The sequence below is a fragment of the Bacillus sp. MYb78 genome, assembly GCF_002975115.1.
Taxonomy (GTDB): domain Bacteria; phylum Bacillota; class Bacilli; order Bacillales; family Bacillaceae_G; genus Bacillus_A; species Bacillus_A cereus.
Genome location: NZ_PCOB01000030.1, coordinates 1 through 48,462, shown reverse-complemented (window position 1 = coordinate 48,462; position 48,462 = coordinate 1). Strand labels below are relative to the sequence as shown.

Below are 48,462 nucleotides of genomic sequence, written 5' to 3'. Positions count from 1 at the left end.
AAAATAAAAATTGACGTTTCACGTTGTTTGTTTCGTTCAGTTTTCAAAGAACTACGTTGTCGCTCACAAGCGACTTTATCAATATAACATTTTGTTATATTTTCGTCAACAACTTTTTTCAATAAGTTGTTTTTCGTTTGTTTTGCTTGTTACCTTTCGTGGCAACGGATATAAATATACCAGTTTAATTATTAAAATGCAATAGTTTTTCTAATAAAATTTTTAACTTAGTAAAAAAGTATAAAAACAGCACATTTCTTCTATATAAATATAATTTCTCGCACCATCAAGATCTATTATACCCACGCAACTCATACTCAAATAAAAAAAGCTTTGGAGAAATCTCCAAAGCTTAGTCTTGTTTATGACGCATAGCAGGGAATAATAATACATCACGAATAGATGGTGCATTTGTTAATAACATAACTAGACGATCAATACCGATTCCTAATCCACCCGTAGGAGGCATACCGTACTCAAGAGCTTCGATATAATCATCATCCATCATGTGAGCTTCGTCATTACCTTGCTCACGCTCTTTTAATTGAGCTTCAAAACGTTCTTTTTGATCAATTGGATCGTTTAACTCAGTGAATGCATTTGCATGTTCACGTGCAACGATAAATAACTCGAAACGATCTGTGAATCGTGGATCTTCGTCATTCTTTTTCGCAAGTGGCGAAATTTCTACCGGATGACCGTAAATAAATGTTGGTTGAATTAATTTATCTTCTACTTTTTGCTCGAAGAACTCATTAATGATATGACCAACTTCCATTGTATCCTTAATTTCTACATTATGTTCTTTTGCAAGCTCACGCGCTTCTTCTACACTCATCGGCGTCCAGAAATCCGCTCCAGAGTGTTGCTTAATTGCATCTACCATATGAAGACGTGTCCATTCTGGTTCTAGATTAATTTCATAATCACCATATTGGATCGTTGTTGTACCCAATACTTTTTTCGCAATATGAGCAACCATATTTTCTGTTAGTTTCATAATATCATTATAATCAGCGTACGCTTCATATAATTCAATCATCGTAAACTCAGGATTATGACGAGTTGATACACCCTCATTACGGAATACACGGCCGATCTCATAAACTTTTTCTAATCCGCCCACAATAAGACGCTTTAAATGAAGTTCAATTGCGATACGCATATATAATTCCATATCTAACGCATTATGATGCGTAGTGAAAGGACGAGCAGATGCTCCACCCGCAATCGCGTGCATCATAGGCGTTTCTACTTCAAGATAACCGTTGTCATCTAAATATCTTCTCATTTCACGAATGATTTTACTACGAGTAACAAATGTTTCACGACTTTCCATACTTGTAATTAAGTCTAAGTAACGTTGACGGTATCGTTGTTCAACATCTTTTAATCCATGGTATTTATCCGGTAATGGACGAAGAGATTTCGTTAAAAGCGTAAATCCTGTTGCTTTTACTGAAAGTTCTCCAACGTTTGTTTTGAACACTTTACCTTCAATACCCACTAAGTCACCTAAATCTGCTGTCGTAAATAACTCGTACTCTTCATCTCCAACAGTATCTTTACGAACGTAAATTTGAACTTGTCCGTGTAAATCTTGAATGTGTGCGAATCCAGCTTTTCCTTTACCGCGTTTTGTCATAATACGACCAGCGATAGAAACCGTGATTTCCTTCTCTTCTAATTCTTCTTTAGAGAATTCTCCATATAGACTTACTAAGTCGGTTGTTGAATTTGTGCGTTCAAATCGTTTACCGAACGGATCGATTCCTTGCTCACGTAAATTATGTAGCTTTTCACGACGAACAAGCAATTGGTCGTTTAATTCTTCGTGGTTCATGTTATCCATGATATTGATATCACTCCAGCTCTATTAATTTTTACAATATATACAGTATAGCATTTTCTACTCAACTAGAAAAACTGCCAGCAACTAACTGGCAGTTCTTCTTTCTTTCACGTAATTATAGGAAGTGTGTAGAAGAATGTCAATCTTCTCCGTCCTCCTTATTAACCAACGTAAATTGTTTGTTGTTTCGCCTCTACTTCTTCTACAAATGCACCTAATACATTCGCAAGGTCTTCACGCGTGTTGCAAGTATTGATACCATTACGCACACTCGCATTACCACGAACACCTTTTAAATACCAAGCCGCATGCTTTCTCATCTCTCTTACAGCAACATTTTCGTTCTTTAAATCGATAAGACGATCTAGATGCAACATACATACATCAATTTTCTCACGGACTGTTGGTTCCGGCATTAATTCACCTGTCTCTAAATACTTTACCGTACGATAAATCATCCATGGATCCCCAAGAGCTGCACGACCAATCATAACACCATCTACACCAATCTCATCAAGCATACGCTTCGCATCTTGCGGTGTTTCGACATCACCATTTCCGATAACCGGGATATTCACAGCTTGCTTTACTTGTTTAATGATATCCCAATCTGCTTTCCCTTCATACATTTGCACTCGCGTACGTCCGTGAACCGCCACAGCTTGTCCGCCAGCACGCTCAACAGCTCTAGCATTTTCTATTGCGAAAATATGTTCTTCATCCCAACCGATACGCATTTTAACCGTAACCGGCTTTTCAACAGCATCTACAACCGCTGCTACCATTTCGTATATTTTATTTGGATCTAGAAGCCACCTTGCCCCCGCATCACATTTAACGATTTTCGGTACTGGGCAACCCATATTAATATCAATAATGTCTGCTGTCGTATATTTATCTACGTATTTCGCAGCATCTACAAGCGTTTCTTTCTCTCCACCGAAAATTTGTAAACTTAATGGTTTTTCTCTCTCATCAATATATAACATATCTAATGTTCTTTTGTTATTCAGTAATATTGCCTTATCACTTACCATTTCAGCACAAACTAAACCTGCACCAAATTCTTTAACTGTTAAACGGAATGCAGAGTTACACACTCCCGCCATCGGTGCTAATACAACCGGATTTTTCATCTCAATATTTGCAATCTTTAACAATCAACCTACTCCTTCCTGCACAGTCACTTTGGCATTAATTCATCTATCGAAACATTTAACGCCTTAGCAACTTCTACTACAAAATCTTGAGAAGGCGATCGATTCCCTCTCTCAACTTCACCTAAAACAGATACTGATACCCCTAATTCTTTAGCAAAACCTTCTTGCGTGTAGCCTTTTAGCTTTCGAAAAGCACGAATGCGTCTTCCCCATTTTTCTGCTTCCATACCGTTACTCCCTCTCGCCTTTTCATTTCTTCTACTTGTGAACGTGAAATGTTTTGTTTTATATCTTGATTAATCTCTAACAACGGAACGATAACAAAAGCTCTTTCGAACATCCGCGGATGCGGAACAATAAGATTCTCTGCTTCAATATTCTCTTGATTATAAAGTAAAATGTCAAGGTCGATAGTCCTCGGCCCCCACCTAATTTCCCTTTTTCTTCCTAGGTCATTTTCTACTTTTTGTGTTACTTTCAATAATTCTTGCGGTGATAAATTGGTAGAAATTTTTATAACTAAATTTAAAAAACAACTTTGGTCAGTATAGCCAACTGGATCAGTTTCATACACTGACGAAACATCATCAACTTGAATATACGGACTTTTATTTAAAAACTGAATGGCTTCAGTTAAATACGTATAACGCTCTCCAATATTTGACCCTAATGCAATGTACGCTATATTATTCATGGACGTTCTCTCGTAATTTCTACTGCTACAGCGCGATAATGGCCCGGTATCGGCGGATCTGGTTTAATCACCTTAATTGTACACCGTGAAATACTTTTATATTGCTTTAATATATCTGCAGCAATATTTTCAGCGATACTCTCCACAAGCTTATACTTTCTATCCTCAACAACTTTTCTACATAATTCGAAAAGCTCTCCATAATTGACCGAATGCTCTAAGTCATCACTTTCCCCTGCACGCTTTAAATCCAACTCCACCGTTAAGTCAACTTTAAATCTCTGACCTAATCTATTCTCCTCTGGAAACACACCATGATAACCATAAAATTCCATATCGTGGATATAAATTTTATCCAATTACCTTACCCCCTTACCAATCATCGCATCCATCATTTTAGCCATACGCGCCATTTCTTTCACATCATGGACACGAACAAACTCACAGCCCTTTTCAATACCAAGACAAACAGTAGCTCCCGTTCCCTCAAGGCGTTCCTCTACTGGCAAATCTAATACGTGCCCAATAAAGGACTTTCTCGAAGTACCTAAGAGAACCGGATAACCTAGCACATTTAACTGTTCTAAATTACGCATCGCCTCTAAGTTCTGCTCCGGTGTTTTAGCAAAACCGATACCTGGATCTAAAATAATATTCTCATCTCGCACACCAGCATTTTTAGCAATTTTAATACTGTCATACAAATCAGCAATCATATCCGCCATTAAATTACGATAATTCATATTATCACGGTTATGCATTAAAATGATGGGTACATCATAATGGGCTGCGACTTCAGCAATTTTCGGCTCCGCCTTCGCCCCCCAAATATCATTAATAATATGAGCACCAGCCTCAATTGCTTGCTTTGCAACTTCAGCTTTATATGTATCGATAGATATAGGTAATTTTACTTCTTTTGAAACTGCTTGAATCATCGGGACGACTCGCTTTATTTCTTCTTCTACTGATACTTTAGCAAAACCTGGGCGAGTAGATTCGCCACCAATATCAATAATATGAGCACCTTCACCTTGCATTTCTTTTGCGTGACGTACCGCAGCATCTACCTCGTTGTAACTCCCACCATCAGAAAACGAATCTGGTGTTACATTTAAAATCCCCATAATTAATGTCTTTTCATTTAAATTCAATGTATATTCGCCGCAGCGTAAATCATAATCCCACTTCAAACTACACATCTCCTCTTCGTAATTCATTTCTGCTCCATAATTTCTCTCTTTGCATTCCATAAAGGTACATTAAACTTTTTGTAACCACTCCTACTTTACCCGGGAAATCCTGCGCTTCTATACGATAAAGCGGAACAATTTCTTGAATGGAGTTTGTTACGAAGACTTCATCCGCTGAAAGTAGCTCATCTTTTGTAAAGAAACCTTCCTTTACTTCTATATTTAATTCTTCAGCACTCTTTATAATAAACGCACGAGTGATACCATTTAAAATACCTGTCTCTAACGAAGGTGTATATAAAACATCACTTTTCACAAAAAATAGATTCGAAACAATACCCTCTGCAATATAACCTGCTTCAGTAAGGAAAATACCTTCCTTGCTCACAACATTTCCAATTTCACGCTTACCTAAAATATTATTTAAATAGTGATGAGACTTCAGGCGAAATGTCCCTTCCGGTGTATTTCGCACTTGTTTTAAAATAACACCTTCTTTTTCTACTACATCTCCTGGAGCTGTTAAAGGTTTTATAAAAACAATAACCGAAGGCTCTTCGTATATTTCCGTTTGTAATCCTATTTCATCTATACCTGCCGATACATTAAAACGTACATATGCATGCTTCAATTCATTCTTAGCGAGTAAATCTTTCAAAATAAGCATCACATCATTTTTTGTCATTGTCCATTTAATTTGCAATGTATCCAGCGCCTCTATTAAACGGTCATAATGATCATCCAATAAGAAAGGATGACCATTATAAATACGAAACGTTTCAAAAACTCCAAGACCATATAAATAACCATGATCATAAGGAGAAATTCTCGCTTCACTTGCTTCTACATACTGACCATTTACGTAAATTAACATAATGTCGCACTTGGACTGTATTTACGAATGAAATTCTGCAATAACTCTTTCCCATGAGAAGTCATAATAGATTCCGGATGGAATTGCACACCCTCTATCGGCAATGTCTTATGACGAAGTGCCATAATTTCCCCTTCCTCCGTCCAAGATGTTACCTCTAAGCAATCTGGTAACGTCTCTTTCTTAACAATAAGGGAATGATAGCGCGTCGCAGTAAACGGATTAGGAATATCCGAAAAAATCGTCTTTCCATCATGATGCATAAGCGAAGTTTTCCCATGCATTAATCGCTCTGCACGAACAACCTCTCCACCAAACACTTGTGCAATAGATTGATGCCCTAAACAAACTCCAAAAATCGGAATCTTCCCCGCGAAGTATTTAATAACTTCCATACTAATCCCCGCTTCATTAGGACTACATGGACCTGGAGAAATCATTAGAAAATCTGGTTTCATATTCTCGATATCTGAAATCGTCACTTCATCGTTACGTTTAACAACGAGCTCTTGTCCAAGTTCTCCAAGAAACTGCACTAAATTAAATGTAAAAGAATCATAATTATCAATCATTAATATCATTTCTCTCACCTAACCGTTTCTTCGCTACGTTCTTTTGCACGCCATAAAGCAATCGCCTTTTTTAACGACTCTTTATATTCATTTTCCGGATTTGAATCAATTACAATTCCCGCCCCCGCTTGTACATGAGCTTTTCCATCTTTAGCAAGAAGTGTTCTAATTACAATATTCAATTCTGTATCTCCAGAATAACCAATCCAACCGATTGAACCTGTATAAATCCCTCGGCGAACAGGTTCTAATTCCTCAATAATTTCCATTGTACGTATTTTCGGGGCACCAGTAATTGTTCCACCAGGGAATACAGCCTTCACTAAATCAAAAGCATCTTTATCTTCTTCCACCTCACCACGCACATTAGAAACAATATGCATAACATGTGAGTATTTCTCAATTACCATAAATTCATCTACTTCTACAGTGCCATATTTACAAACACGCCCTAAATCATTTCTTTCTAAATCCACAAGCATTACATGCTCTGCTCTTTCTTTTTCGTTCTCAATTAATTCTCTTGCTAATTCTTCATCCTCTTGCTCATCCGCGCCTCTAGATCTCGTTCCAGCAATTGGTCTTGTACTTACTTCAGTTCCTTGTTTCTTAATTAACAACTCTGGCGATCCACTAACAATTTGAAAATCCCCAAGCTCCAGGTAACCCATATATGGAGATGGATTAATTTCACGAAGACTTGTATAAATTTCTAGTGGATGCGTTTGTAAAGTTCTTTCTTGTCTCGTCGACAAGTTTACTTGGAACACATCACCCGCCCCAATATATTCTTGAATACATTCAACTGCCTTCATAAAGCCTGTTTCTGTAAAGGCAACCGCTTCATTTTTCTTTTTAGGACGTTCAAACGGCATAGTCACTTCAGGCACTTCTGCCACCCAAAGATCCTTCCATTCATTTAAACGTTCTTCTGCTTCTGCATGCTTATCTACATAATGTGTAATAATCCACAATAGCTTTTCTTTTTGATCATAGACAAACACATCATCAAATAATAAAAAGTATATATCGGGTATATTCAGATCATCCTCTGCAAGAGAAGGGAGTTTTTCGATATAACGGATACAATCATAACTAAAGTAGCCAATTGCACCACCTTGAAAAGGCGGGTACTCTGGATTGTAGTCTGTTTTCCATTTCTCCATATATTCTTGCATTAAATCTAATGGATTCCCTCTTTTTATTGTTTCCTTACCGCTTTCACTTATATGTAACTTTTCACCCTTCCCTTGGATTACCGATACCGGGTTTAAACCCACTATGTTATAACGACCGCCACGTCCACTTTCCAGCAAAATATGTTGCGGCTTATCCTGAGAAAGAAATTTATATTGCTTAAAGAAATCTAACTGATATGGAATAGAAAGCGCTAAAGATTTTCTTCGTTGCATATCAACACCCCGTCTTCTTTTATCCCACCCTCTTAGATGAACCAGCTCCAACTACATAAGTTATTTATATAGAGATTGATTATACTCGAAGGCTAGTGAAAATAATTTAATTATACTACCTCTTATTTTACATGAAGTTTTCTAGTCATTCACTCTTTTCCTATTTCCAATCCAAAAAGAAAAAGCATCCTTTTTCAAGGATGCTTTTTCAATCGCATTTAATTATGATTCAAATTGATAAAGTGGTGTACTTAAATAACGTTCACCGTTACTCGGGATAATAACAAGTACCTTTTTCCCTTTACCTAACTTTTTCGCAACTTCTGTTGCTGCATAAATAACTGCGCCTGAAGAGATACCAACTAAAATACCTTCCTCTTTAGCCACTCTTCTCGCATATTCAAATGCTTGCTCTGTTTTCACTTGAATAATTTCATCATATACTTCTACATCCAACGTCTCCGGAACAAATCCCGCCCCAATTCCTTGGATTTTATGTGGACCTGGTTTCCCACCAGATAATACTGGTGAATCTGCAGGTTCTACTGCATAAATTTTAATATCTTTATACACTTCCTTCAGCACTCCACCAGCACCAGTAATCGTTCCACCTGTACCAATACCTGCAATAAACGCATCTAATTGGTCGCCCATTTGTTCAATAATTTCTGGACCTGTTGTTAAACGGTGAATTTCTGGATTTGATTGGTTTTTGAACTGTTGTGGTATAAAGTAGCCATGCTCTTTCGCTAATTCAGTCGCTTTACGAATTGCTCCACCCATCCCTTCAGGACCTGGAGTCAATACTAATTCAGCACCGTAAGCACGTAATAAATTACGACGCTCAATACTCATTGTTTCTGGCATTACTAAAATTGCATTATATCCTTTAGCAGCCGCTACCATCGCTAAACCAATCCCTGTGTTACCACTTGTTGGCTCAATGATTGTATCGCCCTCTTTTAACAATCCCTTTTTTTCAGCATCTTCAATCATAGCTAGTGCAATACGATCTTTAACGCTACTCCCTGGATTCATAAATTCTAGTTTTAAGTATATATCTGCGCTGTCTGATTCTACGATGCGGTTCAACTTAACGATCGGCGTTTTCCCGATTAATTCTGAAACTGATTGTGCCACTCGCATTCCTGTCACTCCTAACACCGAGTATTTTTATTGGTTTTATCTATATTTAGATTTTGTCAGAAAATTCCCTGTTTGTCAATCTATTCGGAGGGTTAATCCCCTTATTACAAATTCTCAATTAAATTTGTAATATCTTCTTTAGAGAACTTGTATCGTTCATTACAGAAATGACAATGAACTTCTGTTTCTTCTTCTTCTTCACGAATTTGCTCTAACTCTGTTTTACCTAAACTAATTAACACACTCTCAATACGTTCACGTGAGCACGTACAATTAAATTGAACATCCATTGTTTCTAATACTTTTACTTTATCTTCTCCAAGGACTGCATATAGTAGCTCTTCTGGAGAAAGACCTTGTTCGATCAATGTTGATACAGGCGGGATTTTTTGCAAACGATCTTCAATGAATGAAATTGTTTCTTCCTGTGCGCCCGGCATAATTTGAAGGATAAATCCACCCGCCGCTAATACGCTGTCATCTCCATTTACAAGTACACCCACACCAACAGAAGAAGGCGTCTGCTCAGAAACTGCGAAATAATACGTGAAATCTTCCCCTAGTTCTCCCGAAACGATTGGAGATTGACCGATAAACGGCTCACGCATACCAATATCTTTAATTACTGTTACAAACCCTTCTGTACCTACCGCTTGATATACACGTAATTTCCCCTGTTCCGTTCCTTCAAAATCAACATGTGGATTCGTTACGTAGCCACGTACATCCCCATTTGCATGAGCATCTACTAAGATAGGGCCAATCGGACCATTACCTTCTACCTTAATCGTTAACTTTTGATCACCTTTTAACATCGCACCCATCATTGTACCTGCAGTTAAAGAACGACCAAGTGCCGCCGAAGCTGTCCTCCATGTATCATGACGTCTTTGTGCCTCACTTACTGTATTTGTTGTACGTACACTATACGCACGTACTTCTCCATCAAACGCTAACGCTTTTACTAAATAATCTTTCATACTTATTTATTCACCTTTCTCATGCTGTAAATTTGCATTACGCTCATATAACATATACAAGCCTTTTAACGTTAAAAATGGATCTACAATATCAATTACATTCGATTCTTCTGAAATTAATTTCGCCAATCCACCTGTTGCAATAACTTTCGGTTCTTGTTTAGCTTCTTCTTTCATACGCTTAACAATACCTTCCACTTGTCCTACATAACCATAAAGAATACCTGATTGCATCGCACTTACTGTATTCTTCCCAACAACACTGCTCGGTTTTGTAATTTCAATACGAGGAAGTTTTGCTGCCCTACTATATAAAGCCTCTGCTGAAATCATAATTCCTGGCGTAATAACTCCACCCATATAATGCTTTTCTTCATTAATATAACAATATGTAGTAGCCGTACCAAAATCAACAATAATAAGTGGACTTTCATACAATTGGATTCCCGCTACTGCATTTACAATTCGATCTGCGCCTACTTCACGTGGATTTTCATATTTAATATTTAGCCCCGTTTTTATTCCAGGCCCTACTACAAGCGGTTTAATTTTAAAATATTTTTCACACATACGTTCTAAAGCGAACATAATTGGTGGTACGACTGAAGACACAATAATACCTTTCACATCTTCAAACGAAAGACCCTCATGATCAAGTAACTGTTTTACAAGCATTCCATATTCATCTTCTGTCTTATGACGATCTGTTTCCATGCGCCAATGCTGACGAAGTTCCCCCTCTTCAAACACGCCTAGTACAGCATTTGTGTTCCCTACATCCAATACAAAAATCATATTCTCACCACTTATCTTATTTAATCTATATTTGTGTAGTATGTATAAAACTTATAAAAACATCATATCACACATACTTATATAATCAGCTTTCCTATCCTCATCATTTTACAAAAAGATTGCTCTCTATTTCAATTTTTAATACTAGTTTTACTTAAATTACTTTATCCACTAAGCCCTTAATAGTAATTAACAAAAATCTTAACAAACAAAAAAGGAGTGACGATAGTCACTCCTTCATTTCTTACTTATCTTCTTTATCTTCATCGTCTTTCTTCATATTGATGTTTACTTTCACATCATCTGAAGATGTTGGACGCTCAGGTAATCTGCCATAATCATATAAATGATTAATTTGCTCTGCGTCTAATGTTTCTACTTCAAGTAACGTTTTCGCGATAATATCAAGTTTATCTCGTTTTTCAGTAAGAATATGTTTCGCACGAGCATAACATTCTTTAATAATTGTTTGCATTTCCACATCAATTTCATGTGCGATTGCATCACTGTAGTTTTGTTCTGAATGGAAGTCTCTTCCTAAGAATACCTGACCACCTTGTGAGCTACCAAATTGCATCGGTCCAAGCTTATCACTCATACCGAATTCCGTAACCATACGTCTTGCAATACCAGTTGCACGTTGGAAATCGTTGTGAGCACCTGTACTTGCTTCACCAAATACAATCTCCTCAGCTACTCGACCACCAAGTAAACCAGTGATTTTATCAAGTAACTCTGGCTTTGTCATGAAGTAACGATCTTCCTTCGGAAGCATTACCGCATATCCACCAGCCTGACCACGAGGGACAATTGTTACTTTATGAACGACATCAGCTTCATCAAGAACAACACCAATTACAGTATGGCCTGCTTCATGGAAAGCAACGATATTACGTTCTTTTTCAGAGATAACACGACTTTTCTTAGCTGGACCTGCAATAACACGATCCGTTGCTTCATCGATATCACTCATATCAATCTTCTTCTTATCTCGACGTGCAGCTACTAAAGCAGCTTCGTTTAATAAGTTTTCAAGATCCGCACCAGAGAATCCTGGTGTACGAGTCGCAATTGCTCTTAAATTAATATGCTCATCAAGCGGTTTATTACGCGCATGTACTTTCAGTACAGCTTCACGGCCATTTACATCTGGACGATCTACTGTAATTTGACGGTCAAAACGACCTGGACGTAATAACGCTGGGTCAAGAATGTCTGGACGGTTTGTCGCAGCAATGATAATAATACCTTCGTTTGCACCGAATCCATCCATTTCAACAAGTAACTGGTTCAATGTTTGCTCACGCTCATCATGACCACCACCAAGACCTGCGCCACGTTGACGACCTACTGCATCAATTTCATCAATGAAAATGATACAAGGAGCATTTTTCTTTGCATTTTCAAATAAATCACGTACACGTGATGCACCGACACCGACAAACATCTCTACAAAGTCAGAACCACTGATAGAGAAGAATGGAACGCCAGCCTCACCTGCAACAGCACGTGCTAATAAAGTTTTACCTGTACCTGGAGGTCCAACTAATAGGACACCCTTCGGAATACGGGCACCAACTTCAGAAAACTTACGAGGGTCTTTTAAGAATTCAACTACCTCGACAAGTTCTTGTTTCTCTTCATCCGCCCCAGCAACATCTCTGAAACGAACTTTTTTCTTTTCATCATTATATAACTTCGCCTTACTTTTCCCGAAGTTCATAACACGGCTACCGCCGCCTTGAGCCTGGTTTAATAAGAAGAAGAATAAAATGAAGATGATGACAAACGGAATGATTGAAGTAAAGAATGTTACCCAAGCACTTGTTTCTTCTGCTGGTTGATACTTAACTTCGGCACCTTTCGCTTTATCATTGATTTTCTTTTGTAATTCCTCAGTATTTGGTGCATAAGTAACAAATTGTTCTCCTTGGCTAGAGTTATTGAATTGTCCTTTTACCTCAAATACACCATTTTTCGGTTGAAGTTGCACATTACGCACTTCACCGCTTTCTAGTTTAGTAATGAATTTGTCGTAGCTAACTGATGTCGTTTTTTGTGTCGAACCATTAAAATAGCTCACGATTCCAATTACTACTAAGAATATCAGTAAATAAAAGATGGTATTACGGAAGATACGATTCATTCCTAACCTCCTCTCACGGCATAAACACTATAGTAAATCGTAACATAGAAAAACTTTCCTATACAATTGTAAAGCCTGTATTTAATTAATTTGAGTAAACGCTTGGTTTTAATACGCCTACATAAGGAAGATTACGGTACTGCTCTTTATAATCTAATCCATATCCTACTACAAATTCATGTGGAACAGTAAATCCAACATAATCCGCTTTCAGATCAACCTTACGGCCTGTTGGCTTATCTAATAATGTAACAATTTTTACAGACTTCGCTTTACGATATTTGAATAAGTCTACTAAGTAGCTTAGTGTAAGACCACTATCAATAATATCTTCGACGATTAAAATATCGCGACCTTCTACAGAAGTATCAAGATCTTTTAAAATTTTCACTTCGCCTGTTGAAACTGTAGAGTGACCATAACTAGATACAGCCATAAAATCCATTTCAAGATATGTATCTGTTCTCTTTAATAAATCTGCCATAAATGGCATTGCGCCTTTTAATACACCAATTGCAAGAGGTACTGTGTTTTTATAATCCTCTGCAATAACTGCACCTAGTTCGCGCACCTTTTCTTGTATTTGTTCTTCAGAAATTAATACTTTTTCGATATCTTGATTCATCATTTCATTATCCTCCCGGAAGACTCCTTGCTTTTGTAGTGAATAATCATATATTTACCCTTCTTTGCCATCTCTTTCGAAATTGCAAATGCAGATCGCTTCAACAAGGGTACCCAAATAATGTTCCCACTTGCATCACAAACGACCGGCCATTCTTCTCTTTTTTCTTTTGGTACTTTCGCTTCGATAAAAATAGCTTTTATCTTTTTCGTGCCATCCATACCTTGTATTGACATGCGATCTCCATTTTCCCTAGAACGAATACGAAGTGGATATGATATATCATTATACTTAGCAACAAATACTGTTTCATTCATGTTACTTGGTATATCTTCGCTCACCTCTGTTACAAATTCATCCCCGTTCAATAGTGTAATGGTCCCGGGTACTGATAAATCTTGCAAAAAAGGAGAGACAATTTCTTGTTTAAATCTAAAGCTACACTCCTCGTATGTGCGAACAATTTTCAAATCACCTGGAAAATCAAGTGAACCTGAAGGTTGTGTCCGCTTAAAAAACTCAATCACCTTGTCAATATGTATAGAAGAAAGAGAAGATGGAATCTTATATTCATAAAGATAGTTTAATATTAGTTGAATCCCTCTTCTTTGTAAAGGCATAGACATGGATTCAAAGGCAGGAATTGATAAGCTAATTTGTTTATCACTTTTTTTTGTAATTACTTTATTCATTTTCTCAAAAGCTAATTCCTGCAAATAAGCCTCATCCTCTTGCATCTGCACGCTAAATTTTTGGAATTTCTCATGCATTTGTGGATTTTCTTCTTTTAAGTGAGGAAGGACATATTTACGTAATCGATTCCTTGTATATACTTCCTTTTTATTACTCGGATCTATACGTGGAATTAAATTTAGCTTATTACAGTAATCAACAATTTCTTCCTTCGTTACCCCAAGTAACGGCCTAATTAAATATCCATTATGAAAAGGACGCTTCACTGCAATTCCTGCATATCCTTTCGGAGTACTCCCTCTTACAAGACGCATTAAAATTGTCTCGACTTGATCATCTCCATGATGTCCAAGAGCAACATATCTTGCATCATATTTCTTCATTATTCTTTCCAAAAATGCATATCTGCATTCTCTAGCAGCAACCTGTGCATTCATTCCGTATTGCTGTTGATATTGTGATACATTAATCCTTATCGTTTCACAAATAATTCCTAGTTCTTCACAAAGGTCCTGCACAAACTGTAAATCCTCATGAGATTCATCACCTCTAAACATATGATCTACATGAGCTACTACAATTTCCAACTGTTTTTCCGCTCTTTTTTCTAATAAATAATATAAAAGGGCTAACGAGTCAGGACCACCAGAAACTCCCACAACAATTGTTGAATCATTCTTTAATACATCATGCTGCTTTACAAAGTCATCTACTTTTTCAACAAATGTATCTTTCAACTTCGCAATCACCTTTCATTAAACAAGAACAGCAACGTTAGTTACCTTGTCTATAATGGTACAACTTTTACAAACATTGTGCAAAAAAAAGATATACAAAAATTACATTTTTATCTTACATCCTCCGTGTATATTCATAAAATCAATAACATTACCTTTTCCCACAAAAAAACCTAGGTATTCACCTAGGTTTTTAAAATCAAATTATAGATAAACATTCCACTTATATTTTACTGCGCCTGCATTCCTACAATCGGAATCGTAGCCCACTTCGGCATATTTTTCTTCACTTTTGCCACCACAATAGTCATATCATCATTTATATAACCATCACAAGAGCGAATCACTTCTTCCATAATGATATCAGCAATTTCTTGCGGGTCTTCGGTTTGCAATTCTTTAATTTTCCGCTTCATCCATAATTCATGATTCTCTACATGCTGCGCGCCCTCAAAAATCCCATCGCTCATCATAATAAGGATATCGCCCGTTTTTAATTGTTCACCCACCACATCAACTTCAACATCTTCGATGATTCCCATCGGCAAATTACTTGCTTCAATTTTCAAAATATTATTCGCGCGTTTAACAAAACTCGGGGTTGATCCAATCTTTAAAAACCTAGCACTCGCATCCCGCAAATCTACCATAGCTAAATCTAATGTTGTAAACATCTCTTCTGTCGTTCTCAAAGAAAGAATTGAATTGATAGACTTAATAGCTATTTCTTCATCAATACCCGATTGGAGTATTTTTTGTAATAATTTCACCGTTTCCTTACTTTCCATATGAGCTCTTTGCCCATTACCCATACCATCACTAATCGCAAGTGCGTATTTACCAACACTTAAATCCATCATCGCATAAGAGTCACCCGAAACAAACCCACCGCCTTTTGCGGCTGTAGCCAATCCTGTATCAAGAGAATACGTCTTCGCCGAACCAAATGATATTAAACTGTGGCCATTCGGATAAGAAGACTTTTCTTCATGTTTAACGACAATATTTTCTTTAAGGATATCCGAAAGCATCGGTGCAACTAACTTTTCACATTCACCATGTTCATTAGATGCAACTGGAATCAACATTTCAATATCAATACTTCCTCTATCTAAACAATAAATATCAACATGCTCTACTTCGACACCAAAATCACGGAACGCTTGCATAATCTGCTCTTCCTGCACTTGATGATTTTCACGCTCTCGTTGTATCTCCTTAGCAAAATCTTCCATAACCTTTGATACACCTAATAGTTGCTCCGCTACTATTCTACGATTTTCCTTCATTTGTTTTCGCAATTTTTGCCCCTCATAGAAGTGATCTAATTCACCCGCTACTAAATCCGTCACTTTTTTCCCTCTCACACAATGCTTATCCCACTCACGAACTAATTTACGATTATGTTGCAGGGTTCCTTCTTCCGTTTCATTCATTATTTGTTTCATATAATCGTACGTTTTATCGAAATTCACTACCCAGCATTGATCCTTTTTAAAGCACGTTTGACATGTTTTCGCAGTAATTGTACTCAAAAACAAATCTGCTTCTGTCTCTTTATCTTCTTCCTCTACATACCCATATACAGAAAAACTATTAGATAAAGCAGCAAATACATTTGCGAATTGGTTGATTTTGTTCGCTGTAACATCACGCATCCTTCTTAAATATTGTTGTTGATCTTGCGAATGCTCTTGTGTACCTGGCATAAATTTAGCAATACGATCCAAAACAAGCTTTGGCGTTAATAAGAAGATAGCAATCGCTACACCTGACTCAATTAAAGTTGTTACAATATTTGTCTGCTTGTCTACATATAATGTAATTAAGCTTGTCCCTATTAATAAACCTAAACTAACACCTAAACGCTTCCCTTCTTTTAACAACCCACCAAGTAATCCAGAAAAAGCGAGAAGGCTAAGCTGAGACAAACTAGACACATTTGCTAAACTTAATATCAATCCTGTTACGACCCCCACTGTAGATCCTGTAGCAGCACCCGCAATAAATGCAAATACTAGTACTAAATACCTTGTAAAAATATGTTGAATAGAAGCATCATATACAAACCAATCTGTTGTACCCGTTAAAACAGATGCTAGTAATATAATCAAACAAACAATTTCTTCCGTCTCTAACGCCTGTTGCTTTCCTTTCCTTTCCACTAAAAGCGGGACACTTTGTAAAAATATCATAGTTAATACGAAACTAAGCCCAGCCTCAATGGTACTAACGAGTAAATCGTACATGGTGACAGTTTGTTGCGCAAAATATACAACAACTAAGTGTGCGGTTAATGCGGAGATAAATACTTGAAATGGAACAAGTCCAACGGTTTTACGTGTAAATCTACTAAAGAAGATATTATAAATGAAGAAAGTAAAGATAGATGCAAAAGTAAAAAACAAATTATCTATCGAGACTGAAAGAGCTCCTCCCATTAGAGCTAAAAATGCTAGCGGCATCTTATCCCGCTTCATAACATAAACAGCAGCAAAAAACGGTAGTGCAAACGGTAAAATATTTGTTAATATATATGCTCTTCCCAAAAGAAAACCAATAACAACAATAATAAATCCCCATCTAAAGAAAACTTGTTCGAATTTCATTCGCAACTTACTCGTCCACTTTATTCCTCCAAGCTGACTCTCATTCATTGCCAATGCACTTGTATTCATAGTATTCCTTCCTGCTTTAGGCATATTTTTAACACCACCTGCATAGTTTAATTACTGTCATTATAAAAGATGATTGTTGGGATTTTTGTCAAAACAACAGTTTTCACTTTTATAATCGTTCGACTTTTTATTCGAAATAACTCTACAGATATACACGGTATGTAAGTTATCCTTGATTTTTTAATTAAATATTCAGAAAATATAGGGTGATTTTGTAGAAGTGTTGTATGTCTTAATCCATTTAACAAAAAAAGATCATGCAAATTTGCATGATCTTTTTAGATGACCCGTACGGGATTCGAACCCGTGTTACCGCCGTGAAAGGGCGGTGTCTTAACCACTTGACCAACGGGCCGTTAAAATAAATATAGCGGCGGAGGGGATCGAACCCCCGACCTCACGGGTATGAACCGTACGCTCTAGCCAGCTGAGCTACACCGCCATGTCGTTGTATTTAACGGACAATTAGTATCTTACATCAGATATTATTTAAAGTCAACACATCTTGAAAACTTTTTTAAAATATATTTTCACATATAAAAAAGCACCCTGAGCCATCACTCTGGGTACCTCTCTATATGTTAAAAACTAAACGGCCTTATTATCCGCGACGTGCGCCACGGCCACCACGTTTAGACTCTGTGTTACGCTTTAAAGAAGTTAAACGATCTTCGCTATCCTTTAAGAAGCGTGCCATCTTTTGCTCAAATGTTTCTTTTGGAGCTCGGTCGTTACCGCCACCACGATTATCTCTGTTGAAAGAGCGATTATTACGTTGTGGACGTCCAGAACGTTGTTGATCACCACCGCGTTGGTATTCACCACGTGGACGATCTCCTTCTGTTTTTTCACGTTCTTTCGCTTTTTTGATAGATAAACCAATCTTTCCATCTTTTTCAACATTAATAACTTTTACTTCTACTTGGTCGCCCACTTTTAAGTGATCGTTAATATCTTTTACATAGTTATCAGCAACTTCACTAATATGAACAAGACCAGTTAAGCCTTCTGGCAGCTCCACAAAAGCCCCAAAATTTGTAATACCTGTTACTTTACCCTGTAACTTGCTGCCTACCTCGATTGACATAAAAAAAATGCTCCTCCTTAGTGGTTAAAAAGTCAAATTTTACTTTATTATATATAATCCTAAAATATAGTGTCAATAAGACATACTCTACTTCGAAACAGGAAAAATTATCTCCCCTTTACCAGAGAAGAAATAATCCCTTCTAGCAATCTTTAATACGTACTCTTCATCATTTAACTTTTGAACTTCGTCTTTTAGACTTTTTTCTTTATTCGTTAATGAATCCAGTTCTTTTTTCATGTCCTTAACTTTTGCTTCTTTTGCTTTAATGGAACTGTTTTGTTGATAAAACGTTACACTAATACTCGCAATAATTGTAAAAGTAAAGACAAGAAAAACCGCTAAACGGCGATAAAGTCGCTTCCTGTTCTCATCCGTTTGTATTATATGCTCTTTAACAGGATTTGGACTCTGTTTTTCGATTGTTCTTTGTCTCAGTTCCCTCATTTCCGAGGTCCCCCTAACTTCTTTTTTATACGCTCCCATATTTGGAAGATATGTCCCTTCAATTTTGCTATATATTGCAGGAACCCTATATGTTTCACTATAAAAAGTTTAACACGATTAGGGAGAAGTTTCCATATGAGCGAAGCAATAAATCGAACAGGCCAGAAAAAAACTTTCCATATGAAAAGTAATATCCAAATCACAATTTTCCATAACACATGTCCAATTGAAAGCAGTATACGAAATAAGAATAATATAAATGCAATAAATAGCTGCGCTATAATAATAACAGGTTTTATCATGAGTAGCTGTATAATTCGAACAAAAAAATATGTTGTTTGCATAAAAATATAGATGAGAAAATTTAACAGCTTCATGTATAGTGCTTTCAGTAAGCTTTGATATGCCGCAAAACCACATAACAATGCCAAAAACACATATATACGTAGTTCAGCTTCATTTACGAGAAGCAATACATAAAAGACGAATAATGCTTGGACAATCCAAAATAATATATCTTGTATAAATACAAGCCAACGTTTACGTTCTTGGCGCTTTAAAAAACGTTGATATGTATCTAAAGACGCTCCAATCCAAGCACCCATTCCAATCATTGAAAGCATTGTATACAACTGAATTGTTAGACTCATTTAAACAACTTACTAAAGAAACCTTTAGTTTTTTCCCCTTGATTTTCATCAATATACAGCATCTCATTAACTTTCCCTTTAATCGACACAATACCTTTTTCTACATCTAAATTTTTCATTTGTAAATTTTGACCACGAATCGTTAAAAAACCCATTACGGTCTCTAGCAAAAACTCTTCGCTATCAAAACTCTCTACCTGCTTCACACCGGTAATATCAATTATACGCCTGCCACGCATAATAATGTCATGTTCTACAGAAACATTTTGTTGATTAGAAGACGTAGGTGAGTAACCATTATTCACGTAAATCCCCCCATAGGTTTTTACTAGCTAATAGTAATGTATGAGGGGATACATGATTTTAGAACAAGCCTTCTTCCGCTTTTACTTTTTCTTTACGAACTAAGCTATACATATTTGCTGCATCTTCTTTTTTAGTTGTTTCTTTCAATTCATTTATTTTTACAGTGACTATTTTTTGACCAAAACGAATTGTTAATTCATCAGCTACTTTCACATCAGAACTCGCTTTTGCCACTTGACCATTAATAGATATTCTTCCTTGATCAGCTACTTCTTTCGCTAATGTTCTTCTTTTAATTAAACGTGACACTTTTAAAAACTTATCTAGACGCATATCAAATCCCCCTATTAACGCTCTGTTTGTTTCGCTTCTTCCCATAAAACATCTAACTGTTCTAATGATAAATCTTCCATCTCTTTATTCATTTCAGCTACTTTTGCCTCCATGTATAAAAAACGACCAGTAAATTTCTCATTAGTTGAACGTAACGCCTCTTCTGGATCTATTTTGTAATGACGGGCTATATTAACAAATGCAAATAGTAAATCACCAAACTCACCTAGCATCTTTTCCTCATCCATGTTTGTAACTTCTTGTTGGAACTCTTGCCATTCTTCCAAAGCTTTCTCTATCATCGGCTGCACATCAACCCAATCAAATCCAACCTTACCAGCTTTCTTCTGAATTTCAAAGGCGCGTAGTAACTGCGGCAAACTTTTAGGAACGCCATTTAAAACAGATTCTTTCACGAATCCTTTTTCTTGTTTTTTAATTTCTTCCCAATTGGCAATCACTTCATCAGCATTGTTTACATCCGTATTTCCAAATACATGTGGATGACGACGAACCATTTTTTCAGATAGAGTTCGAATGATATCATCTATAGAGAACCAACCTTCATCTTCTCCGATTTGAGCATGAAGCATAACTTGTAATAATATATCACCTAATTCTTCTACTAAGTGATCATCATCCTCTTCATCAATTGCTTCCAACACCTCATAAGCTTCCTCAATTAAATATTTCTTTAATGATTGATGCGTTTGCTTTTTATCCCACGGACAACCATTTGGACCACGCAGGTCTGCAATAATTTCTCTAAGAACATCAAACTGTTGATACAAGGACGCACGCTCCTGAACAGGTGGCACGTACACACTTGTTAAATTATTCAATTCCGTTTCATGATCTAACATGTACAACGGTACCTTCTTTACTTGTTCAAATGAAGTTCCTGCAGCTGTTACGATATACACTTCATAATCATCTGGCAACATCTCCATTAATGTTAATTTCACATCAGATGCAACGAATGCATCATATACTTGGCAAAAGATTAAATGTTGACGTAATTCTAATTGCCCTCTTTCAAATGATGTAGCATCAAGTAATTGAAATCCTTCAATCGGATCAATTTTTAGGCTTGCAAACATAGGATCAAGGAAACTTTGTCCACCCTCAATTCGCACTTCAACATTTGAAACGTCTCCTTTTTCCAACAATAGCTGAACTGTTCTTTCTGCTACAAGTGGATGCCCCGGAACCGCATAGATAATTTCTGTACCTTCAGCTTGTTCTAGCAATTTATTCGCAATTGTTTCATATACAATTTCAAACGTATCATGTGCTTCATATACAGCATCAAAAGCCGTATATTGTATGCCTTCTTTCTCCAATTCTTCTATAACTGGATGTTCCTTCGTTCTAATAAACAGATGATCTGCTTCTTTTATTTTTCGATATACACCCATCGTTAGCTGATCTAATTCACCAGCACCTAAACCTAAAACAGTAATGATTCCACTCACAACCTGTCACCTCTATCCACTCTTCTTCAATGAACCTTCTTTTTTCTCTTGTTTCATAACAGTTCCTAATTCTTTTTTTGTAAATACACGTAATTTTAAAATAAAAAACATATATGTCAATCCGCCGATGGCTACACCTAACAACGCTTCAAGCGTCGCGCTCGCTCTATGTTCCGTATCAATTACTAATCCAGACATCTGCAACACACGCGTGAACATCATTAATACAAACCCCATACAGATACCACTAATTACTACACCTAACATATTTCGCTTATTGATAAGTGACCCTGATACAGCTCTCATAAGCAACAAACTATTTAGTCCAGAAATTATGATTAACGCACATAAAGTCGCTAAGGCTGCCCCTTTCACACCAAAATAAGGCATGAATATATAATTTAACGCTAACTTTAAGCAACCTCCAAATACAACAAATAATGCTGGCTTAAATGTTTGTCCCAACCCTTGTAAAATAGAAGCCGTCGTAATTGACAATGAACTAAATAAAATAGATAAAGATAAAATAGATAAAACATCTGATCCATCACTATTTTCAAACAACATAATATTCGTAGGTTGAATAATACAAGTTAGTCCAATAGCTGCTGCAAATCCAATAACAAATGTTATTTTCATTGCTAACTTTACCTTTTCTTGAATAAAGGAAAGATCTCCTCTTTCTTTCGCCGCTGTAATAATTGGAATAAGTGATAACGAGAAAGAAGTCGTCACAACAGTACCTAATTGCATTAGCGGAATACTTCTATCATAAACACCCTTTAATACTTTTGCACTTTCAGTCTGTTCTCCCGCACCAATAAGTAAAGTGTACAAGGACATTGAATCAGCCATCTGTATAAAAATAAGCACTAAATTACTAACACAAATCGCTAACCCCTGCCAAAAAAGGATTTTAATTATCTTCCTTTTACCCTTAATTCTCGCTACACGTTTAAAAAATATGGAACGAAAATCTCGACGCATATACAACATAAGTACAATAATCCCAATAAGTCCACCCGCAATTGAGCCTAACATAGCCCCTGCACCAACTGTATATAAATCAAATCCGTGAGCAATTAGGAATAGCGATAAAAATACAATAATAGAAACTCGAATTGTTTGTTCTATTACTTGCGAAACAGCCGTTGGCATCATATTATTGAACCCTTGAAAATACCCTCTTGCTACAGACAAAAACGGCATCAATAAGAACGAAAATGAAATAACACGTAGCAACTTATCTAAGTGCATATCGCCCATAGCTATCGCGATTGTTTCGGCCCCAAAAAACAATGTAAAGAAACCTATAAAACCAATTCCTAATAAAAACCAAAAAGATACACAAATAATTTCTTCTGCTTCTCTCTGTTTTCCCCACTCTAGTCGTTCTGCAACCATTTTTGAAATGATAACAGGAAACCCATAAGTAGCTAAAATTAAACAAAATCCATAAAACGGGTAAATTTGTTGGTAAATATAAAAACCAATATCCCCTGCTATATTTTGATATGGAATACGGTAAAAAGCGCTTAATACTTTTGTAACAAAACTTGCAATCGTTAATATAATAGCCCCACGCCAAAAGGCTTGATACTTCTTCGCTTCCATACAAGAAAACTCCTTTTTCTATTCTCACCTCTCGTATTATATCATAAAGAAAAGTACAAAATCCCTTACCACCACGGGTAATACTAGGTCCCTACACGTTAAAAATATTCAACGAAAAAAGGTAGCAAAGCGCTACCTTCATTCAATATACATATATCTCCAAATAGTTGATTTCTCAAAAAGAAAGATCATAATTAGGAAAGATTGCTACTTCTAAAATCAATATACCCTTACTGTTCCATTTGTTTCGCTAAGAAACTGGCAGCAGTATTAACCGCTTTATGCTCGATTTCGCTTATAATAGCTTCTTTTGAAAAAATAATGACGGCTCCAATTGGGTCTCCGTTTGCAACAATCGGTCCAACTGTATAAGAATGAACCTTTTCTGTTACACCATCGATAATGGAAATATCACTTTCGTCCGTCATAATAACAGACTTTCTTTCTTCCATCGTTTTTTCGATTAGATCGCCAACACTTTTATTTAAGTATTCTTTTTTCGATACGCCTGATACTGCGATGATAGAATCTCGGTCACAGACAAGCACATTATGTCCTAAGCTGTCATATAAAGCCTCAGCATATTCCTTTGCAAAATCACCTAGTTCACTAATTGGAGAATACTTCTTTAAAATTACTTCTCCATCGCGATCAACAAATATTTCTAGTGGGTCTCCTTCTCGAATACGTAAAGTTCTACGAATTTCCTTTGGGATTACTACCCTGCCTAAATCATCAATTCGACGTACGATTCCAGTTGCTTTCATTCTAATGCTGCCTCACTTTCTACTGATGATCAAAGTGGTGAATTTACCTGTTCATGTAAAAATCACCAACTGTTAGACATAGTATTTTACACATTAGTTCTTCTATGCACGTCGAATTGTATTTTTTTATCTTATTTTAGGCATTTATTACTTCTTTTTTCACATCTGGTAAGCCTTTTAATAAATTTTCAGCAATTGTTAACCACTTCGATGTCTCTAAGCCATTTGTTTTCATAACAATTTTCAATTGTGATCCTTCCATTCCTAGACCAATCATACGCCCAAAACTATTTCCGAGCATGAATAATTTTCCACCATCAATATTTTGACTTGCTTGTTCAGAAAACAGGAATGTTACTTCAAATTTATTCTGCTTAATTAACTCAATTTGTTCTTTCATTGCCAACACTTTAATATTTGCAATTTGTAATAAATAACCAACTTCTTGTGGGTAATCACCGAATCTATCGATCATTTCTTCCTGCAATTCTTCAATATCCTCAATTGCAGAAACACCTCTAAATTGTTTATACATCATAATTTTTTGCTTACTATCTGAAATATAAGCATCTGGTAAGTATGCATCTACCTCTAAGTCAATTTCAACATTAACTGTATTTTCAGCTCCATCTGTTCCTCTTCGCTGTTCAATTGCATCTTTTAACATTTGAGAATATAGATCAAATCCGACAGAATCAATAAACCCATGCTGTTCTGCTCCTAACAAATTACCTGCTCCACGAATAGATAAATCTCTCATCGCAATTTTGAAACCAGATCCAAGTTCTGTGAACTCTTTAATTGCTTGCAGACGCTTCTCTGCAACTTCTGACAGCACTTTGTCACGTTTATAGGCAAAGTATGCATATGCAACACGATTAGAACGTCCAACACGCCCACGAAGCTGGTACAACTGTGATAACCCCATACGATCTGCATCAAATACAATTAACGTATTTACGTTCGGAATATCTACACCCGTCTCAATAATTGTTGTACTTACAAGAACATCATGCTGTCCTTCTAAAAATGATAGCATAACAGACTCTAATTCACTTTCGTTCATTTTCCCATGTGCGTACGTTACGCGAGCATCTGGAACTAACATCGAAATTTCATCTGCTTTTCTTTCAATATCCTCTACACGGTTATATAGGAAGTAAATTTGACCGCCTCTTGCAAGCTCTCGCTCTATCGCCTCTCGCATTAATGCTGGATTATACTCTACTACATACGTTTGGACTGGGAAACGATTTTCTGGCGGTGTCTCAATAACAGATAAGTCGCGCACACCAAGCATAGACATATGAAGCGTCCGCGGAATCGGAGTTGCCGTTAATGTTAATACGTCAACATTCGCCTTCAATTGTTTAATTTTTTCTTTATGCGTTACACCAAATCTTTGTTCTTCATCAATAATAAGAAGCCCTAAATCTTTATAAGTGACATCTTTAGATAAAATACGATGTGTTCCGATTACAATATCTATTGTGCCATCCTTTAAGCCCTTAATCGTTTCATTTTGTTGTTTTCTCGTACGGAATCTACTTAATAATCCTATATTGATTGGATAATCTTGAAAACGCTCTCGAATTGTTTCATAGTGTTGCTGCGCAAGAATCGTTGTCGGTACTAAAATTGCAACTTGTTTTTCATCCATAATTGCTTTAAATGCCGCACGAATAGCCACTTCCGTCTTTCCATACCCTACATCACCACAAAGGAGCCTATCCATCGGGCGTCCGCGTTCCATATCTTTTTTAATCTCGTCAATAGAACGTAACTGATCCTCTGTCTCTTGATATGGGAAAGATGATTCGAACTCTTGTTGTTCTGCCGTATCTGGCGTATATGCATAGCCTTTTGAAGCTTCGCGCTCAGCATATAGTTTAATTAGGTCATCCGCAATGTCTTGTACAGATTTTTCAACTTTCGTTTTAACCTTTTTCCAATCATTTCCACCTAATTTGTAAACTTTCGGATCCTTACCTTCAGACCCTACATATTTTTGGACTTGATCAATTTGTTCAATTGGAACGTATAACTTATCATTACCTTGATATTTAATATTTAAATAATCTTTATGAACACCATTAATCTCTAATGTCTCAATACCTAAAAATTTACCTATACCATGATTTACGTGAACTACATAATCTCCAACTTTTAATTCCGAATAACTTTTAATACGTTCAGCATTCGATAACTTTTGTTTACGTTGTGATTTTTTAACTTTCTTATGAAAAAGCTCCTTTTCAGTAATGACAACAAGCTTTTGCATCGGCATTTCAAACCCTGCATGTAAATCACCTACAGCAATTTGTAGCCTTCCAGGCAATAAGATATCTGTGCCTTCTACAATATCTGCCTCAATATCATAATCACTTAAAATATGTTGTAATTTCTTCACACGTTCATCATCTGTTCCAAGTACAACAGTCGTAAAATGCCCTTCATTCCATCTATCAATTTCTGTTTTTAACAAATTCATCTGTCCATGGAAATCTTGCATTGTTTTACATGTTACATTTACAATATTTTGCGGATGTGTGTGTGCGATATGACGCAAGAATAACGTTAAATATACAAAACTTCTTTTTTTATGATGAAGAAACCCCTCAAATGCGTGAGAGAAAGATAAATCTTGAATAATTGTTCCTTCACCAAGAAGTGATATATACCATTCCGCCTCTTCTGTTTCAAGATGTGATGCTGTTTCTTGAATACGGGAAATCTCATCTAAAATTACAACACCATCTTCTGGTAAATAATCTATCAGACTAGCAGGTTCTTTATAAAAAATAGATAAGTATTTAAACATCTGTTCTATACTTTGCCCGTTTTTCAACATCTCAATTTCATGACTTACCGTCTCAAGCACTGTAGTCTTTAGTTTATCATCAGAAAGTTTTTGCATCGTCTTAGTCAAACCTTCTTCAAGATGCTGAATTCCTGATTTTAATTCTTCCTGTGAAAATAAAAACTCTGTTGCTGGACCAAACCTAACGCTTTCTTTTTTACCTTGAGAACGCTGTTCATCCACATCAAATAATCGAATAGAATCGACTTCTGTATCAAAAAATTCAATACGAAATGGTAGTTCTTCAGTTAAAGGATAAACATCTAATATTCCCCCGCGCAAACTGAACTCCCCTGGAGCTTCTACCATCGACTTACGTTCATAGCCAATATGATGTAAAGTATGCAAGAGCGCATCTAAATCAATCTCTTGCCCTAGATTGATTTCAACTTGCTTTTGCTTCCACAATTCTTTTATTGGTAAAAATCTACGCAATCCTGCCACTGGCGCTACAATGATTCCATTCTCTCCCGCAGCCAAGCGATTTAACACTTCTATACGTTGCGCCTTCAATTCTGGACTTGCAACCCCAATTTCCGATGCTATCAGTTCATTCACTGGATATAGCCACACATCTTTTTCACCAAGTAACGCCACTAAATCTTCATGTACTTTTTGTGCTTGGTATAAGTTATGTGTAACGATTAATTGTGATTTTTTTGTTTTTTTATATAAAGCCGCCATTAATAATGAACGAGAAGACGTTGCCATCCCTGATATAAGTTGTTCTTTTAACCCATCTTCTAATCCATTAATAACCGATTGTATCTCTTCATTTTTATAAAATTGCTCTAATAAACCTATCATTTTTAAAACTCCTCTCAACATAAAGAGCAAGTCATTCTATTTTATGCAAATATTTTGGAAAAGGAAAACAGAAAAATGCTTTGGACATGCCAAAGCGACAACATTTTATTGCAGAAATTTTTCATACTCATAATACTCAGGATAAGATGCGAGCGTTTCTTGACACGATTCACAAATTGTTTTTATATATATATTTCCATTCTCATGAAAATGAATCATCTCTACTACTTCCTGCTCTGTTAGTTGAAATAAAACGTCGCTATATACTTTTTCTGCGTTAATGGAGCCTACATTACCTCCGCAGTGTCTGCAATAATAATACCCTTCCATACTAGCCTCCTAAAAATTCAATTACTACTAGTATGGGTAAAACAAAAGAGAAATATTCCCAATCTCATTTTTAACTATTGAAAGTATTCATGATTTGGAGAAAAGGCTTATTTAGCCACTCTTCACATGCATCCGCTGCTTTTTCAATAGAATGGTTAACATCCGGAATCTCTTCAGATGTAAAGCGTCCTAATACATAATCGACTACCTTCATTCCATTTTTCGGGCGATCGATTCCCATACGGATACGTTGAAATTCTTGTGTTCCTAGGTGCGAAATCGTTGACTTTACACCATTATGTCCACCAGCACTACCTTTCATGCGAAGACGCAATTTACCTACAGGAATGTCTAAATCGTCGTACATAACAACGAAGTCCTCAACATCAATTTTATAATAATCCATGAGTGGACGAATACTTTCCCCAGATAAATTCATATATGTTAGCGGCTTTAATAAGATTACCTTTTCTCCATTAACAAACCCTGCACCAAATACACCTTTAAATTTTTGTTCATTCAAAGAAATGTTCCAACGCTTCGCAAGTTCATCAATGGCCATAAATCCAATATTATGCCTTGTTAATTCATATTCTCTACCTGGGTTCCCAAGTCCTACTATCAATTTCATTCTTGTACCACTACTTTCTTTTTTCGATACGAAAAGACGTAACCAAAATTGGTTACGTCTCATTCTATCCAATTAATTGAATAATACACTCACAGATTCTTCTTCGTATACACGAATGATTGCTTCTCCAATTAATGGAGCAACTGAAAGTTCATGTACTTTGTCGATTTTCTTCTCTTCTGGTAATACGATAGAGTTCGTTACAACTAACTCTTTAATATTTGAATTTTGAATACGCTCAATTGCTGGGCCAGATAATACTGGGTGTGTACAGCAAGCATATACTTCAGAAGCACCGTTCTCAACAAGAGCGTTTGCTGCTAATGTAATTGTACCAGCTGTATCAATGATGTCATCAATTAAAATCGCTGTTTTGCCTTCAATATTACCGATAATGTTCATTACCTCTGATACGTTCGGACGAGGACGACGCTTATCAATAATAGCGATTGGCGCTTTTAGACGATCTGCCATTTTTCTTGCACGAGTTACACCACCATGATCAGGAGACACGATTACGATATCTTTAAGACCTTTTGTTTCAAAGTAATCAGAAAGAATCGGTACACCCATTAAGTGGTCGATTGGGATATCAAAGAACCCTTGAATTTGTGGAGCATGTAAATCTAGAGTGATTACACGAGTTGCACCTGCTGTTTCAAGCAAGTTTGCTACAAGTTTCGATGTAATTGGTTCACGAGAACGCGCTTTACGGTCTTGACGCGCATAACCATAATAAGGAATAACAATATTAATTGTTTTCGCAGATGCACGTTTTAATGCATCGATCATAATAAGTAATTCCATGATATGTTCGTTTACTGGGAAGCTTGTAGATTGAATAATGAATACATCGCAACCACGGATACTTTCTTCAATGTTAATTTGAACTTCTCCATCACTAAAACGATCAACAGAACATTTTCCTAGTCCTACTCCAATATGCTTTGCAATCTGCTCAGCAAGTTCCTTATTAGAGTTTAAAGAGAATACTTTCAAATTAGAATTTAGATATTGAGTCGACATCTAGATTAACCCTCCACATTATGATTTTTTCTTATTCAGCAATTGATCAACATAGTCTTCTTTGTTAACTTGACGTGCACGTGCTACCGATAATGCTTTTGATGGAACATTCTCTGTAATTGTAGAGCCTGCTGCCACATAAGCACCATCTTCAACTGTTACTGGAGCAACAAGGTTTGAATTACATCCAATAAATACCCCATTACCAATCACAGTTTTGAATTTATTCTTACCGTCATAGTTCACCGTAATTGAACCACAACCAAGATTCACGTCTTCTCCAACTTGTGCATCCCCGATATAACTCAAGTGTGAAGCTTTACTTCTATTACCAAAGACAGTTTTTTTGATTTCCACGAAGTTTCCAACGCGTACTTCGTCTCCAATAACTGAATCTGGGCGAATGTGTGCAAATGGACCAACCGATACTTCTGTACCAAGTTTACTATCATGTACAGTAGATTGACGAATTGTCGTACGATCTCCAATTTCACTATCACGAATTACTGTATGTGGTCCAATTTCACAATCAGAACCAATTACAGTGTTCCCCTCAATAATTGTTCCTGGATGAAGAACTGTATCACTACCGATAATTGCATCAGCAGAAATATAAGTGTTACTTGGATCAATAATTGTAACACCATTTACCATGTTCTTTCGGTTGATACGGTTTTTCATAATAATTTCCGCTTGCGATAGAGCGACTCTGTCGTTAACACCTAACGTTTCATCGAACTGCTCTGTTTGATAAGCTGATACGATATGACCTTCATTTTTTAAAATCTCAATAACATCTGGAAGGTAATATTCACCTTGTACGTTATCATTTGAAACTTTAGAAAGTGAAGCAAATAAAGCCTTATTATCAAAACAATACGTACCTGTATTGATTTCTTTAATAGCTAATTCTTTCTCATTTGCATCTTTATGCTCAACAATCTTTTCAACATGACCATTCTCATTACGAACAATACGGCCATATCCAGCAGGTTCTTCTATGTACGCTGTTAGCACCGTCGCCATTGCTCCCGCTTCTTTATGTTGCTGAAGTAATGCTTCCATCGTTTCAGCAGTTATTAGCGGCGTATCCCCACAAATAACTAAAGTTGTTCCTTCTTCATTTGCAAGTACACTTGCAGCTTGATCTACAGCATGTGCTGTACCAAGTTGTTCTGCTTGTAATGCAAACTCACTTACGTTTCCTAGCTGTTCTTGTACCATTTCAGCACCATGCCCAACAACCGTTACAAGTTTCTGCAATCCTAATTGAGATACTTGATCGACTACGTGTTGTACCATAGGTTTTCCACATACAGGATGCAGCACTTTGTATAGCTTAGACTTCATACGTGTGCCTTTACCTGCAGCTAGAATCACTGCAAATCTGTTTGACATATAGACCCTCCATCGCAACCTATTTATCCATTAAAGATATTATCCTAAATCATCATATATTTCAAGAAGCACATTTTAACTATTAAATTTTACCATAATTCTTATAAGATGTTTTACTCTTTAGTATCTTTTTTAAGAAATAAGCTATACTATTTAAAATGATTTTGAAAAAATTAGTAGTTTCTTCTTTTTATGTTAATGAATTATGAAATTTTCAAATATAAAGCAAAAAAAAACAAACTCCTGTAAATGCTTACAGGAGTTTGCTACAAAATTATAAGGCTTTTCGTCAAAGCCCTTTTCATTCGAATTTTACGAAGCACCTGCTTCTTCAAACTCAACCTCTTCTAACTCGCCTAAACGATGATACTCTGTTAAAACCGCATCTTGAATTTTAGAGCGTGTACCAGAATTAATCGGATGTGCAATGTCACGGAACTCTCCATCTGGAGTACGTTTACTTGGCATTGCTACAAATAATCCATTATTACCATCAATTACACGAATATCATGAACAACAAATTCATGGTCCAAAGTAATAGAGGCAATTGCTCTCATGCGGCCTTCTGTGTTTACGCGGCGTAATCTTACGTCAGTCACTTCCATCTTGTGTTCACCACCCTTTTCTAAATAAGCGATATATTTGTATAAATTCCACAAATTTTCTATTTTCCCTTTAATTTTTTAAAAATTTTTAAGATAAAAATTTTTAATGTAGTTGAATATAGAGATTAGTGGAGGTTATCGCTTACAAAAGGTTACTTAACTAGGGCGATTACTTCAATTTCAACGGAAACATCTTTCGGTAATTTTGCTACTTGCACACAAGATCGAGCTGGTTTATGAGTAGAGAAATAAGAGCTATATACTTCATTCACAGCATTAAAATCATCCATGTCCTTTAAAAATACTGTTGTTTTTACGACTGTATCAAATGAAGCACCCGCTTCCTCTAATACCGCTTGTAAATTTTGAAATACTTGTTCTGTTTGTACTGTTACATCTCCTGTTACAAGCTCCCCATTTTTCGTTAATGGAATTTGTCCTGAGCTATAAAACATATTATTTACAATAATCCCTTGTGAGTAAGGTCCAATCGCTTGTGGTGCCTTGCTTGTTTGAACAACTTTCATACTTTTCACCCTTTTATTATTTATTTTACTCTTTAAAAATAGTGTACGAAAGGCAGTTTGTCCATCTATTTTATAATCTATAAATAAAATAAAAAAAGATAGAGCTATCTGCTCTACCTTTTATTCAGCCTCTACAAGCCCTTCATCAAATGGTGCAAGAGAATAATTCCCTTTTTCCACTTGAATCGTTTTTTCTTTCACATCAACTTCCGATAGACGAATTAATGATACAAAATTATTAATTAGTCGTTCTTCAATATCTGTGGATTCTACTAATACACCAATACCAACAACATTAGCCTTGAACTCTTCTAACATACTCATCATACCTTGAATCGTTCCACCAGCTTTCATGAAGTCATCAATAATTAAAACATTCGATCCTTCTGGAAGGCTGCGTTTTGCTAACGTCATTGTTTGAATTCGTTTAGAAGAACCCGACACATAGTTAATACTAACAGTCGGACCTTCTGTTACCTTATTATCTTTCCTTGCAATTACAACTGGTACATCTAAGTAATTTGCCACTGCATAAGCAAGTGGAATCCCTTTCGTTGCCACTGTCATAACCGCATCAATTGATTGCCTAGCAAAAACAGAAGCAAACAAACGACCTGCGCCATTAATATGGCGAGGATTACTCAATAAATCTGTCATGTATAAGTAACCGCCAGGCAAAATACGATCTGGGTTTTCAAATAAGCCACAAAGCTCATCAATAATTAGATCTGCCTCTTCTTCACTTATATACGGTATATATTTCACTCCTCCTGCTGCTCCTGGTATCGTTTGCAATGTGCCGACCCCTTGTTGCTCAAACGTTTGCTTAATAATAACTAAATCCTCACTAATGGAAGACTTAGCCGATTGATACCTTTCAGCAAAAAAAGTGAGAGATACTAGCTGACGAGGGTTTTGTAGCAAGTAATAAGTCATATCGACTAATCTTGTACTTCTTCTAATTTTCATACTCTCACCTCAAATCACGAATATTCTAAACAAATCATAACGTATTATACGTCTTTATTCAAGCGTTTCTCGCTCTCCTAATAAACGTACCGCATAGACCTGTTCACAAAATCCTTTTAATCCGTTATAAATGCGATGCATTCGAGAATCATGGTGTACAAGTCCAAATACAGTTGGACCACTTCCACTCATCAATACAGCATCCGCTCCGAATCGCTTCATCTGTGATTTAATACGTGCAACTTCAGGATGCATTCCAAATGTTACATCTTCTAAAACGTTACCAACAGTATCACAAATCCCTTTATAATCTCCAGAATTTATGACATCAACCATTTTATCTACATTTGGATGTGTAACTCGATTTAACTTTAAATTTCCATACACATCAGCAGTAGATACACCTATATGTGGTTTCGCTAAAATAACCCAACAAGAAGGCGGAGTCTTTATATGCTCAATTTTCTCTCCTCTTCCAGTGGCAATTGCTGTGCCGCCGTATACACAGAAAGATACATCTGATCCAATTTCTGCGCCAAGCTCTGCTAACTCATCAATTGTAAGCCCTAAATTCCATAATTTATTAAGACCACGTAATGTCGCTGCTGCATCACTACTTCCACCTGCTAATCCAGCTGCTACTGGAATCGTTTTTTCAATAGTAATAGATACACCTTTTTTTACATTAAACTTCTCTTTTAATAATTTCGCTGCCTGATAAGCTAAATTTCGTTGGTCGTCTGGGACATACCGATTATGGGATAAAATTTCAATACGGTCTTCTGCTAATTCCGTTAGTTCTAGACGATCTGCTAAATCAATGGTTGTCATAATCATTTTCACTTCATGATATCCGTCTTGTCTTTTTCCCAGTACATCTAACGACAGATTAATCTTTGCTGGTGCTTTCACTAGTAGCTTCAATCTATTCACCCACTCTATGTACTCAATCTTTTATCGTTTATTTTACCATAAATTTATAGTAAGACGATGACACTTCCCTAATTATAACGAAAAGCATTCAGAATGAAACTACTTATGTAAAATGATGGCACCTTTTAGAGTACAAAAAGCCGAGGAATGTCTCCTCGGCTACCGTAGCATAGAAAGTATCTTACAACTACTGGTTTCGTTTCATTAATTGCTGTTCTGCAATTTCTATAGCACGTTTCACCATGTTACCAGCATCTTTCGCACGAATTCCGCCCCATCCTTCTTTCTGAACAACATCATAAAAACCAAGCTCTTTTGCTAGCTCTTCTTTAAATTGGTTTGACATGACACCTCTTCGTCTACTCAATGCAGAGTCCCTCCTTATTTTGCTACGGTATAGTTAGTATGCAAAATAATATAGCTTTTCATTTATGGAAATATATGTAATGATATACGGATTATAAAATGACCTCATCATGAGGGTCTCCATAAAATGTTAACTCTACTGTCTCTGTTAAAACATCTGCATAACTATAAGATACACGTTGCAACGCATCTTCTTGTTGATCCAATTGTACAACAAAAACAGAACGGTATGTTTCTGCTAGTACACCTGATTGCTCCACAGTTTTTCTTCTTCCACTATTTGCTTTTAACATAAGTCGCTGTCCAAGATGGTGATCTAATTCGCTTTTAATTTCATCTAAACGTTTTGACATATACTTCGCTACACCTCGCTGTAATTTAGATTGAACACTTAAAACACGATATATCTATCCTAATTATTAACCTCGATTCACAGCTAATATCATCTTGCGTTTGAATAGATAGAAGAAATACTATATTGTAAAAGTATCATTACGTAGTCTGTACGTTCTTGTCTCTTTTTATCCAAATTCATTTAAATCCTTCCATACAAAAAAGCAAGATACATATGTACCCTGCTTACTCTTCGTAATGTTGAAAAGGTAATCCCGTTCGTAAAATCCCTCTCGTTTCAATTCCACCTAGTCCCTTTTCACCAGTAATTGTATTACGTACGACATCCCATACATTGACTCTCTCCATAAATGAAGTAAAACTAATTTTACCAACTACATATACAGGATCTAGTGCATGAATATTAATTCTAGATGGTGAACTAGCGAAATTGGCCCCTGCACGAATTAGTGCCTCAAAGTGCGATTGACATGCCCCAGCAAAAATAACAAGTTGATCCAATGATGGATATTTTTTTCGCACTTCTCGAACAGCCTGTACAAAATGCCTTGAATGCCTATATGCCGCTAAATCTCCCTTCACTCCTTTCGATTTTGTATATGCATCATGCCCCGTAATAACGAGAATGTCTGGGCGAAAGTGATCTATTAAGTCTACTACTTTTTCATGCATCTCCGTTTCTTTACAATGAATACCTTGTACAGGAACGCCAATTTTGTTATATAAGTCTAAGCACTTGCGCAAATATAAAGGGTCTCCATCTATATGCAATACACGTCCCGGCATTTGAAAATAATTCACCTCACTTGTGTATCCACCAGTTGAAGTATGTTCATGCCTTTGTTTCATTAACACATAATCTTGTTGAAACAAACGATACGTGCGCTCCATTGTTTCTTTCTCACGCTTCACCCTTTTTTTATGTTCTCGTTGATCTATACTAATTAAATCTTCAAGTGGCGCATCCGCCACCAGTCTAATTTCCTCTCCAAACAATATAGCTATCTCGCCTTTTATTTCTATAATACGAAAAAGAATATCCCTCTTATGAGAATATCGTTCCACTAATTCTCCAACATGTAAAGCCATTCTCCTACCTCCAAACTCATTAGGCCATCTTACCTGTTTTTAAAATATGAATTTAGAGGGAGAAAGGTGACAAAAGGGACAGTTCAAGTTGAACTGTCCCTTTCATATTCTTATGATAATTTATGAAGAACCAATGCATTACTTAATGTTGCAAACTCTTCAATAGATAGCGTTTCGCCTCTTCGCTTTGGATCAATTCCTACTTCTGTTAAAATTCGATCCAATAATTCCTTATCTTTCGGGAAACCATTTAAATTATTTGATAAATTATTCATCAAAGTTTTACGGCGCTGTGCGAAACTTGCTCGTACTACTTCAAAGAAGAATGTTTCATCTGTCACCTCTACAACCGGTTTCGGACGCTTTAGAAGGCGAATAATTGCAGAATCAACATTTGGCTGTGGTACAAACACTGTACGCGGTACAGTCATAACTGTTTCAACTTCTGTATAATACTGAATAGCAATCGATAAAGAACCATACTCTTTCGTTCCAGGTTTAGCAGCTAAACGATCTCCAACTTCTTTTTGCATCATAACAACAAATCCACGAACTGGTAACTTTTCTTCAAGCAATTTAAATAAAATTGGCGTTGTAATATAGTATGGCAAGTTAGCTACTACCATTACATCTTGCCCTTCTTCAAATTGCTCATTAAATACTTCATGTACATCCGCTTTTAGTACGTCTTTATTAATAACTGTAACGTTACCATATGGTGCTAACGTCTCATCTAAAATTGGTAATAGTCTTTGATCAATTTCAAAAGCCACTACTTTTTTAGCACGCTTCGCTAATTGCTCTGTTAATGCACCGATACCTGGTCCAATTTCAATTGCACCACTTTCTGAACCAATTTCTGCATGATCGACAATACGATTTAATACATTTGTATCAATTAAAAAGTTTTGTCCTAAACTTTTTTTGAATGAAAATCCATACTTTTCAACAATGTCTTTTGTACGATTTGGCGTTGCGATATCCTTCATTTTTTTTCCTCCTGTATTACTTGCTTATAAGCTTCTCCAAATGATTCCTTTGAAACTTGAAACATCTGTAATCGTTTATGTAACTGTTTTGCATTTGTATAACCAATCTTTAATAGCTTACCCATTCTTTCTCTGCGGCTCTTTGCCATTTCTCCGCCCACTAAGCCTGCATCGACTAAATCACTCCAACTAATTTCACTTGTATAAGCTTCCATTTCTTCATGTATATTCTCTAGAGCACGGCGAATCGACTCATTAGAAGCATGTTCGATCCCAACTCCCTTTTTCCTTTTAGCAAGCGCTTCTTCCTTCGGTAAAAAGGCATGCTTACAGCCGGGAACCTTGTCAGAAATAATTTTTCGAATACGCTCTCCAGGATAATCTGGATCTGTGAAAATAATAACGCCCCTTTTTTGCTGCGCTAATTTAACTTGCTCAATAACATGATCACCGATTGCTGAACCGTTCGTTTCAATTGTATCCGCATCAACAGCACGCTTAATCGCAACTGTATCATCTTTACCTTCTACAACGATAATCTCTTTTATTTTCATGCTTGCCTCCACACTCGTTTCGTCTCTACTTAGTAAAACAAAAAAATGACGACTTTTCCATTATTATTTTCCTCATTCTTATATTTTAAAAAATAGAATAGAAAAATCTTTGTTCTCTGTCCTTATTGTAACACTTCATCATTCACATTTATTTTCTTCATCACTTCTACTAGTGTTTTTTCAAAATAAAAAAGAACAGGTTTCCCCACTCTTTTTTATTCAACACCAAATAAAGCTTTTGCATTTTTGGTTGTCATTTCTGCTACTTCCTCATAAGAAACACCTTTTAAATTCGCAATTTCTTCTGCTACGAGTTTTACATAACTCGGTTCATTTCGTTTCCCTCGAAATGGATGCGGCGTTAGATATGGACAATCCGTCTCTATTAACAATTTCTCTAATGGAATCTCCGTAGCAACCTCTTTCGGCTTTTTAGCGTTTTTAAATGTAACTGGTCCGCCTAACGAAATTAGAAAGTTCATATCAACACATCGCTCTGCTACTTCTACGCTGCCGCTAAAACAATGCATAATGCCTCCTACTTCAGCTGCATTCTCTTCTTCTAGAATATCAACAATATCTTGAGTTGCATCGCGATTATGTATAATAATCGGCAATTTCACTTTTTTCGCTAATGCAATTTGTTTACGAAATACTTCTTTCTGTATTTCTTTTGGAGACTTATCCCAATGATAATCTAAACCCATTTCTCCAAGTGCAACGACTTTAGGATGAGAAGCAAGTTCTTCTAACCAAGCTAAATGTTCTTCTGTCATGTCAATTGCATCAACTGGATGCCATCCAACCGCAGCGTAAATAAAATCATAAGCTTCAGCTAATTCCATCGCCTTTTTTATCGTTACTTCATCAAAACCAACAACAACTGTATAAGTAACTCCCGCTTCTTTCATTCGGGCAATAACTTCTTGCAAATCTTCTTCAAATTGCTCTGCATTCAAATGCGAATGTGTATCAAACAACATAATACATAACTCCTTTTATATTGAAATCAAGTTTATTCTACAAAAATAAGTTCTTTAATAACTTAACGATAACAATACTACAATCTTAATGCAAAAATAGAGAATGTAAAAAGAAAAAAGACGCTTCACACATGTTACACGTGAAACATCTCTTTTCTTGTCTTAATTACTTGATTTTTGTACCATTTGGTAGATTTTGGTCAATTGATGCTAATGACAATACACCATTCTCTTCACCCGCTAAAATCATACCTTGCGATAATTCACCGCGTAATTTTACAGGTTTTAAGTTTGTTACACAAATAACCTTTTTACCTTTTAGGTCTTCTGGCGAATAGAATTTTGCAATTCCAGAAACAACTTGACGCTTTTCTGTGCCTAAGTCTAGTTGAATTTTTAACAACTTGTCTGCTTTTTTCACAGGTTCAGCAGATAGTACTTCAGCTACGCGTAATTCTACTTTAAAGAAATCATCAATTGTAATTTCTTCTGCCTTCGGCTCTTCTTCTTTTTTCTCTTCTACTTTAGGGGCAGAGCTTTTCATTTGTTCTTTAATGTACTCTACTTCCACTTCTATTTCTAAACGAGGGAAAATTGGGTTTCCTTTTTCTACTTTTGTTCCAGCTGGAATACAGCCAATTGTAGATAGACTTTCCCAAGATTTATGAGCCTCATCAGTAAGGCCAAGCTGAGCAAACATCTTGCTTGGTGCTACTGTTAAGAATGGCATAAGCATAATACCTGTTTGACGAAGTACTTCTGCTAAATGAGCCATTACGGAAGCTAACTTTTCACGATCATTCTCATCTTTTGCTAATACCCATGGTTGTGTTTCATCAATATATTTATTCGTACGACTAACCAATTGCCAAATAGATCCTAACGCTACAGAGAACTCCATATTCTCCATTGCTTCTTCTACTTTTTTCAAAGTATCTTGTGCAAACGCTACTAACGTTTCATCAAATTCTGTTACATTTGCTTTAAATGCAGGGATTTCTCCGTTAAAGTACTTATCAATCATAGCTACTATACGATTTAATAAATTACCTAAGTCATTTGCTAAGTCGAAATTAATACGCTCCACAAATCCTTCTGGTGTAAATACGCCATCAGATCCAAATGGAACTTCACGAAGTAAGTAATAACGTAATGCATCCAATCCATAACGATCGATTAATGTAACTGGATCTACTACGTTTCCTTTTGACTTACTCATCTTTCCATCCTTCATTAAAATCCAGCCATGAGCAAAGACTTTCTTTGGAAGAGGTAAATCTAATGCCATTAAAATTATCGGCCAATAAATTGTATGGAAACGAACGATTTCTTTCCCAACTAAATGCACATCTGCAGGCCAGAATTTTTTATATTTCTCTTCATTTGCTGTTCCATAACCTAACGCCGTAATATAGTTAGATAATGCGTCAACCCATACGTAAATAACGTGTTTTGGGTTACCAGGAACACGAACTCCCCAGTCAAATGAAGTACGAGAAACTGCTAAATCTTCTAATCCTGGTTTAATAAAATTATTAATCATTTCATTTTTACGAGACTCCGGCTGAATGAAATGTGGATTATCTTCATAGAACTTTAATAGTCTGTCGACATATTTACCCATTCTAAAGAAATAAGATTCTTCACGAACAAGTTCTACATCATGACCACTATCTGGACTTTTTCCTCCAACTACTTTGTCACCTTCCATAATTGGATCTACTAATTGGTGCTCTGTATAGAACGTCTCATCTTGTACAGAATACCAACCTTCATATTCATCAAGATAAATGTCACCTTGATCTACTAATTGCTTAAAGATTTTTTCGACAACATCTTTATGACGATCTTCAGTTGTACGAATAAAATCATCATAAGAAATATCCATCTTCTCCCAAAGCTCTTTAATTCCTGCAACAATATTATCAACATATGCCTGTGGCGTAATATTTAACTCTTCTGCTTTCTTTTGGATCTTCTGTCCATGCTCATCAGTTCCTGTTAAATAATGCACATTATATCCTTGCATACGCTTATATCGTGCCATTGCATCTCCTGCTACTGTCGTATAAGCATGTCCAATGTGTAATTTTCCACTTGGATAATAAATTGGGGTAGTAATATAAAAGGACTTATTTTCCTCTGTCATTGTTTTGGACCTCCCGAATAACCTCATATGTATTTATAAACAGTATATCAAAAACTCATATATAAAGTGAAACTTTAATCAGTGGGGTTTTTCTTCATCCCCACTGATTATTAGCCCACATCAATCGGGCTTTTACGAGCAGCCCGAATCTCACTTATCTTCTTTAAGCCAACCTAATTTTGAATTCTGGGTCTTAATGCTCGATATCTTTATCATCTATTGCTCATATTTCAAAAAAATATACAATCTCCACTTGGAATTTGTTATTTTTTTCTGAAAATATTGTAAATAATTGTGGAATTTCCTCTCAATCTATTATATATAAGAAATAAGAAATCTATAAATCTTTTTAAAAAATATAGAATTTAAGAATTGACGGAAATGTAAATGATTGGTATCATATGTCCATAGGGTATTTTGTCGAAAAATGACGAATCTAAAAATAGACTCGAAACTTATAAACTATTTATTTAGGAGGAAAAAAATTATGAAATCTACTGGTATTGTTCGTAAAGTTGATGAATTAGGTCGTGTAGTAATTCCAATCGAATTACGCCGTACTTTAGGTATTGCAGAAAAGGACGCTCTTGAAATCTATGTTGATGACGAAAAAATCATCTTAAAGAAATATAAACCAAACATGACTTGCCAAGTAACTGGTGAAGTATCTGACGGTAACCTTTCTTTAGCTGAAGGTAAAATCATCTTAAGCAAAGAAGGCGCTGAGCAAATCTTAAACGAACTTCAAGATTATATCGAAACAGCAAAATAAGCTTCTCAATTATGAGAAGCTTATTTTTTATCGACATGATAGATTTGATATACATCTCTTTTCGACAAATCTCGATCTTTAGCGACTGTTTTAATCGCTTCTTTTGAATTCATACCTTTTTCATTTATATAGTGTTCAATATGATCATATACTGAAAGAGATTCCCACCATTGTTCTTCTGGAGCAGGTTCTTCTGTTGAACCAGCTACTAAAATACAAAACTCACCACGTACTTCATTTTGCTTCGTCCACTCAATTGCTTCTTGAATTGTCCCTCGAATAAATTCCTCAAATTTTTTCGTTAACTCTCGACACAATACAATCTCTCTATTTCCCAACACTTCCTGCATCGAAATTAAAGTATCATCTAAACGATGAGGCGCTTCATAAAACATCATTGTAGTTTGTACATAACGAAGCTTTTCTAACTCCATCTTCCGTTCCTTTTTGTTTCTCTGCAAGAAACCATAGAAATAAAACTGCTTTGTTTCAAGACCGGATGCAATTAATGCTGTAAGGGCTGCATTTGCTCCAGGAAGCGGAATTACATGATATTGCTCAGCTACTGCCTCAACAACAATATCGTAACCCGGATCAGAAATACACGGCATACCAGCGTCACTAACAAGTGCTACATTCTTTCCATCCTCTAACCTCTCTAATATTCTCTTTCCACTTACTTCTTTATTATGCTCATGATAACTCGTGACAGGTGTTTCAATTTCAAAATAATTACAAAGTTTTTTCGTTTGTCTCGTATCTTCAGCAGCAATTAAATCAACTTCTTTTAAAATTCGGATTGCACGAAATGTCATATCTTCTAAATTTCCAATAGGAGTTGGTACTAAATATAAAACTCCCTTTTCATTTTGTTGAAAGCTTTTTTGTTGCCACATAGCGTTCTCCTTTTTGCATATATGCCTCTTTTTGTTTTCTCGTTAATTGCTTAAAGTAATACTCCGCTTGCATAGCTGTACGTTTATCATCATGGGTCTCTACATATTTTAAAACGACAGGAAGCCTGACGCGTGTATACTTAGCTCCTTTGCCGCTATTATGAGTCTGTATTCGTTTTTCTATATGGTTTGTATATCCAGCATAATAACTTCCATCAGAGCACTCTACCACATAAAAAAAATGCTTATTCTTCTCCATATAAAATTGAACGTATCTCCTTTGTATATTCGTTATTGTTCTCATATACAACGAGAGGTGGTAAAATTTTTAAATCTGCATTTCCATCCTTAATTCCTTCAATTAACAATGTATTTGCTTCTTTTCCAACCTTAGGATAAACAAATCGCACACGCTTTGGTTCAATTTTATATTTACGCATTAATGTGACAATGTCGAGTAATCGCCCTGGACGATGTACAAACGCCACTTTCCCACCTTGTTTTACTAACTGACTACTTGCAGATACAACATCTTCTAATGTACACATAATTTCATGACGAGCTATCGCTAAATGTTCATTCATATTTTTCTCTGAAGTTTGAGGTGTTTGAAAATATGGTGGATTACATGTAACAACATCATATTGATGACGTCCGAGTTTCTCTGGCATATCTTTCAAATCTCCATGTATGAGGTGAATTCTTTCTTCCAGCCCATTATATTGAACACTTCTTACTCCCATATCATATAAGCGTTCTTGAATTTCCACACCAGTAATCTTTCCTTTTGTTCTTGTACTTAATAGAAGGGGGACAACTGCGTTACCTGTACACAAATCAAGTAAATTCCCCTTTTGAATTGGTACCCATGCAAAATCTGCTAGTAAAACAGCATCTAAAGAAAAATTAAATACTGATGGGCTTTGTATAATCTTCATGTCTTGCGCTAATAAGTAATCTAAACGTTCATCTTCATATAAATTCATATACTGCTCCTTTTCTTACCCTTAACCTACCCTATTTCATGTATAAAAAATTACCTTTCCAATTATAATTGGAAAGGTAATTTCACTTTTTATTTAAGAATGACAGACAGAACAAACAATCTCCCTCTTTACGTACACTTCCATAATGTAGATTGCAAATATGAAAACCTTCTTGATACAGTCTCGCTAAATTGTCATAGCCTTCACCAATATCTGTCTTCGGCTTCACTTCTTTACGCTTTTGAGTTTTTTGTTTTTCTTTATTCTGCACTTCTTCAAAACGGTGTCGCAAATTGTTATTTTCCATTTTTATATGCTGGTTTTCTTCCAACAACTCTGCAAGATGCTGTTTTAACTCTCCCAACTGTTTGTATAAATGTCCAATTTGCTCTTCCATACTAGAAACCGATTCAAAAATATCTTTTTTCTCCACAAGCACCCACCTCATTAATCTGTGGTTTGACTCGAAACGACCCCTTTATTCACTAACTCATCTAACGTATATTCTACTATCCGTTCCTTGTCTACTAGTTCCACTTGAATTAATCTTTCTAAAATATTTAATCCGATCACACGGCCAGTACCATGCGGGGTTTGTATACGTTGATCTAAATCAGGAAGTTGTTCCTTTGCTGCCTCATATTCATCATTCTCATATTTTAAGCAACACATTAAGCGACCACATAAACCAGAGATTTTTGCAGGATTTAATGATAAATTTTGATCCTTTGCCATTTTAATGGATACAGGTTCAAAATCTCCTAAAAAAGTAGAACAACAAAGCATACGACCACATGGACCAATACCACCTAGCATCTTCGCTTCATCACGAACACCAATTTGTCTTAGTTCAATTCTTGTTCTAAAAATTGCCGCTAAGTCCTTCACTAGTTCGCGGAAATCAATCCGACCATCCGCAGTAAAATAGAAAATAATCTTATTACGATCGAATGTATACTCTACATCTACAAGTTTCATATCAAGATTATGCTCTACTACCTTTTGCTGACAGACTTGATATGCTTCTTTTGCAGCATGTTTGTTCTCTTCAACAATGGTACGATCATTTTCATTTGCAATACGAATAACCTTTTTTAGCGGTAATACAACGTCGTTTTCATCAACTTGCTTTTTGGTAATAACTACTTTTCCGTATTCAATACCTCTTACCGTTTCTACAATAACAAACTCATTTTCAGAGATATCGAACTGATTTGGATCAAAGTAATATACCTTTCCGGCCTTCTTAAAGCGAACACCTACTACATCATACAAAACGGTCATCCCTCCTGCAACCGCAACACTAACTGTTCGAACACAAGCTGCGCATTTACATTAGCGTTGATTCTATTTTTTGCCTCTAATATATTAAAGAGAGCTGATACAATGCGCTTCTGAGCATAGGAAAACGATTCAAACATCTCTTTCTGCTCATGAAAAACAAGACGATCTTCTTCTCCAAGTTGAACATATAGTAAATCCTTATAAATAAGGAGTAACATATCTAACCCTTGCTGTAATTGTTCTTTCTCTCCAAAGTGTTTTCCCCATTTTTCTTGTACAAAAAAAATAGAGGTTTTATCTTTTTCGAGCGCTTCACATAATTTTATCACTAAAGCTCGTGCTTGTGCAAACCATTCATCACTACATAAAGCTAAAGCTTCATCAAAACTATTTGTGAGTTGAGCAGCAAGTGTCGATAAAGATGCTGTAATACCTTCTTCCTGTAATCTTCTAATTAAAGATTCTGTAGGTAACGGTCTAAACGTAACAACTTGGCAACGAGATAAAATCGTATTTAAAATTTGATGACTTTGTTCAGTAAGTAAAATAGCGGTTGTATCACTACTTGGTTCTTCTAAAAATTTCAAAAGTGTATTTGCCGCATTTGCCGTCATACGATCTGCGTGCTCAATAATATATAATTTTTTATTTGCCTCTAATCCTGTTTTTGAAAACTCTTCTTGTAAATCATGAATTTGCTGCTTCTTAATAGATAATCCGTCTGGTTTTACAATATGTAAGTTAGGGTGGTTACCTGAATCAATTCGCTTACAATTTGTGCATACATGACAGGGCTCTACTCCATTCCGCTGAGAACAGAGGAAACTCTTTGCCATTTGAATTGCTGTCGCAAACTTTCCCGTACCTTTCCCTCCCTCTAACAAGTAAGCGTGGGATATACGCTCTTTTGCAATGCTATTCATCAACATTTTTACACCGATGGGTTGTATAGCAGAAAGCTGCTCCCACGTCTTCATCATAATGCATACCTCACTTATTTCATTCTTTCCTTCTATTATAACAATTTATCTTCTATAATCTGAACAACTTCTTCTATAAGTTTTTCCATCGGCTGATCAGCATTTACCAATACAATACGCTCCGAGAAACGTTCTACAACTTGTAAATACCCTTCGCGCACACGTTTATGGAAAGAGATATCTTCCATATCTAGTCGATTTACTTCACGTCCTGCGTCTTTTTCAATCCGAGCCAAGCCAACCTCAGGCTCAATGTCTAGATAAATTGTTAAACTAGGCATACAGTCCTCTGTTGCGAAACGATTTATTTCAAATACCTTATCCATACCCAATCCTCTTGCATAGCCTTGATATGCTAAAGAACTATCTATAAAACGATCACATAACACGAGATAGTTCTCATTAAGTGCTGGCATAACTTTTTCTACTAAATGTTGTCTGCGCGCAGCAGCATAAAGAAGCGCTTCTGTACGTGCTTCCATCATCGTATATTCTTGTTTATGTAAAATCGTCCTAATGTCCTCAGAAATTGCAATACCACCTGGTTCCCTTGTCGCCATTACCTTTTGTGCTTTTTGTTCAAAATATGGCAATAAGCTTTTAATTAACGTTGTTTTGCCTGAACCTTCTGGGCCTTCAATTGTTACAAATAATCCCTTCATCCTAAAACCTACTTTCTATATCATACACTTTCATATATTTCGTATTACCTTGAAAACGAGCTCCTGCTCTCTCTAAATACATAATTTGCTCTTTATGCTCTGAAGTAATTCTCTCTCCATACATAACCAATGGAATCCCAGGTGGATACGGAATCACCATTTCTGCCGCTATCATTCCAACAGCCTCTTCTATAGATACTATCCTTGTTCCATATCTTTCTAGTTGTTTATACGTATACGGCAACGGAGAGAATTCACCTTTATAAGTATAACGAATAGATTCCCTCTTGTCTTTCACGTCATAATGTTGCAATGCTACTCGGATCATCTCTATAACCTTCATATACCCCTCATTTGCTTGCAGGGGTAAAATAAATAGGACATTGTACGGATCAGCCATCTCTGTATATATACCGACCTTTTCAAATACGGACTGTAATTCGTACCCTGATAACTGACAACGAGTTTGTACGGTAACCTTTAACTCGTCTTGCAACGGATATTCTAAAATGGCGATTTGGGGAATAGAACGTAACCGTTCCTTAAATCTCCGTAAAAACTCAACAATTTCACCATGACCTTCTTCTTTTATACGCGCCATTGTAAAGCGTGCTATATCCAAGGAAGCCATAATTGGATACGATGGACTACTAGATTGTAGCATACTTAAATAAGTAGTAACCTTCTCTTCGTCTACTAAGTGACTATTTATATGTAAATAGGAACCCATTGTCATTGCGGGTAATGTCTTATGTGCAGAATGCACTACAATATCTGCACCATATGTTAACGCTGATTTCGGGAATGGTTCTCCTAAACAAAGATGTGCCCCATGTGCCTCATCTATCAAAACAGGAATTTCATGTGCATGAGCAAAAACGATGCTTGCCTCTAAATCCATCCCCATACCATAATAATTAGGATGCGTTAGAATGAGTGCTTTCGCATTTGGATATTTTCCAATTGCTTTCTTAATAATTTCATTACGAACTCCCACTGGTACATTATAAGTTTCATCAATCCATGGATCTAAAAAAATGGGATTTGCTCCCGCTAGTTTTAAACCATTAATAATTGATTTATGACAATTTCTTTGTACAAGAACAATATCATGTTCCCCACAACAAGACAAAATCATCGCTAAGTTCCCGACTGTTGAACCATTAATTAAAAAATAACTTTTCTTTGTATCATACACTTCAGCCAATAATTGTTGTGCCTCATCTATACATTCAAACGGACTATGCAAATCATCTAGTCCTGCTAACTCAGTTACATCAATAGATAGAATATCTTTAAACTCTCTTATTGCCTTCTGAGGGAAGTTTAAACCATTCTTATGACCTGGGACATGAAAGGATAACGGCCCTCTTTCTTTAAACTCGATTAACGCCTCATATAAAGGCATATGATTTTGATTCATCTACATCTCTTCCTTATTATTCATTCTCCATCTATTATACAGAACAAAAAAAATAATAGGCATATGCCTATTTAAAAATATGATACTTCTAATTTTCGAAGTTGCTTTAAATAATGTATATATTTCGGATCATCTGTCTCTGTATTCACCATATCCTTTTCACATTCATAACATATTAAATTATTATAAACATATATACCTTCTTTTCTTTTTGTCTCACAAACAATACAAACTTCACTTTGTAATTTCATAACCTTCCCTCCCTATTTAAGTGAACCTATTTTATACTTCTAATCCTTAACAATTTCCAGAAAAATATACACCCATCTCTTATATAATATGATTAACTCTTGGGCAACGTGTTTGTATTACCATTACTTCTTTCCCATTCTTTTTAACAATACAAAAAAACACAAGTCAAAAGACTTGTGTTTTTAGTTGCTTGGCGACGTCCTACTCTCACAGGGACAAGGTCCCAACTACCATCGGCGCTAGAGAGCTTAACTTCCGTGTTCGGTATGGGAACGGGTGTGACCTCTCTGCCATCATCACCAAACTATGAAGGCATATTCCTTCAAAACTAGATAACATTTGCTACATATTATATGGTTAAGTCCTCGATCTATTAGTATTCGTCAGCTCCACATGTCAC

50 protein-coding genes, 2 tRNA genes and 1 rRNA gene are annotated in these 48,462 nt (G+C 36.1%); 1 reads left to right on the top strand and 52 read right to left on the bottom strand.

The genetic code is table 11. The features are described from left to right. Positions 1 to 352 precede the first annotated feature (352 nt). The 42 genes from lysS to metG form a co-directional block, all read right to left on the bottom strand. The gene (gene lysS, locus CQ064_RS30415) at positions 353 to 1,852 is read right to left on the bottom strand and encodes a lysine--tRNA ligase (protein ID WP_000369686.1); all 1,500 of its coding nucleotides are present in this window, start codon (positions 1,850 to 1,852) and stop codon (positions 353 to 355) included. A gap of 161 nt (positions 1,853 to 2,013) precedes the next feature. Beyond that, positions 2,014 to 3,012 (bottom strand): tRNA dihydrouridine synthase DusB, encoded by a 999-nt coding sequence (gene dusB / locus CQ064_RS30410; protein WP_000912249.1) that lies wholly within the window; start codon positions 3,010 to 3,012, stop codon positions 2,014 to 2,016. Between the two features lie 23 nt (positions 3,013 to 3,035). Beyond that, a complete protein-coding gene (locus CQ064_RS30405; protein ID WP_000387030.1) occupies positions 3,036 to 3,239 on the bottom strand; it encodes a helix-turn-helix domain-containing protein in 204 nt (67 codons plus the stop codon). After that, a complete protein-coding gene (gene folK / locus CQ064_RS30400; RefSeq protein ID WP_001059456.1) occupies positions 3,191 to 3,706 on the bottom strand; it encodes a 2-amino-4-hydroxy-6-hydroxymethyldihydropteridine diphosphokinase in 516 nt (171 codons plus the stop codon). The genes CQ064_RS30405 and folK overlap by 49 nt, the downstream gene beginning before the upstream one ends. After that, positions 3,703 to 4,065 carry a dihydroneopterin aldolase gene (gene folB / locus CQ064_RS30395; protein WP_000358070.1) on the bottom strand — a complete coding sequence of 121 codons (363 nt, stop codon included), beginning with the start codon at positions 4,063 to 4,065 and terminating at the stop codon, positions 3,703 to 3,705. The genes folK and folB overlap by 4 nt, the downstream gene beginning before the upstream one ends. Further along, positions 4,066 to 4,926: a dihydropteroate synthase gene (gene folP, locus CQ064_RS30390; protein ID WP_002103948.1), complete on the bottom strand. Its 861-nt coding sequence runs from the start codon at positions 4,924 to 4,926 to the stop codon at positions 4,066 to 4,068. After that, positions 4,901 to 5,773 carry an aminodeoxychorismate lyase gene (gene pabC, locus CQ064_RS30385; protein WP_000909882.1) on the bottom strand — a complete coding sequence of 291 codons (873 nt, stop codon included), beginning with the start codon at positions 5,771 to 5,773 and terminating at the stop codon, positions 4,901 to 4,903. Before pabC ends, folP begins: the two co-directional genes overlap by 26 nt. After that, positions 5,767 to 6,354, bottom strand: a complete 588-nt coding sequence (pabA, locus tag CQ064_RS30380; protein WP_000602297.1) for an aminodeoxychorismate/anthranilate synthase component II — start codon at positions 6,352 to 6,354, stop codon at positions 5,767 to 5,769. Before pabA ends, pabC begins: the two co-directional genes overlap by 7 nt. Before the next feature lie 5 nt (positions 6,355 to 6,359). Further along, complete coding sequence (gene pabB / locus CQ064_RS30375; protein ID WP_001189713.1) at positions 6,360 to 7,757, bottom strand: aminodeoxychorismate synthase component I; 1,398 nt, start codon at positions 7,755 to 7,757, stop codon at positions 6,360 to 6,362. A 222-nt stretch (positions 7,758 to 7,979) separates the two neighbouring features. Beyond that, positions 7,980 to 8,903: a cysteine synthase A gene (gene cysK / locus CQ064_RS30370; RefSeq protein WP_001261714.1), complete on the bottom strand. Its 924-nt coding sequence runs from the start codon at positions 8,901 to 8,903 to the stop codon at positions 7,980 to 7,982. A 104-nt stretch (positions 8,904 to 9,007) separates the two neighbouring features. Beyond that, complete coding sequence (hslO, locus tag CQ064_RS30365) at positions 9,008 to 9,883, bottom strand: redox-regulated molecular chaperone HslO (protein WP_000656367.1); 876 nt, start codon at positions 9,881 to 9,883, stop codon at positions 9,008 to 9,010. 6 nt (positions 9,884 to 9,889) lie between these two features. After that, a complete protein-coding gene (locus CQ064_RS30360) occupies positions 9,890 to 10,678 on the bottom strand; it encodes a type III pantothenate kinase (RefSeq protein ID WP_000578364.1) in 789 nt (262 codons plus the stop codon). Between the two features lie 244 nt (positions 10,679 to 10,922). Then, positions 10,923 to 12,824: an ATP-dependent zinc metalloprotease FtsH gene (gene ftsH, locus CQ064_RS30355; RefSeq protein ID WP_001079669.1), complete on the bottom strand. Its 1,902-nt coding sequence runs from the start codon at positions 12,822 to 12,824 to the stop codon at positions 10,923 to 10,925. A gap of 85 nt (positions 12,825 to 12,909) precedes the next feature. Then, positions 12,910 to 13,452, bottom strand: coding sequence for a hypoxanthine phosphoribosyltransferase (gene hpt, locus CQ064_RS30350; RefSeq protein WP_000981846.1), 543 nt, complete (start codon positions 13,450 to 13,452; stop codon positions 12,910 to 12,912). Next, positions 13,449 to 14,879 (bottom strand): tRNA lysidine(34) synthetase TilS, encoded by a 1,431-nt coding sequence (gene tilS, locus CQ064_RS30345; RefSeq protein ID WP_000655457.1) that lies wholly within the window; start codon positions 14,877 to 14,879, stop codon positions 13,449 to 13,451. Before tilS ends, hpt begins: the two co-directional genes overlap by 4 nt. Before the next feature lie 230 nt (positions 14,880 to 15,109). Further along, positions 15,110 to 17,581, bottom strand: coding sequence for a stage II sporulation protein E (gene spoIIE / locus CQ064_RS30340; protein WP_001123550.1), 2,472 nt, complete (start codon positions 17,579 to 17,581; stop codon positions 15,110 to 15,112). A 259-nt stretch (positions 17,582 to 17,840) separates the two neighbouring features. Further along, positions 17,841 to 17,912: transfer RNA gene (locus tag CQ064_RS30335), tRNA-Glu, on the bottom strand. 13 nt (positions 17,913 to 17,925) lie between these two features. After that, positions 17,926 to 17,999 (bottom strand) — tRNA-Met (locus CQ064_RS30330). Positions 18,000 to 18,158: 159 nt separating this feature from the next. Then, positions 18,159 to 18,644: a S1 domain-containing RNA-binding protein gene (locus CQ064_RS30325; protein ID WP_000021451.1), complete on the bottom strand. Its 486-nt coding sequence runs from the start codon at positions 18,642 to 18,644 to the stop codon at positions 18,159 to 18,161. Between the two features lie 87 nt (positions 18,645 to 18,731). Next, a complete protein-coding gene (gene divIC / locus CQ064_RS30320; RefSeq protein ID WP_001208739.1) occupies positions 18,732 to 19,091 on the bottom strand; it encodes a cell division protein DivIC in 360 nt (119 codons plus the stop codon). Next, positions 19,088 to 19,741, bottom strand: a complete 654-nt coding sequence (gene yabQ, locus CQ064_RS30315; RefSeq protein ID WP_000059781.1) for a spore cortex biosynthesis protein YabQ — start codon at positions 19,739 to 19,741, stop codon at positions 19,088 to 19,090. The genes divIC and yabQ overlap by 4 nt, the downstream gene beginning before the upstream one ends. After that, complete coding sequence (gene yabP, locus CQ064_RS30310) at positions 19,738 to 20,046, bottom strand: sporulation protein YabP (RefSeq protein ID WP_001059104.1); 309 nt, start codon at positions 20,044 to 20,046, stop codon at positions 19,738 to 19,740. The genes yabQ and yabP overlap by 4 nt, the downstream gene beginning before the upstream one ends. 58 nt (positions 20,047 to 20,104) lie before the next feature. Beyond that, positions 20,105 to 20,380: an RNA-binding S4 domain-containing protein gene (locus CQ064_RS30305; RefSeq protein WP_001234877.1), complete on the bottom strand. Its 276-nt coding sequence runs from the start codon at positions 20,378 to 20,380 to the stop codon at positions 20,105 to 20,107. Between the two features lie 14 nt (positions 20,381 to 20,394). Continuing rightward, positions 20,395 to 21,855: a bifunctional methyltransferase/pyrophosphohydrolase YabN gene (gene yabN / locus CQ064_RS30300; RefSeq protein ID WP_000014277.1), complete on the bottom strand. Its 1,461-nt coding sequence runs from the start codon at positions 21,853 to 21,855 to the stop codon at positions 20,395 to 20,397. Between the two features lie 12 nt (positions 21,856 to 21,867). Further along, positions 21,868 to 23,469, bottom strand: a complete 1,602-nt coding sequence (locus tag CQ064_RS30295) for a putative polysaccharide biosynthesis protein (protein WP_000387596.1) — start codon at positions 23,467 to 23,469, stop codon at positions 21,868 to 21,870. A gap of 230 nt (positions 23,470 to 23,699) precedes the next feature. Further along, on the bottom strand, positions 23,700 to 24,236 hold the full coding sequence (spoVT, locus tag CQ064_RS30290; RefSeq protein ID WP_000648306.1) for a stage V sporulation protein T: 537 nt from the start codon (positions 24,234 to 24,236) through the stop codon (positions 23,700 to 23,702). A 136-nt stretch (positions 24,237 to 24,372) separates the two neighbouring features. Further along, complete coding sequence (gene mfd / locus CQ064_RS30285; protein WP_000579691.1) at positions 24,373 to 27,903, bottom strand: transcription-repair coupling factor; 3,531 nt, start codon at positions 27,901 to 27,903, stop codon at positions 24,373 to 24,375. A 105-nt stretch (positions 27,904 to 28,008) separates the two neighbouring features. Then, positions 28,009 to 28,233 (bottom strand): anti-sigma-F factor Fin family protein, encoded by a 225-nt coding sequence (locus CQ064_RS30280; protein WP_000399438.1) that lies wholly within the window; start codon positions 28,231 to 28,233, stop codon positions 28,009 to 28,011. 70 nt (positions 28,234 to 28,303) lie between these two features. Continuing rightward, complete coding sequence (pth, locus tag CQ064_RS30275) at positions 28,304 to 28,864, bottom strand: aminoacyl-tRNA hydrolase (protein WP_000767702.1); 561 nt, start codon at positions 28,862 to 28,864, stop codon at positions 28,304 to 28,306. A 72-nt stretch (positions 28,865 to 28,936) separates the two neighbouring features. After that, positions 28,937 to 29,890: a ribose-phosphate diphosphokinase gene (locus tag CQ064_RS30270; RefSeq protein WP_000107420.1), complete on the bottom strand. Its 954-nt coding sequence runs from the start codon at positions 29,888 to 29,890 to the stop codon at positions 28,937 to 28,939. Positions 29,891 to 29,908: 18 nt separating this feature from the next. Further along, positions 29,909 to 31,288 (bottom strand): bifunctional UDP-N-acetylglucosamine diphosphorylase/glucosamine-1-phosphate N-acetyltransferase GlmU, encoded by a 1,380-nt coding sequence (gene glmU, locus CQ064_RS30265; RefSeq protein ID WP_000071039.1) that lies wholly within the window; start codon positions 31,286 to 31,288, stop codon positions 29,909 to 29,911. A gap of 312 nt (positions 31,289 to 31,600) precedes the next feature. Continuing rightward, positions 31,601 to 31,894: a septation regulator SpoVG gene (spoVG, locus tag CQ064_RS30260; protein WP_000454041.1), complete on the bottom strand. Its 294-nt coding sequence runs from the start codon at positions 31,892 to 31,894 to the stop codon at positions 31,601 to 31,603. Between the two features lie 152 nt (positions 31,895 to 32,046). Continuing rightward, positions 32,047 to 32,421 (bottom strand): RidA family protein, encoded by a 375-nt coding sequence (locus CQ064_RS30255; RefSeq protein ID WP_000869824.1) that lies wholly within the window; start codon positions 32,419 to 32,421, stop codon positions 32,047 to 32,049. 120 nt (positions 32,422 to 32,541) lie between these two features. Continuing rightward, entirely contained in the window at positions 32,542 to 33,390 is an 849-nt protein-coding gene (gene purR / locus CQ064_RS30250) for a pur operon repressor (protein WP_000702467.1), read from the bottom strand. A 54-nt stretch (positions 33,391 to 33,444) separates the two neighbouring features. Continuing rightward, complete coding sequence (ispE, locus tag CQ064_RS30245; RefSeq protein WP_000772104.1) at positions 33,445 to 34,314, bottom strand: 4-(cytidine 5'-diphospho)-2-C-methyl-D-erythritol kinase; 870 nt, start codon at positions 34,312 to 34,314, stop codon at positions 33,445 to 33,447. A gap of 196 nt (positions 34,315 to 34,510) precedes the next feature. After that, complete coding sequence (sspF, locus tag CQ064_RS30240; protein WP_002094215.1) at positions 34,511 to 34,690, bottom strand: acid-soluble spore protein SspF; 180 nt, start codon at positions 34,688 to 34,690, stop codon at positions 34,511 to 34,513. A 91-nt stretch (positions 34,691 to 34,781) separates the two neighbouring features. Then, positions 34,782 to 35,042: a biofilm formation stimulator Veg gene (veg, locus tag CQ064_RS30235; RefSeq protein WP_000044346.1), complete on the bottom strand. Its 261-nt coding sequence runs from the start codon at positions 35,040 to 35,042 to the stop codon at positions 34,782 to 34,784. Between the two features lie 226 nt (positions 35,043 to 35,268). After that, positions 35,269 to 36,132, bottom strand: a complete 864-nt coding sequence (gene yabG, locus CQ064_RS30230; protein WP_001173734.1) for a sporulation peptidase YabG — start codon at positions 36,130 to 36,132, stop codon at positions 35,269 to 35,271. A gap of 110 nt (positions 36,133 to 36,242) precedes the next feature. Then, on the bottom strand, positions 36,243 to 37,121 hold the full coding sequence (rsmA, locus tag CQ064_RS30225; RefSeq protein WP_000651548.1) for a 16S rRNA (adenine(1518)-N(6)/adenine(1519)-N(6))-dimethyltransferase RsmA: 879 nt from the start codon (positions 37,119 to 37,121) through the stop codon (positions 36,243 to 36,245). Then, positions 37,118 to 37,675, bottom strand: a complete 558-nt coding sequence (gene rnmV, locus CQ064_RS30220; RefSeq protein ID WP_000692837.1) for a ribonuclease M5 — start codon at positions 37,673 to 37,675, stop codon at positions 37,118 to 37,120. Before rnmV ends, rsmA begins: the two co-directional genes overlap by 4 nt. Positions 37,676 to 37,890: 215 nt before the next feature. Next, positions 37,891 to 38,658, bottom strand: coding sequence for a TatD family hydrolase (locus tag CQ064_RS30215; RefSeq protein WP_000895840.1), 768 nt, complete (start codon positions 38,656 to 38,658; stop codon positions 37,891 to 37,893). Between the two features lie 166 nt (positions 38,659 to 38,824). Further along, complete coding sequence (gene metG / locus CQ064_RS30210) at positions 38,825 to 40,807, bottom strand: methionine--tRNA ligase (RefSeq protein WP_000134129.1); 1,983 nt, start codon at positions 40,805 to 40,807, stop codon at positions 38,825 to 38,827. A 487-nt stretch (positions 40,808 to 41,294) separates the two neighbouring features. On the opposite strand from metG, the gene CQ064_RS30205 reads away from it, so the two are divergent. Further along, positions 41,295 to 41,579, top strand: a complete 285-nt coding sequence (locus CQ064_RS30205; protein WP_000843036.1) for a transition state genes transcriptional regulator AbrB — start codon at positions 41,295 to 41,297, stop codon at positions 41,577 to 41,579. Between the two features lie 20 nt (positions 41,580 to 41,599). Here CQ064_RS30205 and rsmI read toward each other — a convergent pair whose 3' ends face one another. The 10 genes from rsmI to rrf form a co-directional block, all read right to left on the bottom strand. Continuing rightward, positions 41,600 to 42,475: a 16S rRNA (cytidine(1402)-2'-O)-methyltransferase gene (rsmI, locus tag CQ064_RS30200; RefSeq protein WP_000267825.1), complete on the bottom strand. Its 876-nt coding sequence runs from the start codon at positions 42,473 to 42,475 to the stop codon at positions 41,600 to 41,602. Then, positions 42,444 to 42,734: a GIY-YIG nuclease family protein gene (locus CQ064_RS30195; protein ID WP_000414350.1), complete on the bottom strand. Its 291-nt coding sequence runs from the start codon at positions 42,732 to 42,734 to the stop codon at positions 42,444 to 42,446. Before CQ064_RS30195 ends, rsmI begins: the two co-directional genes overlap by 32 nt. Further along, on the bottom strand, positions 42,721 to 43,461 hold the full coding sequence (locus CQ064_RS30190; protein WP_001055355.1) for a tRNA1(Val) (adenine(37)-N6)-methyltransferase: 741 nt from the start codon (positions 43,459 to 43,461) through the stop codon (positions 42,721 to 42,723). Before CQ064_RS30190 ends, CQ064_RS30195 begins: the two co-directional genes overlap by 14 nt. An 82-nt stretch (positions 43,462 to 43,543) precedes the next feature. After that, positions 43,544 to 43,894 carry a DNA replication initiation control protein YabA gene (yabA, locus tag CQ064_RS30185; protein ID WP_000412063.1) on the bottom strand — a complete coding sequence of 117 codons (351 nt, stop codon included), beginning with the start codon at positions 43,892 to 43,894 and terminating at the stop codon, positions 43,544 to 43,546. 14 nt (positions 43,895 to 43,908) lie between these two features. Beyond that, positions 43,909 to 44,736, bottom strand: a complete 828-nt coding sequence (locus tag CQ064_RS30180; RefSeq protein ID WP_000272429.1) for a PSP1 domain-containing protein — start codon at positions 44,734 to 44,736, stop codon at positions 43,909 to 43,911. Between the two features lie 5 nt (positions 44,737 to 44,741). Next, complete coding sequence (gene holB, locus CQ064_RS30175) at positions 44,742 to 45,725, bottom strand: DNA polymerase III subunit delta' (RefSeq protein WP_000978578.1); 984 nt, start codon at positions 45,723 to 45,725, stop codon at positions 44,742 to 44,744. A gap of 35 nt (positions 45,726 to 45,760) precedes the next feature. Next, the gene (gene tmk / locus CQ064_RS30170; protein WP_000677220.1) at positions 45,761 to 46,387 is read right to left on the bottom strand and encodes a dTMP kinase; all 627 of its coding nucleotides are present in this window, start codon (positions 46,385 to 46,387) and stop codon (positions 45,761 to 45,763) included. 1 nt (position 46,388) lies between these two features. Beyond that, a complete protein-coding gene (locus tag CQ064_RS30165; protein ID WP_001073005.1) occupies positions 46,389 to 47,810 on the bottom strand; it encodes an aminotransferase class I/II-fold pyridoxal phosphate-dependent enzyme in 1,422 nt (473 codons plus the stop codon). A 71-nt stretch (positions 47,811 to 47,881) separates the two neighbouring features. Next, the gene (locus tag CQ064_RS30160; RefSeq protein ID WP_000776279.1) at positions 47,882 to 48,061 is read right to left on the bottom strand and encodes a sigma factor G inhibitor Gin; all 180 of its coding nucleotides are present in this window, start codon (positions 48,059 to 48,061) and stop codon (positions 47,882 to 47,884) included. 189 nt (positions 48,062 to 48,250) lie between these two features. Next, positions 48,251 to 48,366 (bottom strand): 5S ribosomal RNA (gene rrf, locus CQ064_RS30155). Positions 48,367 to 48,462 lie beyond the last annotated feature (96 nt).

Coding starts and splice junctions, on each gene's coding strand:
- rnmV (WP_000692837.1), bottom strand. CDS start 37,675: ATGAAAATAAAAGAGATTATCGTTGTAGAAGGTAAAGATGATACAGTT.
- spoVG (WP_000454041.1), bottom strand. CDS start 31,894: ATGGAAGTGACTGACGTAAGATTACGCCGCGTAAACACAGAAGGCCGC.
- spoIIE (WP_001123550.1), bottom strand. CDS start 17,581: ATGCCTAAAGCAGGAAGGAATACTATGAATACAAGTGCATTGGCAATG.
- pabC (WP_000909882.1), bottom strand. CDS start 5,773: ATGTTAATTTACGTAAATGGTCAGTATGTAGAAGCAAGTGAAGCGAGA.
- tmk (WP_000677220.1), bottom strand. CDS start 46,387: ATGAAGGGATTATTTGTAACAATTGAAGGCCCAGAAGGTTCAGGCAAA.
- CQ064_RS30360 (WP_000578364.1), bottom strand. CDS start 10,678: ATGATTTTTGTATTGGATGTAGGGAACACAAATGCTGTACTAGGCGTG.
- hslO (WP_000656367.1), bottom strand. CDS start 9,883: ATGAAAGATTATTTAGTAAAAGCGTTAGCGTTTGATGGAGAAGTACGT.
- mfd (WP_000579691.1), bottom strand. CDS start 27,903: ATGATAGGTTTATTAGAGCAATTTTATAAAAATGAAGAGATACAATCG.
- CQ064_RS30205 (WP_000843036.1), top strand. CDS start 41,295: ATGAAATCTACTGGTATTGTTCGTAAAGTTGATGAATTAGGTCGTGTA.
- CQ064_RS30165 (WP_001073005.1), bottom strand. CDS start 47,810: ATGAATCAAAATCATATGCCTTTATATGAGGCGTTAATCGAGTTTAAA.
- CQ064_RS30160 (WP_000776279.1), bottom strand. CDS start 48,061: ATGAAATTACAAAGTGAAGTTTGTATTGTTTGTGAGACAAAAAGAAAA.
- CQ064_RS30405 (WP_000387030.1), bottom strand. CDS start 3,239: ATGGAAGCAGAAAAATGGGGAAGACGCATTCGTGCTTTTCGAAAGCTA.
- CQ064_RS30305 (WP_001234877.1), bottom strand. CDS start 20,380: ATGCGTCTAGATAAGTTTTTAAAAGTGTCACGTTTAATTAAAAGAAGA.
- rsmI (WP_000267825.1), bottom strand. CDS start 42,475: ATGTGGCAACAAAAAAGCTTTCAACAAAATGAAAAGGGAGTTTTATAT.
- pabA (WP_000602297.1), bottom strand. CDS start 6,354: ATGATATTAATGATTGATAATTATGATTCTTTTACATTTAATTTAGTG.
- CQ064_RS30280 (WP_000399438.1), bottom strand. CDS start 28,233: ATGGAAGGGTATTATTATTGCAGACACTGCGGAGGTAATGTAGGCTCC.
- yabQ (WP_000059781.1), bottom strand. CDS start 19,741: ATGAGTCTAACAATTCAGTTGTATACAATGCTTTCAATGATTGGAATG.
- folP (WP_002103948.1), bottom strand. CDS start 4,926: ATGAATTACGAAGAGGAGATGTGTAGTTTGAAGTGGGATTATGATTTA.
- yabG (WP_001173734.1), bottom strand. CDS start 36,132: ATGGCTTTACATGTTGGAGAATTAGTGGAACGATATTCTCATAAGAGG.
- ftsH (WP_001079669.1), bottom strand. CDS start 12,824: ATGAATCGTATCTTCCGTAATACCATCTTTTATTTACTGATATTCTTA.
- CQ064_RS30325 (WP_000021451.1), bottom strand. CDS start 18,644: ATGTCAATCGAGGTAGGCAGCAAGTTACAGGGTAAAGTAACAGGTATT.
- rsmA (WP_000651548.1), bottom strand. CDS start 37,121: ATGAAGGATATCGCAACGCCAAATCGTACAAAAGACATTGTTGAAAAG.
- glmU (WP_000071039.1), bottom strand. CDS start 31,288: ATGTCAAACAGATTTGCAGTGATTCTAGCTGCAGGTAAAGGCACACGT.
- CQ064_RS30270 (WP_000107420.1), bottom strand. CDS start 29,890: ATGTCGACTCAATATCTAAATTCTAATTTGAAAGTATTCTCTTTAAAC.
- CQ064_RS30215 (WP_000895840.1), bottom strand. CDS start 38,658: ATGTTGTTTGATACACATTCGCATTTGAATGCAGAGCAATTTGAAGAA.
- CQ064_RS30195 (WP_000414350.1), bottom strand. CDS start 42,734: ATGGAGAAGAATAAGCATTTTTTTTATGTGGTAGAGTGCTCTGATGGA.
- holB (WP_000978578.1), bottom strand. CDS start 45,725: ATGATGAAGACGTGGGAGCAGCTTTCTGCTATACAACCCATCGGTGTA.
- purR (WP_000702467.1), bottom strand. CDS start 33,390: ATGAAAATTAGAAGAAGTACAAGATTAGTCGATATGACTTATTACTTG.
- spoVT (WP_000648306.1), bottom strand. CDS start 24,236: ATGAAAGCAACTGGAATCGTACGTCGAATTGATGATTTAGGCAGGGTA.
- metG (WP_000134129.1), bottom strand. CDS start 40,807: ATGACAGAGGAAAATAAGTCCTTTTATATTACTACCCCAATTTATTAT.
- pth (WP_000767702.1), bottom strand. CDS start 28,864: ATGAAATTGATAGTAGGACTTGGGAACCCAGGTAGAGAATATGAATTA.
- CQ064_RS30190 (WP_001055355.1), bottom strand. CDS start 43,461: ATGAATTTATATGAAGATGAACGTTTAGATTACTTATTAGCGCAAGAC.
- lysS (WP_000369686.1), bottom strand. CDS start 1,852: ATGGATAACATGAACCACGAAGAATTAAACGACCAATTGCTTGTTCGT.
- divIC (WP_001208739.1), bottom strand. CDS start 19,091: ATGAGGGAACTGAGACAAAGAACAATCGAAAAACAGAGTCCAAATCCT.
- veg (WP_000044346.1), bottom strand. CDS start 35,042: ATGTCAAAACGTTTAGATGAAATTAAAAGCGAATTAGATCACCATCTT.
- hpt (WP_000981846.1), bottom strand. CDS start 13,452: ATGATGAATCAAGATATCGAAAAAGTATTAATTTCTGAAGAACAAATA.
- CQ064_RS30295 (WP_000387596.1), bottom strand. CDS start 23,469: ATGGAAGCGAAGAAGTATCAAGCCTTTTGGCGTGGGGCTATTATATTA.
- CQ064_RS30255 (WP_000869824.1), bottom strand. CDS start 32,421: ATGAAAGTTGTTCAAACAAGCAAGGCACCACAAGCGATTGGACCTTAC.
- cysK (WP_001261714.1), bottom strand. CDS start 8,903: ATGCGAGTGGCACAATCAGTTTCAGAATTAATCGGGAAAACGCCGATC.
- folK (WP_001059456.1), bottom strand. CDS start 3,706: ATGAATAATATAGCGTACATTGCATTAGGGTCAAATATTGGAGAGCGT.
- pabB (WP_001189713.1), bottom strand. CDS start 7,757: ATGCAACGAAGAAAATCTTTAGCGCTTTCTATTCCATATCAGTTAGAT.